The 57,075-nt window shown below is 64.8% G+C and carries 50 protein-coding genes and 1 tRNA gene (1 of these 51 only partly in view); 31 read left to right on the forward strand and 20 right to left on the reverse strand.

From position 1 onward, the window contains the following. Nucleotides 1–139: 139 nt before the first annotated feature. The 10 genes from fusA to P0645_RS17805 all read right to left on the reverse strand — a co-directional run bounded on the left by fusA (nt 140) and on the right by P0645_RS17805 (nt 10,274). On the reverse strand, nt 140–2,257 hold the full coding sequence (fusA, locus tag P0645_RS17760) for an elongation factor G (protein ID WP_284165891.1): 2,118 nt from the start codon (nt 2,255–2,257) through the stop codon (nt 140–142). Nucleotides 2,258–2,281: 24 nt separating this feature from the next. Then, complete coding sequence (gene rpsG, locus P0645_RS17765; RefSeq protein ID WP_267634534.1) at nt 2,282–2,752, reverse strand: 30S ribosomal protein S7; 471 nt, start codon at nt 2,750–2,752, stop codon at nt 2,282–2,284. A 12-nt stretch (nt 2,753–2,764) separates the two neighbouring features. After that, the gene (rpsL, locus tag P0645_RS17770) at nt 2,765–3,136 is read right to left on the reverse strand and encodes a 30S ribosomal protein S12 (RefSeq protein ID WP_107674699.1); all 372 of its coding nucleotides are present in this window, start codon (nt 3,134–3,136) and stop codon (nt 2,765–2,767) included. 295 nt (nt 3,137–3,431) lie between these two features. Next, nucleotides 3,432–4,133: a phosphatase PAP2 family protein gene (locus P0645_RS17775; protein WP_284165892.1), complete on the reverse strand. Its 702-nt coding sequence runs from the start codon at nt 4,131–4,133 to the stop codon at nt 3,432–3,434. Continuing rightward, complete coding sequence (locus tag P0645_RS17780) at nt 4,130–5,566, reverse strand: ArnT family glycosyltransferase (protein ID WP_284165893.1); 1,437 nt, start codon at nt 5,564–5,566, stop codon at nt 4,130–4,132. Before P0645_RS17780 ends, P0645_RS17775 begins: the two co-directional genes overlap by 4 nt. Continuing rightward, nucleotides 5,563–5,853 (reverse strand): lipid-A-disaccharide synthase N-terminal domain-containing protein, encoded by a 291-nt coding sequence (locus tag P0645_RS17785; RefSeq protein WP_502855253.1) that lies wholly within the window; start codon nt 5,851–5,853, stop codon nt 5,563–5,565. The genes P0645_RS17780 and P0645_RS17785 overlap by 4 nt, the downstream gene beginning before the upstream one ends. A gap of 22 nt (nt 5,854–5,875) precedes the next feature. Next, a complete protein-coding gene (locus P0645_RS17790; protein WP_284165894.1) occupies nt 5,876–6,601 on the reverse strand; it encodes a glycosyltransferase family 2 protein in 726 nt (241 codons plus the stop codon). Between the two features lie 89 nt (nt 6,602–6,690). Beyond that, nucleotides 6,691–8,355, reverse strand: coding sequence for an amino acid ABC transporter permease (locus P0645_RS17795; protein ID WP_284165895.1), 1,665 nt, complete (start codon nt 8,353–8,355; stop codon nt 6,691–6,693). Nucleotides 8,356–8,439: 84 nt separating this feature from the next. Continuing rightward, nucleotides 8,440–9,183: a basic amino acid ABC transporter substrate-binding protein gene (locus tag P0645_RS17800; protein WP_284165896.1), complete on the reverse strand. Its 744-nt coding sequence runs from the start codon at nt 9,181–9,183 to the stop codon at nt 8,440–8,442. Beyond that, nucleotides 9,180–10,274, reverse strand: a complete 1,095-nt coding sequence (locus P0645_RS17805; protein ID WP_284165897.1) for a LacI family DNA-binding transcriptional regulator — start codon at nt 10,272–10,274, stop codon at nt 9,180–9,182. Before P0645_RS17805 ends, P0645_RS17800 begins: the two co-directional genes overlap by 4 nt. Before the next feature lie 301 nt (nt 10,275–10,575). On the opposite strand from P0645_RS17805, the gene P0645_RS17810 reads away from it, so the two are divergent. Then, nucleotides 10,576–11,955 carry a GH1 family beta-glucosidase gene (locus P0645_RS17810; RefSeq protein WP_284165898.1) on the forward strand — a complete coding sequence of 460 codons (1,380 nt, stop codon included), beginning with the start codon at nt 10,576–10,578 and terminating at the stop codon, nt 11,953–11,955. A 3-nt stretch (nt 11,956–11,958) separates the two neighbouring features. Then, entirely contained in the window at nt 11,959–12,633 is a 675-nt protein-coding gene (locus tag P0645_RS17815) for an SDR family oxidoreductase (RefSeq protein WP_284165899.1), read from the forward strand. A gap of 144 nt (nt 12,634–12,777) precedes the next feature. On the opposite strand, the gene P0645_RS17820 is transcribed toward P0645_RS17815, so the two are convergent. Beyond that, the gene (locus tag P0645_RS17820; protein ID WP_284165900.1) at nt 12,778–13,665 is read right to left on the reverse strand and encodes a DMT family transporter; all 888 of its coding nucleotides are present in this window, start codon (nt 13,663–13,665) and stop codon (nt 12,778–12,780) included. Nucleotides 13,666–13,844: 179 nt separating this feature from the next. On the opposite strand from P0645_RS17820, the gene secE reads away from it, so the two are divergent. The 8 genes from secE (at nt 13,845) to rpoC (ending at nt 25,955) form a co-directional block, all read left to right on the forward strand. Continuing rightward, nucleotides 13,845–14,042, forward strand: a complete 198-nt coding sequence (gene secE / locus P0645_RS17825) for a preprotein translocase subunit SecE (RefSeq protein WP_284165937.1) — start codon at nt 13,845–13,847, stop codon at nt 14,040–14,042. 195 nt (nt 14,043–14,237) lie between these two features. Continuing rightward, nucleotides 14,238–14,771, forward strand: coding sequence for a transcription termination/antitermination protein NusG (gene nusG / locus P0645_RS17830; RefSeq protein WP_284165901.1), 534 nt, complete (start codon nt 14,238–14,240; stop codon nt 14,769–14,771). 100 nt (nt 14,772–14,871) lie between these two features. Continuing rightward, nucleotides 14,872–15,324: a 50S ribosomal protein L11 gene (rplK, locus tag P0645_RS17835; RefSeq protein ID WP_284165902.1), complete on the forward strand. Its 453-nt coding sequence runs from the start codon at nt 14,872–14,874 to the stop codon at nt 15,322–15,324. 3 nt (nt 15,325–15,327) lie between these two features. Next, nucleotides 15,328–16,026 carry a 50S ribosomal protein L1 gene (gene rplA, locus P0645_RS17840; protein WP_267634526.1) on the forward strand — a complete coding sequence of 233 codons (699 nt, stop codon included), beginning with the start codon at nt 15,328–15,330 and terminating at the stop codon, nt 16,024–16,026. Nucleotides 16,027–16,299: 273 nt separating this feature from the next. Next, nucleotides 16,300–16,815 (forward strand): 50S ribosomal protein L10, encoded by a 516-nt coding sequence (gene rplJ / locus P0645_RS17845; RefSeq protein ID WP_284165903.1) that lies wholly within the window; start codon nt 16,300–16,302, stop codon nt 16,813–16,815. 66 nt (nt 16,816–16,881) lie between these two features. Beyond that, nucleotides 16,882–17,259: a 50S ribosomal protein L7/L12 gene (gene rplL / locus P0645_RS17850; RefSeq protein WP_267634524.1), complete on the forward strand. Its 378-nt coding sequence runs from the start codon at nt 16,882–16,884 to the stop codon at nt 17,257–17,259. Between the two features lie 244 nt (nt 17,260–17,503). Beyond that, a complete protein-coding gene (rpoB, locus tag P0645_RS17855) occupies nt 17,504–21,640 on the forward strand; it encodes a DNA-directed RNA polymerase subunit beta (protein ID WP_284165904.1) in 4,137 nt (1,378 codons plus the stop codon). A 73-nt stretch (nt 21,641–21,713) separates the two neighbouring features. Next, on the forward strand, nt 21,714–25,955 hold the full coding sequence (rpoC, locus tag P0645_RS17860; RefSeq protein ID WP_284165905.1) for a DNA-directed RNA polymerase subunit beta': 4,242 nt from the start codon (nt 21,714–21,716) through the stop codon (nt 25,953–25,955). Between the two features lie 316 nt (nt 25,956–26,271). On the opposite strand, the gene uvrB is transcribed toward rpoC, so the two are convergent. Next, nucleotides 26,272–28,452, reverse strand: a complete 2,181-nt coding sequence (gene uvrB / locus P0645_RS17865) for an excinuclease ABC subunit UvrB (RefSeq protein WP_284165906.1) — start codon at nt 28,450–28,452, stop codon at nt 26,272–26,274. A gap of 344 nt (nt 28,453–28,796) precedes the next feature. Here uvrB and P0645_RS17870 point away from each other — a divergent pair, with 344 nt between their 5' ends. From P0645_RS17870 to P0645_RS17900, 7 genes are all read left to right on the forward strand, one after another. Beyond that, nucleotides 28,797–29,108: an ETC complex I subunit gene (locus tag P0645_RS17870; RefSeq protein WP_284165907.1), complete on the forward strand. Its 312-nt coding sequence runs from the start codon at nt 28,797–28,799 to the stop codon at nt 29,106–29,108. 49 nt (nt 29,109–29,157) lie between these two features. After that, the gene (locus tag P0645_RS17875) at nt 29,158–30,621 is read left to right on the forward strand and encodes a hypothetical protein (RefSeq protein ID WP_284165908.1); all 1,464 of its coding nucleotides are present in this window, start codon (nt 29,158–29,160) and stop codon (nt 30,619–30,621) included. Next, complete coding sequence (locus P0645_RS17880) at nt 30,618–31,088, forward strand: GNAT family N-acetyltransferase (protein ID WP_284165909.1); 471 nt, start codon at nt 30,618–30,620, stop codon at nt 31,086–31,088. The genes P0645_RS17875 and P0645_RS17880 overlap by 4 nt, the downstream gene beginning before the upstream one ends. Nucleotides 31,089–31,118: 30 nt before the next feature. Then, nucleotides 31,119–31,195 (forward strand) — tRNA-Arg (locus P0645_RS17885). Between the two features lie 106 nt (nt 31,196–31,301). Continuing rightward, complete coding sequence (locus P0645_RS17890) at nt 31,302–32,333, forward strand: LLM class flavin-dependent oxidoreductase (protein ID WP_284165910.1); 1,032 nt, start codon at nt 31,302–31,304, stop codon at nt 32,331–32,333. 5 nt (nt 32,334–32,338) lie between these two features. Then, nucleotides 32,339–32,536, forward strand: a complete 198-nt coding sequence (locus P0645_RS17895; protein ID WP_284165911.1) for a 4-oxalocrotonate tautomerase — start codon at nt 32,339–32,341, stop codon at nt 32,534–32,536. A gap of 1 nt (nt 32,537) precedes the next feature. Then, nucleotides 32,538–33,311: an alpha/beta fold hydrolase gene (locus P0645_RS17900; RefSeq protein ID WP_284165912.1), complete on the forward strand. Its 774-nt coding sequence runs from the start codon at nt 32,538–32,540 to the stop codon at nt 33,309–33,311. A 15-nt stretch (nt 33,312–33,326) separates the two neighbouring features. Here P0645_RS17900 and P0645_RS17905 read toward each other — a convergent pair whose 3' ends face one another. Beyond that, nucleotides 33,327–33,947, reverse strand: a complete 621-nt coding sequence (locus P0645_RS17905; protein WP_284165913.1) for a TetR/AcrR family transcriptional regulator — start codon at nt 33,945–33,947, stop codon at nt 33,327–33,329. 85 nt (nt 33,948–34,032) lie between these two features. Then, the gene (locus tag P0645_RS17910) at nt 34,033–34,710 is read right to left on the reverse strand and encodes a GntR family transcriptional regulator (protein WP_349775095.1); all 678 of its coding nucleotides are present in this window, start codon (nt 34,708–34,710) and stop codon (nt 34,033–34,035) included. 166 nt (nt 34,711–34,876) lie between these two features. On the opposite strand from P0645_RS17910, the gene P0645_RS17915 reads away from it, so the two are divergent. From P0645_RS17915 to P0645_RS17960, 10 genes are all read left to right on the forward strand, one after another. Continuing rightward, complete coding sequence (locus P0645_RS17915; RefSeq protein WP_284165914.1) at nt 34,877–35,683, forward strand: ABC transporter substrate-binding protein; 807 nt, start codon at nt 34,877–34,879, stop codon at nt 35,681–35,683. Between the two features lie 73 nt (nt 35,684–35,756). Continuing rightward, on the forward strand, nt 35,757–36,422 hold the full coding sequence (locus P0645_RS17920; protein ID WP_284165915.1) for an amino acid ABC transporter permease: 666 nt from the start codon (nt 35,757–35,759) through the stop codon (nt 36,420–36,422). Nucleotides 36,423–36,432: 10 nt separating this feature from the next. Then, a complete protein-coding gene (locus P0645_RS17925; RefSeq protein WP_284165916.1) occupies nt 36,433–37,086 on the forward strand; it encodes an amino acid ABC transporter permease in 654 nt (217 codons plus the stop codon). Next, on the forward strand, nt 37,079–37,801 hold the full coding sequence (locus P0645_RS17930; protein WP_284165917.1) for an amino acid ABC transporter ATP-binding protein: 723 nt from the start codon (nt 37,079–37,081) through the stop codon (nt 37,799–37,801). The genes P0645_RS17925 and P0645_RS17930 overlap by 8 nt, the downstream gene beginning before the upstream one ends. A 41-nt stretch (nt 37,802–37,842) precedes the next feature. Further along, nucleotides 37,843–38,727: a dihydrodipicolinate synthase family protein gene (locus P0645_RS17935; protein ID WP_284165918.1), complete on the forward strand. Its 885-nt coding sequence runs from the start codon at nt 37,843–37,845 to the stop codon at nt 38,725–38,727. Between the two features lie 162 nt (nt 38,728–38,889). Next, nucleotides 38,890–40,125, forward strand: a complete 1,236-nt coding sequence (locus tag P0645_RS17940; protein WP_349775096.1) for an NAD(P)/FAD-dependent oxidoreductase — start codon at nt 38,890–38,892, stop codon at nt 40,123–40,125. A gap of 2 nt (nt 40,126–40,127) precedes the next feature. Next, complete coding sequence (locus tag P0645_RS17945) at nt 40,128–41,129, forward strand: 4-hydroxyproline epimerase (RefSeq protein WP_284165920.1); 1,002 nt, start codon at nt 40,128–40,130, stop codon at nt 41,127–41,129. 53 nt (nt 41,130–41,182) lie between these two features. Then, the gene (locus P0645_RS17950; RefSeq protein WP_284165921.1) at nt 41,183–42,283 is read left to right on the forward strand and encodes a cis-3-hydroxy-L-proline dehydratase; all 1,101 of its coding nucleotides are present in this window, start codon (nt 41,183–41,185) and stop codon (nt 42,281–42,283) included. A 1-nt stretch (nt 42,284) separates the two neighbouring features. Further along, nucleotides 42,285–43,313 carry a trans-3-hydroxy-L-proline dehydratase gene (locus P0645_RS17955; RefSeq protein WP_284165922.1) on the forward strand — a complete coding sequence of 343 codons (1,029 nt, stop codon included), beginning with the start codon at nt 42,285–42,287 and terminating at the stop codon, nt 43,311–43,313. Between the two features lie 17 nt (nt 43,314–43,330). Then, nucleotides 43,331–44,833, forward strand: a complete 1,503-nt coding sequence (locus P0645_RS17960; RefSeq protein WP_284165923.1) for an aldehyde dehydrogenase (NADP(+)) — start codon at nt 43,331–43,333, stop codon at nt 44,831–44,833. 77 nt (nt 44,834–44,910) lie between these two features. Here P0645_RS17960 and P0645_RS17965 read toward each other — a convergent pair whose 3' ends face one another. After that, nucleotides 44,911–45,903 (reverse strand): asparaginase, encoded by a 993-nt coding sequence (locus P0645_RS17965; RefSeq protein ID WP_284165924.1) that lies wholly within the window; start codon nt 45,901–45,903, stop codon nt 44,911–44,913. A 196-nt stretch (nt 45,904–46,099) separates the two neighbouring features. Between P0645_RS17965 and P0645_RS17970 the strand changes: the two genes are divergently transcribed. Continuing rightward, nucleotides 46,100–46,615, forward strand: coding sequence for an invasion associated locus B family protein (locus P0645_RS17970; protein WP_284165925.1), 516 nt, complete (start codon nt 46,100–46,102; stop codon nt 46,613–46,615). 3 nt (nt 46,616–46,618) lie between these two features. After that, complete coding sequence (locus P0645_RS17975) at nt 46,619–47,383, forward strand: inositol monophosphatase family protein (RefSeq protein ID WP_284165926.1); 765 nt, start codon at nt 46,619–46,621, stop codon at nt 47,381–47,383. Between the two features lie 160 nt (nt 47,384–47,543). Here P0645_RS17975 and P0645_RS17980 read toward each other — a convergent pair whose 3' ends face one another. Beyond that, nucleotides 47,544–48,302, reverse strand: a complete 759-nt coding sequence (locus tag P0645_RS17980; protein ID WP_284165927.1) for a DeoR/GlpR family DNA-binding transcription regulator — start codon at nt 48,300–48,302, stop codon at nt 47,544–47,546. A 128-nt stretch (nt 48,303–48,430) separates the two neighbouring features. Between P0645_RS17980 and glpD the strand changes: the two genes are divergently transcribed. Beyond that, nucleotides 48,431–49,993 carry a glycerol-3-phosphate dehydrogenase gene (gene glpD / locus P0645_RS17985; protein ID WP_284165928.1) on the forward strand — a complete coding sequence of 521 codons (1,563 nt, stop codon included), beginning with the start codon at nt 48,431–48,433 and terminating at the stop codon, nt 49,991–49,993. Then, nucleotides 49,990–51,474 carry a glycerol kinase GlpK gene (gene glpK / locus P0645_RS17990; protein WP_284165929.1) on the forward strand — a complete coding sequence of 495 codons (1,485 nt, stop codon included), beginning with the start codon at nt 49,990–49,992 and terminating at the stop codon, nt 51,472–51,474. The genes glpD and glpK overlap by 4 nt, the downstream gene beginning before the upstream one ends. Nucleotides 51,475–51,597: 123 nt before the next feature. Here glpK and P0645_RS17995 read toward each other — a convergent pair whose 3' ends face one another. From P0645_RS17995 to P0645_RS18010, 4 genes are all read right to left on the reverse strand, one after another. Then, nucleotides 51,598–51,819, reverse strand: coding sequence for a formate dehydrogenase subunit delta (locus P0645_RS17995; protein WP_284165930.1), 222 nt, complete (start codon nt 51,817–51,819; stop codon nt 51,598–51,600). After that, a complete protein-coding gene (gene fdhD, locus P0645_RS18000; protein WP_502855250.1) occupies nt 51,809–52,627 on the reverse strand; it encodes a formate dehydrogenase accessory sulfurtransferase FdhD in 819 nt (272 codons plus the stop codon). Before fdhD ends, P0645_RS17995 begins: the two co-directional genes overlap by 11 nt. After that, entirely contained in the window at nt 52,624–55,503 is a 2,880-nt protein-coding gene (gene fdhF, locus P0645_RS18005; RefSeq protein WP_284165932.1) for a formate dehydrogenase subunit alpha, read from the reverse strand. Before fdhF ends, fdhD begins: the two co-directional genes overlap by 4 nt. A gap of 91 nt (nt 55,504–55,594) precedes the next feature. Beyond that, nucleotides 55,595–57,075, reverse strand: the 3' portion of a protein-coding gene (locus P0645_RS18010) for a formate dehydrogenase beta subunit (protein ID WP_284165933.1). The gene runs 55 nt beyond the window's last position; the window shows 1,481 of its 1,536 coding nt (coding positions 56–1,536); its start codon lies beyond the right edge, outside the window; it ends in the stop codon at nt 55,595–55,597.

Genomic DNA, 57,075 nt, shown 5'->3' on the forward strand with positions numbered 1-57,075 from the left:
CGTGCCCGATCGTGCCAACGTTAACGTGCGGTTTGTTCCGTTCAAACTTTGCCTTTGCCATAGTGGCCTCCTGTTTCGGTGGGGATGGGCGGATCGCCCATCCTACGGGATGGTAGGATGGGCGATCCGCCCATCCCGCTTATGCGTATTTCTTCTGGATCTCGTCCGAGATGTTCTGCGGTACGGCTTCATAGTGATCGAAGATCATGGTGAAGACGGCCCGGCCCGAGGACATCGAGCGCAGGTTGTTGATATAGCCAAACATGTTGGCAAGCGGCACGAAAGCGTTGATCACGTTGGCGTTGCCGCGGGTGTCCTGCCCCTGCACCATGCCCCGGCGCGAGGTCAGGTCGCCGATGATGCCGCCGGTATATTCTTCCGGGGTCACCACCTCGACCTTCATGATCGGCTCGAGGAGCTTCGCGCCGGCCTTCTTCAGACCATCGCGCATCGCGGCCCGCGAGGCGATTTCGAAGGCGAGGACCGAGGAGTCGACATCGTGGAACGCACCGTCGATCAGCGCGACCTTGAAGTCGATCACCGGGAAGCCCGCGAGCGGACCGGAATCCATCACCGACTTGATGCCCTTTTCGACGCCGGGGATATATTCCTTCGGAACAGCACCGCCGACGATCTTCGATTCGAACGAATAGCCCACACCCGGTTCGACCGGAGTGATGACCAGCTTGACGCGGGCGAACTGGCCCGTACCGCCGGTCTGCTTCTTGTGGGTATAGTCGATCTCGGCTTCACGCGAGATGGTCTCGCGGTAGGCCACCTGCGGCGCACCGATGTTCGCTTCGACCTTGAATTCACGCTTCATCCGGTCGACGAGGATGTCGAGGTGAAGTTCGCCCATGCCCTTCATGATCGTCTGGCCCGATTCCAGATCGGTCTCGACGCGGAAGGAAGGGTCTTCGGCGGCCAGACGAGCGAGGGCGAGGCCCATCTTCTCCTGGTCGGCCTTCGACTTCGGCTCGACGGCAATCTCGATCACCGGCTCGGGGAAGGTCATGGTTTCAAGGACCACCTGGTTCGACGGATCGCACAGCGTGTCGCCCGTGGTGGTTTCCTTCAGACCCGCCAGCGCTATGATGTCGCCCGCGAAGGCTTCGTCGATTTCCTCGCGGTTGATGGCGTGCATCATCATCATCCGGCCCACGCGTTCCTTGCGGCCCTTGGTGGAGTTGACCATCTGGTCGCCCTTCTTCAGGACGCCCGAATAGACCCGGGTAAAGGTGAGCGAGCCCACGAACGGGTCGTTCATGATCTTGAACGCAAGGCCAGCGAAGGGCTGCTTGTCGTCGGCCGAACGCGGAATGTTGCGCTCTTCCGTCTCGTCGCCCGGGGCGAAGCCCATGTAGGCGGGCACGTCCAAGGGCGAGGGCAGATAGTCGATGACCGAGTTCAGAACCGGCTGCACGCCCTTGTTCTTGAACGCGGACCCGGCAGTGACCGGAACGAAGGCCATGGCAAGCGTGCCCTTCCGGATCAGCTTGCGCAGCGTCTCGACATCGGGCTCCTCGCCTTCGAGGTAGGCCATCATCGCGTCATCGTCCTGCTCGACCGCGAGTTCGATGAGCTTGCCGCGCCATTCCTCGGCTTCGGCCTTCAGGCTGTCACGGATGTCCTGGATGACCCAGGAGGCGCCAAGGTCTTCGCCCTGGTAGACCCATTCCTGCATGGTCACGAGGTCGATGATGCCCTCGAGCTTGTCCTCGGCGCCGATCGGCAGGGCGATCGGGGCAGGGGTCGCACCGGTGCGGTCCTTGATCATCTTCACGCATTTGAAGAAGTCGGCACCGATCTTGTCCATCTTGTTGACGAACACGATGCGCGGCACCTTGTAGCGGTCGGCCTGGCGCCAGACGGTTTCGGTCTGCGGCTCGACACCGGCGTTGGCATCGAGAAGGCAGACCGCGCCGTCGAGAACAGCAAGCGAACGCTCGACCTCGATGGTGAAGTCGACGTGGCCGGGGGTGTCGATGATGTTGAAGCGGTGCTTCGGCGAAAGGGCGGTCTTGCCGTCTTCGGTCCGTTCCCAGAAGGTGGTGGTGGCAGCCGAGGTGATCGTGATGCCACGCTCCTGCTCCTGCTCCATCCAGTCCATCGTCGCGGCGCCGTCATGCACCTCGCCGATCTTGTGGGACTTGCCGGTGTAGTAGAGGATCCGTTCCGTCGTCGTGGTCTTGCCCGCGTCGATGTGGGCCATGATCCCGAAGTTACGGTAGAGATTCAGCGGAAATTCGCGTGCCATTTTATCTGTCCTCGGCTGGCCGGATTACCAGCGGTAATGGCTGAACGCCTTGTTGGCGTCGGCCATCTTGTGGGTGTCTTCGCGTTTCTTCACGGCCGAGCCGCGCGAGTTCACGGCGTCGAGAAGCTCGCCCGCGAGGCGCTCTTCCATCGTGTTCTCGTTGCGGTTCTTGGCGGCCGTGATCAGCCAGCGGATCGCCAGCGCCTCGCGGCGCTCGGGGCGAACCTCGACCGGGACCTGGTAGGTCGCACCACCAACGCGGCGCGAACGGACCTCGAGCGAAGGCTTCACATTCTCGAGCGCCTCGTGGAACGCATCCACCGGCGGGCGCTTCAGCTTGCCCTCGACGCGGGTCAGCGCCGAATAGACGATCGTCTCGGCGACAGATTTCTTGCCGTCGACCATCAGGTTGTTCATGAACTTGGTCAGAACCCGGTCGCCGTACTTGGCATCGGGCAGAATTTCGCGCTTTTCAGCGGCGTGACGACGCGACATGGCGCTCTCTCCTTATTTCGGACGCTTGGCGCCGTACTTCGAACGACGCTGACGACGATCTTTGACACCCTGGGTATCGAGGACACCGCGCAGGATGTGGTAACGGACGCCCGGAAGGTCTTTCACCCGGCCGCCACGGATCAGGACAACGGAGTGTTCCTGAAGGTTGTGCTTTTCGCCGGGGATGTAGCTGATGACTTCGAAGCCGTTCGTCAGACGAACCTTGGCCACCTTACGCATAGCGGAGTTCGGCTTCTTCGGGGTCGTGGTGTAGACCCGGGTGCAGACACCGCGCTTCTGCGGGCAGCTTTCCAAGTGCTGCGACTTGGACTTTCTTGCATTCGCTTCCCGCGGCTTGCGGATCAGCTGTTGGATCGTCGGCATTAATCTCGCCCTATGTTGCAACCCGTTCAACGTGCGCGCGTCCACGCCGTTTTCCGGGGGCTTTCGTCATGTCGTGCCCTGCGCGTCCGCAAAACACCAAAACCGCATTCGTCCCCTTCGCGGGGGCGACGCGGTGGAATTCCAGAGGATCGAGGCTTTTGGCCCGGATCGTGACCACTTCAATTCTGATCCCCGTCCGCAGGCACACTTCGCCCCCGGTCAGGTGCGCGCCGTATAGGAGGAGTCGCGGGGGATGTCAACAAGACCCCCGGAGCCTGCAGGGTAGCTTCGGCGCCTAGCTGCGGCGGGCATCGCGCTGCAGGATCAGCGCGCCGAGGACCAGCGCCAGAAGGCACACGAAAAGGGCGGCAAAGACCGAATCCGACAGAAAATGGCGGCCGGTCGCAATTCTCTGCAATAGCGCGGCGACTGGCAACAGAACGGCCGCCGCGCCCCACGGTCGAAGCGCCCAGCCGGGCAGCCGTCCGGCAAGCGCCGGACGCAACGTCAGAAGCGCGATCCCCAGAACGACGGCCGCCGATCCCTCGCCCGAAACGAAGGAACAATTGGAACTGCACTGGTCGGAGGGAATCAGCGCGGGCGTGAAATGCAGCGCGCCGCCGAATTCGGTCACATCGGCAGGGCGCGCCCTGCCCCAGTGTTGCTTCAGAAGCCCGTTGACCAGCAGCCCCGGCCCGAGAAGATAGAGGGTGAAGACAAACCCCCAGACCCGCGCGCCGACCCCGGCGAGGCGTCGGCCAAACACCGCCAGCACGAGCCCGACAAGCGACAGGAGCCAGAGCGCGATTGACAGGTCCCAGACCGCATTCCGGGCGGCTTCGAGCATTGCGCTGCGCGCGAGCGGGAAGCCCGCGCCGGGCGCATGGAAAAGCCCGGTGAACCAGAGGTCCAGCCCGGGCCAGAGCGTAAAGACCAGCGCCGCGAGAACCAGTGCGGCAAGCAGGCCCAGCCATCTTTTCCGGCTCGCGTGGTTCATCGCAGGCACCCCTCGGGCACCAGATAGGCCGCCAACGTCCGCTTGGCGTAGGCGCCACCCGAAAGGTCGAAGTCGCGTAAGGGCGCCAGCACGCCGCCATCGCAGACCGGCGCAGCCGCAAGCACTGCGAGCATCCGCCCATGACCCTGCGGCAGCGGATAGGTCTGCTCATAATAGTTGCGCGGCCGTCCAGCCGGACGCGGCGCGGCGATGGCAAGCCCCTGCCCCGCGCCGCTGTAGAAGAGGTCGGCCAATATGTCGCGATCGTCGGCATAGATCAGGCCCACGCCCGCTGCCCGCGCCGCCGCGATGATCTCGCGGCTCAGATCCGCCCGGCCGAGATAGCGTTGCAGAAGCGGCGCGCCGTCCCTCTCTGGCCAGGGCGCCAGCGTGGTCAGCAGCGGAAGCAGGATGGCAATCGCCCCATTGACCGCGATGGACGCGCGCAGCAGTCGAGGCCGCCGACGCACAAGGTAGGGCACGACCAGAAGACATCCCGCGAAATAGGCGGCCAGTGCCCAGTTGGCATAGGCCTTTTCCATCAAGGCCTGCACCGACACCACCAGAAGCGGCGGCAGAGAGGCGAGAACCAGCGCCCTCTCGGTTCCGCCCGCGCGCCAGCCGGACGCATAAGCAACGAGGAGCGCGGCGAAGAGAACCGGCCCGAAGACCGCAAACTGGCTGAAGAAGAATTCGGCAAGTCCAGCGGGATTGAGGGACGAGGCGGGTGCCTCGCTCCGCACCCAGCCGACATTGTCCATCGTGTGGCTGACCGTCGTCAGATCATGAGTGAGGTTCCAGATCACGTTCGGCGAAATCACCAGCCCGAACGCGCAGAGAAGCAGGAGTGAATTTTTCCAGCCGATCCGCCCCTCGCGCGTCAGCGCGGCCGCGAGCGCGGCACCGAGAAGGAAGTAGATCGCCGCATATTTGGCGAGGAAAGCCATGCCGATCGCCGCCCCGGCGACCAGAGCCCAGCCGGGCGCCCGGCTGTCCATCAGCCTGAGCCAGGCAAGAAGGGCAAGCGCATAGAAGGGTGCCATCACCGTGTCGGTGGAGATGAGAAGCGAGCCGACGGCAACAAACGGCAGGGTTGCGTAGCTGACTGCGGTCCAGAAAGCGGCGCGCCCGCCCGCCAGCCGCTCCGCCGCGACGCCAAGCAATAGTGCCGTCGCGGCGTGCAGCACCGCGCCCGGCATCCGCACCCAGAACGCACTGTCGCTGCCCGCAAGGTCGGTCACCGCGCGGATCAGCCAGCCAATGAGCGGCGGCTTGGAGTAATAGCCAAAGTCGAGGTTCTGGCCCCAGAGCCAATACTGGCTTTCGTCGACAAACAGATCGGTACGGTTGAAGGCCAGCAGCATGAGCCGCGCACAGGTCACCCCGACGACAAAGAACAGTGCCGGGCCAAGCCAGCCCCGGACCTGCTTCACGCGGCCTCTCCCGACTGGCGGATCAGCCACAGGTTCCGCAGATAGATGAAGACCCCGAGCGACTGGCCGAGGATGAAGACGGGGTCCTTTCGATAGATCGCGTAGCTGAGAAGGATCACCCCGCCCGCGAGCGAGAAGTACCAGAACATCACCGGCACGACCGAGCGCTTGGCCTTTTCCGACGCGATCCACTGAACGAGGAACCGCCCGGTGAACATCAGCTGGCCGAAAAGCCCGAATGCGACCCAGAGCAGTTCCGCCCGGTTGTCGACATGCATGAGCGCCATGAGTTTTTCCAAGGCCGCTCTCCTATTTTCCGGCGACTTCTGTCGCGCGCGCCTTCTTCTTGCGACGGATGAGCCACATCACGCCGAAAAGGTCGACCGCGCCGACAAGGCCGCGCTGCAGATTGTTGTAGTTCGACCGACCCGCGCCCCGCGCCTGGTGGGTCACGTCGACATGGCGCACCTCCCAGCCGTCGCGGGAAAAGAGCGCGGGCAGGTAGCGGTGCATGTGGTCGAAATAGGGAAGCGCCAGAAAAGCGTCGCGCCGGAAGGCCTTCAGCCCGCAGCCGGTATCGCGCGTGCCGTCCTTCAGCATCCGCGACCGCAGCCAGTTGGCGAACTTGGACGCCCAGCGTTTCGACAATGTATCGCGCCGCCCGACCCGCTGCCCGGCAACAAGGCCGACCGCATCCGATCCGTCCGCGAAGAGCGGCGCGAAAAGGTTCGGCAGATTGTCCGGCGGGTTCTGCCCGTCGGCGTCGAGCGTGCAGATGACCGGCCCGCGCGCCGCCCTGACCCCGGAATGGACCGCAGCGCTCTGCCCGCCGGACCGGTCGTGGCGCAAGAGCCTCAGGTTGCCCTGCCCCGCCATCCGCGCGGTCAGCATTGCGATGCTGTCGTCGGTCGACCCGTCATCGACGACGATCACCTCATGCTGCACGCCCGCGCAGGCAGCCCCGATGCCGTCCAGAAGCGCGGGCAGGTTTCCGGCCTCGTTCTTGGCGGGAATGACGATTGAAAGGGCGACCATCGGGCCTGCGTCCAGCTTTGGAATTCGGCTCCGTGCTACAAGAGCCCCCCTTGATTGTAAATGCGGCGCGCCCTGAACTTCGGGTCTAGCTAGCGCCGTTTGGTATCGTGCCGCCTCTCGATGCTTGAAATCAGACTAGCGGCTCCAAGCGTCAGGATCACGTAAAGGATCGCGGCAGAGTTGAACGGTGCGAAGGGCAGGAAGCTTGCCGACTGGAACTCCCGCATGCGCTGCGTCACATCCCGGACCGAGAGGATCGACAGAAGCGACGTGTCCTTCAGGATCGCGATGAATTCGTTGCCAAGCGGCGGGATCACGATCTTCAGGGCCTGCGGCAGCACCACCAGCCGCGCGACCTTGTAATTGTTGAGGCCGAGCGAGCGGGCGGCCTCGATCTGCCCGGCAGGCACGGCCTCGATGCCCGCCCGGAAAATCTCCGCCAGATAGGCGGAATATCCAATTGCGATGGCAATGACCCCCCTGAGGACGTTCGGCATTTCGATGGCCCCGCCCGAGATATCCTTCAGCGCACCGGCGAACGGCAGGCCGACGAAGAGGATGATGACCAGCATCGGAATGCCGCGCACCGTGTCGATGAAGAACTCGGCACTGACAGAGAGCGGGTGGCGGCCGTGCTGATGAGCAGAGAAGGTAAGAAGGCCGATGAGCAGCCCGCCGACGAACAGCAGAAGCGCGGGAACCCGGTAACGGTCGGGCAGCTGGCTGGTCTGCCACAGGATCGGCTGACCCTCGGGGGCGAGTTCCGCCGGTATGAGCGCGGCCGAAACCTGGCTGCCGTCCGCCAGCGCCTTCAAGGCATTCTCGTTGGATGCGCTGCTGCGAAGCCCTATCTCGCGGTCAAGCGTCGGGTCGAACTCCGCAAAGCGGATGGCATCGACCAGAGCCTTCGGCGTTCCCTTGACGATCGCCACCCGCTTGTCGAGCGAGCCTACAAGAACAAAGCGCTCGTGCGGCAGGTTCCAGAGAATGGCGGCCACGAGAATTGCAGCGGCGCAGGCCGCCCCCCAGATACGGGTGGTCATCTTCGAGGGGCGAAGGAACAGAAGCCCCGCCCAGATCAGACCAAGGCTGCCCGCCAGCAGATAGGCGAAGATGCCCGCGCGAAGCGTGGTGAATAGCCCTGAGGCAAAGCCGAGATGCGCGGCGAGCAGAAGGTAGGCCAGCCCAGCGACATTGAGTGCCAGAAGCGCCAGCGACGCCCAGCGACCGGCCATGGTCCGGCCCTTGGCGGTGCGCAGTTCACTGAGGCCCGCCAGCGAAAGGACCACGGTCAGGCCTGAATAGAGCCAGAGACCCTTGCCGAACTCTGCGGCGACATAGGCCGCCGCTTCCGGCGTCAGCTGGCGCGGGGTGGCCGATTTGACCACCATGTCCGACGTCACCGGATCGAGCGCATTGGCCACGATCGAGGAAGCAAGCGCAGTCAGATCGCCGAAGGCCGCCAGCGCGACCGCCAGAATGGCGCTGCCGAGAAGCGCTGCGAAGGCCAGGGTACGGTTGCGCCCCTGTTCGATTGCGCCACGCAGCCTCAGGACCGGCCAGACGATGCCCAGCACCAGCACCGCCATGATCAGCAACCAGTCGCGCAGAAGGACAGGGGCCCCCTGCTCGACCCCGAGGATCGCCGTGATCGACCGTTTGTAATTCGGCACCATCGTGAAGAGGTACAGAATGAACGGCAGCATCGTCAGGATGACAAGATTGCTGGGTCGGATGCGAGCGAGCCGGTGCATGGCGGTCCATATCTTTCAGGAAAGAGGGGCCGCGCGCGGCAATCGCGCACGGCCCGGCGGGCGCTCGCGCGCCCGAGGCGGCTGTCAGTCGGTCGTCCAGTATTTCGCGACGAGCGCGTCGAGCGTGCCATCCGCCTGGATCGCGGCGAGCCCTTCGTTGAAGGCCGCCACATTCTCGTCGCCCTTGCGGAAGACGAGGCCGAGCGGATCCGACTGCAGTCCCTTGATCCCGACGATGAGACTGCCGGCAAACTCCTTCTCGTAGGCTGCGGCCGAGGTGCCGTCGATCACCACGCCCGCGACATCGCCGTTCTGCAGCGCCACGACCGCGCCCACGAACGTATCGTAAAGCGCGACGTTGTCGCGGCCGACAAGCTCTTCGGCCAGCTGGGCATTCGTCGTCGCCGTCTGCGCGGCAAGCTTGCGGCCGGAGGATTTGATGTCGTCAAGCGTCAGCCCCTCGTCCTCGACCCGGACAAGCACCGCCTGACTTACGATGATGTAGGGTTCAGAGAAATCCATCGTCTGCTTGCGCTCGTCCGTGATCGAGACGCCAGAAGCGACGAGGTCGAATTCGCCCTGCTGAAGCGCCCCGAAAATGCCGTCCCAGGCGGTCGTCACGAATTCGGCCGTGCAGTTGATGCGCTCGCAGATTGCATTCACGACATCCACGTCGAAGCCGACGATCTGCCCGGTCGCGGGATCGACGGTTTCCATTGGCGGATAGGTCGTGTCGGAACCGACCTTCAGATGGGCGCCGCCCAGGTCGGCGGCATTGGCGGAAAATCCGAAGGCGGCGATGGCCGCGGCCAGCATGATGGTCTTCATTTCATTCTCCTCTGTTGTGTGGAATGCCCCGCTTCGGCCAGCCGGTCGGGCTGGCGCGGGATCAGTATTGGCCGGAAGACCTTCTGGAGGTCCGACGGCAGCTCCCCCGCCATGCGGCGGAGAAGAAAGTCGCCCAGTGTACGGCCGAGGTCCTCGACCGGTTGGAAATAGGTGGTGAGGGGTGGGGCGAGATATTCCGACACGTTCAGGTCGTCATAAGCGATCACGGAAACGTCGCGCCCGGCCGAAAGACCAAGGTCACGCAGCCCCGCAAGCACGCCCAGTGTCGTTGCCTCGTTCACGCAGACGAAGCCGGTCGGTGGCGAGGCCCCGCCACACAACCGCTGCACGCTGTCGCGGCCGAAGCGCGCCGTCAGATCGCCCTCGGCGATAAGGTCGTCGCAGTCCGGCAGGTCTGCTTCGGCGAATGCGGCACGAAAGCCCGCGATGCGGCTCTGTGCATAGGCCAGGCTGGGTATGGGGTTGATCAGCGCTATGCGACGGTGTCCTCCGGCAATCAGCCGACGTGTCGCGTCGAGGGTAAGCCAGTGGCTGTCGATATCGACGAAGGCATAGTCTTTCGGAGTGTCGCAGCGACCCATCGCGACGAACGGAAAATCGGCATCGCTCAGAAATTCGATGCGCGGGTCGTTCTGGAGAACGCCGGAAAAGGCGATGCCGTCGGCCAGGCCGCGCCTGACGATCGCTTCGGCGGCCTTCACACCCTCGGCGGCATCGCGGATCGGATGGATCGACAGCTGGTAGGGCGAGCCCTCAAGCGCCTGGCTGATGCCGCTGAGTATCTCGGCATATTCAACACCGTTCCATTCGTGGCCCTCGGCGACCGATATCGGCATGAGAACGGCCGCGTGAAAGGTCTTGCCGGTGCGCAGCGAGGCGGCGCGCGGATTGACCGAATAGCCGATCTGCCTTGCCGCTTCGCGGATGCGCTCCTTGGTGTCTTCGGTGACCACCGGCGAGTCGTTCAGTGCCTTGGAGACAGTGGCAATGGAATAGCCGGTCACTTCGGCGAGCGTCTTCACGGTCGGGCGCACACCCTCTGACGCGCGATGCGACCGTTGGGCGGTCATGGTTGCCCCGCTCCTGACCATTGGCTCCAGCTCTTCATAAAAACGTTTTTATGGCATCGCGAGGTCGAGTCAAGACCTAAGGCCTGTCACCGCGTGGCTGACGACGTCACAAGCGGCAGGACCTTCGGTATCTGCCGCTTGAGATAGTCAACCCAAGACCGCAGCACCCACAATCGCTGTTCGGCGAGGTGGCAGCCGTACGGGCCGCTTGACTTGTCGCGACAAAGCAATAAAAACGTTTTTATTCTTCGCTATGGCTGCGCCAGCAACGGAAAGTCCAGCGTAACGAGAGGAAAAGGCGATGTCGAACAACGCCAAGTCGGTTCAGTCTCTGGAAGAACGCGCTGCCGCGCTGCATTTCCCGGCAAGCTTCCGGTTCGGCGCCGCGACATCATCCTATCAGATCGAGGGCGGCATGGATGCCGATGGCAAGGGCGAAAGCATCTGGGACCGTTTCACGCGCCGGCCCGGCGTGATCAACGACGGTTCCTCCGGCGACGTGGCCTGTGACAGTTACCACCGCTGGCCAGACGACATCGCCCTTCTGCGAGAGATGGGTCTTGGCAGCTACCGCTTCTCGCTCAGCTGGCCGCGCATGCAGCCGGACGGTCGCGGCAAGATGAATGCCAAGGGCATCGGCTATTACGACCGGCTGATCGACGCGCTTCTCCGCGACGGGATCGAGCCCTTTGTCACCCTCTACCACTGGGACCTGCCGCAAGAGCTTCAGGACAGCGGCGGCTGGTATGACCGGGAAACCGCCCACCGGTTCGCCGACTACGCCGAGCTTGCGGTCGCGGTTCTGGGCGACCGGGTGAAACACTGGACAACGCTCAACGAACCCTGGACCTTCGCGTGGAGCGGTCACGCTTGTGGCGAAGACGCGCCGGGGTTCGCCGACGGTGTCAGGGGCGGTCTTGCGGCCAGCCACCATGCGCTGCTGGCGCACGGCCTCGCGGTGCCGCGGATACGTGGCGCGGCCCCGGGATCGGACGTGGGCATCGTTCTCGACTTCAACGTCGTTCACGCGGCGACGGATGCGAGCACGGACATGGCTGCCGCCAGGCGCTTCGAGGGTGTACAAAACCGCTGGTACCTCGACGCGGTGTTCAAAGGCAGCTACCCCGAAGACATTCTCAAGCTTTGCGCAGGGCTTCTGCCCGACATCCGGCCCGAAGATAACGCGACGATCGCCCAGCCGCTCGACTATCTGGGCATGAATGTCTATCGCCGCTCGGTGATCGGCGCGGGCAGCGACCTGCCGCCGCTCAACTTCGCGCGGACGAACCCGCCGGGCCGCTATTCGGCGCTGAACTGGGAAATCTGGCCGCAATGCATCAGGGAAGCGCTCGAATATGTGCATCGCGACTATGCACCCCAGCAGATATTCATCACCGAGAACGGGCTGGCGACGCTGGCCGAGAGGCCCGGGGCGGACGGACGGGTCTTTGACCCTGCCCGGGCGGAATATATCGTCGATCATCTTGAGCAGGTGTCGAAAGCCCTTGCGTCCGGCGTGCCGGTGAAGGGCTATTTCGCCTGGACCCTCATCGACAATTTCGAATGGGCCTATGGCCATTCAGCGCAATTCGGCCTCGCGCATGTCGATCGGAGAACCCTGGATCGGCGGCTGAAATATTCGGGCGAGATCTTCGGGCAAATCGCCCGAAACGGGCGCTGACCGATGTCGGCCGTCGTCGTGACCGGCGCCAACAGGGGGCTCGGCCTCGAACTGGTTCGCCGCTACGCCGCCTCCGGCGCCCGGGTGATCGCCGCCTGTCGCAGCTTGCCCGATCATCCGTCGAAGGTGGCTGATGGCAACATCCGCTGGCTGCCGCTCGACCTTGCCGACGCCGATGCCATTGCCGCCTTTCCGGCGGCGCTCGGCGCGCTGCCGGTGGAGGTCGTCATCCACAATGCCGCGATCCGGGGCGCGACCGGCGGGCTGGGGGACCTGAACACCGACGACTTTACCCGGGTCATGAGGGTGAATGCGCTGGGGCCCCTGCTTCTGACCCGTGCGCTCTTGCCCAATCTGATGGCGGGGCACCAACGCACGGTCGCAATGATCTCTTCGCGCGCCGGGTCGATGGCCGAAGGTCTCGACCCGGACGGAGACTACGCCTACCGGCAATCGAAAGCGGCCCTGAACATGGGGGCGCGAAAACTCGCCTTCGACCATCCGGACCTCAAGGTTCTTCTGCTGCACCCGGGATGGATACGCACCGACATGGGCGGGCCGGACGCGGAAATCGACGCGGCCAAGGCCGCGCGCGGGCTGATCGAACGCATTTCCGAAGCAGACCATTCGGCGAGCGGCAGCTTTCAGACCTGGGATGGCCATCCAATTGCCTGGTGACGGGGTTGCGGGGCGGGCCGCCGCACCGTCCGGCCCCGGTCGCCGGCGCGCCAGCCCTGCAGCGTCGGTTTCAGGCGGCCGTCTCGCGGCAGCGCTGGACAGGAAGATCCACCTCCGGCAGCTTCGGTCCGGCCTGTCGCAAGGTCATACAGGCGCCTGCGCCCGCTGCACCAGCCGCCGCTCGCGCAGGAACGCATAAATGCCGGTCGCGACGACAATGGCTGACCCGGCAAGTGTCCAGCGGTCGGGAAACTGGCCGAAGACCGCCCAGCCAAGCCCGATCGCCGCGACAAGCGAGACATAGCGGAAAGGCGCGATGACCGAGATATCGCCCACGCGCATCGTCATCACCACCGTCAGATAGCCCACGATCAGGAAGGCTGCCGCGCCCGCGACCTGAGCGGCCTGAACGGCCGATACCGGCACGATACCGGTGAAGGGCAACGCAAGCCCGGCGCTGAGCCCGACCGAGACCGCTGCAGCAAGGGCGACAAGCGGCGACGGCACGGACGCCGAGAGTTTCCGGGTCGAGATATCGCGCAGGACGACGCAGGCGACCGAGACCACACCGAGCAAAGACCAGCGGTCGAAGGCCTCGGTCCCGGGCCGGATGATCATCATCACGCCCGCAAAGCCGATCAGGATCGCCGTCAGCCGCCGCCAACCGACCGGTGTGCCAAGAAAGACGGCCGCCGCCAGCGTCACGGCAAGCGGCAGCGATTGCAGGATCGCCGACAGGTTGGCGATGGGCATGTGCTTCAGTGCAAAAAGGAAGGTAAGCGTCCCCAGAACCTCGCCCAGGGTCCGCATTGCCAGCCAGAAACGATCCGTTCTGCCGGGCCAAGTCGCGAAGGCGCCCGCCCGCCAGGCGATGGCCAGAAGAAAGAGCGACGTAACAACCCCGCGCATCGCGATCGCCTGCAGGACCGGCAGGTCGACCGTCGCGGCCTTCATAAACGTATCGTTGACCGTGAAGGCGACCATCGCCGCGCACATCAGTGCCGCGCCGCGCAGATTGTCGGAAACCGCCATGAGACACCCGATAAGGAAAGCGCCGCAGCCCGGAAGTGAGATCGGCCGGGCGAGCTAATCCGCTTCGCCGGAGAATGGCAAGCATCCGGGCGGCCCTCGCGGCGCATAAAGCCCGGGCTTGAATTCGCCGCGCGGCGGGCGTATCTGCCCTCGGGTCGCGAAAACTACGAGAAAGACGGATAGACATGGCCAATCCCCTTCTGTTCCTCCAGCAGGTGCGCACCGAAGTGGCCAAGGTCGTCTGGCCGACCCGGCGCGAAGTGGTGACCACCACCATCATGGTCTTCATCATGGCGGCGATCACCTCGGTCTTCTTCTTCCTGGTCGATCTGGTCATCCAGGGCGGCTTGCGGGCGATCCTCGGGATGGCGGGATAAGCGCCCGGCGAGGGAAAGGCTTTCGGCGGCTTGAATTCCAGCGACTTAGCCGCTAGAGGAGCAGGACTTTCCCGGAACCGGCGCGCAGCGATTCGGCATGCGCGCTGTTTTTGTTCGGGGCAGTGGCGGGTTAACCCGCTGAATTGATTGGAATAATCCGGCGGAAGATCGTCGGTCGAGCGAGGTCTGGGGCAGATGGCGAAGCGGTGGTATTCGGTGAGCGTACTCTCGAACTTCGAGAAGAAAGTCGCCGAACAGATCAAGCATGCCGTGGCCGAGAAGGGCCTTGAGGAAGAGATCGACGAGGTTCTCGTGCCGACCGAAGAGGTCATCGAGGTCCGTCGCGGCAAGAAGGTGACGTCCGAGCGCCGTTTCATGCCCGGCTATGTTCTCGTCCACATGGACATGAGCGACCGGGGCTACCACCTGATCACCTCGATCAACCGGGTCACCGGCTTCCTTGGCCCCCAGGGCAAGCCGATGCCGATGCGCGATGGCGAGGTGAACGGGATCCTTAAGCGGGCCCAGGAAAACACCGAACAGCCGCGCAACCTGATCCGGTTCGAGATCGGCGAGAATGTCAAAGTGTCCGACGGCCCGTTCGAAGGCTTCTCGGGCATGGTCGAGGAAGTGGACGAGGCGCACAGCCGCCTCAAGGTCACCGTCTCGATCTTCGGGCGCCCGACGCCCGTGGAACTGGAATTCACCCAGGTGTCGAAAGGCGCCTGACGTGAGGTCGTGGGAGGCCAGCCCCGGACCCGATCCGGGGCCTCGGCCGGACCACTAAGCAAGGCCCTGATACAGGGCGTGTGACAAAGGAGAAGGCCAGATGGCCAAGAAAGTCGTTGGGCAGCTCAAGCTGCAAGTGAAGGCGGGGCAAGCCAACCCCTCGCCGCCGATCGGTCCCGCGCTGGGTCAGCGCGGCATCAACATCATGGAATTCTGCAAGGCGTTCAACGCCAAGACGCAGGAAATGGAACCGGGCTCGCCCGTCCCGACCGTGATCACCTATTATGCCGACAAGTCCTTCTCGTTCGAGATGAAGACCGCCCCGGCCTCCTACTACCTGAAGAAGGCCGCCGGCCTGAAGCCGGTGGGCAAGCGCAACCGCCCCAAAGGGTCGGAAAAGCCGGGCCGCACCGTCGCGGGCACCGTGACCGCCGCCCAGGTGCGCCAGATCGCCGAAGCCAAGATGAAGGACCTGTCCGCGAACGACGTCGAAGCCGCGATGAAGATCATCCTCGGCTCGGCCAAGTCCTGCGGCATCGAGGTGAAGGGGTAAGTCATGGCCAAGCTTGGTAAGCGTATCAAAGCGGCCAATGCCGCCTTCGAAGGCAAGTCGAACCTCTCGGTCGAGGATGCCGTCAAACTGATCAAGGGTGCCGCTTCGGCGAAATTCGACGAAACCGTCGAAATCGCGATGAACCTCGGCGTCGATCCCCGTCATGCCGACCAGATGGTCCGCGGCGTCGTCGCCCTGCCGAACGGCACCGGCAAGACCGTCCGCGTCGCCGTCTTCGCCCGTGGCGGCAAGGCCGACGAGGCCAAGGCCGCTGGCGCGGATATCGTCGGCGCCGAAGACCTGATGGAGACGATCCAGTCCGGCAAGATCGAGTTCGACCGCTGCATCGCCACCCCCGACATGATGCCGCTCGTCGGCCGTCTGGGCAAGATCCTCGGGCCCCGCAACCTGATGCCGAACCCCAAGGTCGGCACCGTGACGATGGACGTGAAAGCGGCCGTCGAGGGCGCCAAGGGCGGCGAAGTGCAGTTCAAGGTCGAGAAGGCGGGCGTGATCCACGCCGGCGTCGGCAAGGTGTCGTTCGACGAGGCGAAACTCGCCCAGAACATCCGCGCCTTCGTCGATGCGGTGTCGAAGGCCAAGCCCTCGGGCGCCAAGGGCACCTACCTCAAGAAGGTGTCGCTGTCGTCCACGATGGGTCCGGGCGTGTCGCTCGACCTCGCTTCGGCGACGGCGCATTGATTTCGTAGGATGGGCAATATTGCCCATCCTACGGCGAAATTCCCGGTTCGCCGGGAATGACGGGGCGCAGACGCCCCGTCCTGTCCGAGACGGAGGGCGGACCCGGGCCTGAACCGGGTCGTTAAGTCCTTCCTGAGATGGGAAACGAGACGAGATTCAAACGGGGCATACGCCTCGGGCGATCCTGGCCTCGGGACCATCCGGACCCGACCCCCGGCCACCCGGCCGGGGAAATGAGAGCCGGGGGGAAACCCCCATACTTGGAGTGAAACCGTGGATAGAGCCCAAAAAGAGAAAGTGGTCGAGGAACTCGGCCAGATCTTCGAAAGCTCTGGCGTTGTGGTGGTTGCCCGCTACGAAGGCATGACGGTTGCTCAGATGCAGGATCTGCGGGCGGAAATGCGTTCCGTCGGCGGGTCTGTCCGCGTCGCCAAGAACAGGCTCGCCAAGATCGCCCTTGAGGACAAGCCCTGCGCAAGCATCGGCACACTTCTTACGGGCATGACCGTGCTGGCTTACTCCGAAGACCCCGTCGCTGCGGCGAAGGTTGCGGAGAAGTACGCCAAGGCGAACGACAAGTTCGTGATCCTTGGCGGTGCCATGGGCAGCGCGGCCCTCGATCCGGCCGGTGTCAAAGCCGTCGCCGCCATGCCGTCGCGTGAAGAGCTCATCGCTCAGATCGTGTCGTGCATCGGGGCGCCTGCTTCCAACATCGCCGGCGCGATTGGCGCACCTGCTTCGAACATCGCGGGCATCCTCAAGACCATTGAGGAACGCGCTGCGGCCTGAGCAACACATGCCTTCGTGGGGTTGTTACCCTGACGTTGGAACCCAATATAGGAACGGAACAGAGAAATGGCTGATCTGAACAAACTCGCCGAAGAAATCGTCGGTCTGACCCTTCTTCAGGCACAGGAACTGAAAACCATCCTCAAGGACAAGTACGGCATCGAGCCCGCCGCTGGCGGCGCGGTCATGATGGCTGCCGGTCCGGCGGCTGGCGCTGCTGAAGCGGCTGAGGAAAAGACCGACTTCGACGTCGTCCTGACCGACGCCGGCGCGAACAAGATCAACGTGATCAAGGAAGTGCGCGGCATCACCGGTCTTGGCCTGAAAGAAGCCAAGGACCTCGTGGAAGCCGGCGGCAAGGTCAAGGAAGGTGCTCCGAAGGCAGAAGCCGAGGACATCAAGAAGAAGCTCGAAGCGGCTGGCGCCAAGGTCGAGCTCAAGTAATCCGGGCCGGGGCCTCGCCCCACCCAGATTTTCAGGCTGGGCCCGCAGGAATGCGGGTCCAGCCGATCCCGTCTTGGAAGGGGCGTGCCCGCGCCCGCCCCTTCCAAGGCCGGATCAAAGGCTCGGGAGCCCCCCTTTGGGACGGGGGGCATGAATTGAGCCGATCCGCCCGTTCGCATGCGGCGCGCCTCCGTGACCCCGACGGCAGACGCACCCGCGAAAAAGACGAAAGGTAACGACGAGCATGTCGCAAGCGACCGTTGGCCAGAAGCGTATCCGCCGCTATTACGGCAAGATCCGCGAAGTTCTGGAAATGCCGAACCTCATCGAGGTTCAGAAATCCTCCTACGACCTCTTCCTGCGCTCGGGCGATGGCCCGAAGGCCGCGGATGGCGAGGGGATTCAGGGCGTTTTCCAGTCGGTCTTCCCGATCAAGGACTTCAACGAGAACGCGATCCTCGAATTCGTGAAATACGAGCTGGAAAAGCCGAAATACGACGTCGAGGAATGCCAGACCCGCGACATGACCTATTCGGCGCCCTTGAAGGTGACGCTGCGCCTGATCGTCTTTGATGTGGACGAAACCACCGGCGCCAAGTCCGTGAAGGACATCAAGGAACAGGACGTCTACATGGGCGACATGCCGCTCATGACGCCCAACGGCACCTTCATCGTCAACGGCACCGAACGCGTCATCGTGTCCCAGATGCACCGTTCGCCCGGCGTCTTCTTCGACCATGACAAGGGCAAGACCCATTCCTCGGGCAAGCTGCTCTTCGCCTGCCGGATCATTCCCTACCGCGGCTCCTGGCTCGATTTCGAGTTTGACGCCAAGGACATCGTCTTCGCCCGCATCGACCGCCGCCGGAAACTGCCGGTGACGACGCTTCTCTATGCGCTCGGCCTCGACCAGGAAGGCATCATGGATGCCTATTACAACACGGTCGAATTCAAGCTGGTGAAGAACAAGGGCTGGGTCACGCGCTTCTTCCCCGAACGCGTGCGCGGCACCCGTCCGACCTACGATCTGGTGGATGCCGCCACCGGCGAAGTGATCTGCAAGGCCGGTGACAAGGTCACGCCGCGCATGGTCAAGAAATGGGTCGAAGACGGCAAGATCACCGAACTTCTGGTGCCTTACGACCATATCCTCGGCCGCTATGTCGCCAAGGACATCATCAACGAGGATACCGGCGCCATCTACGTCGAGGCAGGGGACGAGATCACCCAGACGCTCGACAAGGACGGCGAGGTTTCGGGCGGCACGCTGAAGGTGCTTCTCGACAACGGCATCTCCACGATCCCGGTTCTCGACATCGACAATATCAATGTCGGCCCCTACATCCGCAACACGATGGCGGCGGACAAGAACATGGGCCGCGATGGCGCGCTCATGGACATCTACCGCGTCATGCGCCCGGGCGAGCCGCCGACCGTCGAAGCGGCCTCGGCGCTCTTCGACACGCTCTTCTTCGACAAGGAGCGTTATGACCTCTCGGCCGTCGGCCGGGTGAAGATGAACATGCGCCTCGACCTCGGCAAGCCCGATACCCAGCGCACGCTCGACCGCGACGACATCATAGCCTGCGTCAAGGCACTGGTGGAACTGCGCGACGGCAAGGGCGAGATCGACGACATCGACCATCTCGGCAACCGCCGGGTGCGTTCGGTGGGCGAGCTGATGGAAAACCAGTATCGCGTCGGCCTTCTGCGCATGGAACGCGCGATCAAGGAACGCATGTCCTCGGTCGAGATCGACACGGTCATGCCGCAGGACCTGATCAACGCCAAACCGGCGGCAGCGGCGGTGCGCGAATTCTTCGGCTCCTCGCAGCTTTCGCAGTTCATGGACCAGACCAACCCGCTGTCGGAAGTCACCCACAAGCGCCGCCTCTCGGCGCTCGGGCCGGGCGGTCTGACCCGCGAACGCGCAGGCTTCGAGGTGCGCGACGTTCACCCGACCCATTATGGCCGGATGTGCCCGATCGAGACGCCGGAAGGCCCGAATATCGGCCTGATCAACTCGCTCGCCACCTTTGCCCGCGTGAACAAGTACGGCTTCATCGAGACCCCCTATCGCAAGGTCACGAACGGCAAGGTTTCCGACGACGTGCAATACATGTCGGCGACCGAAGAAATGCGCCATACCGTGGCGCAGGCCAACGCCGACCTCGACGCCCAGGGCCAGTTCGTGAACGAGCTCGTCTCGACCCGTCAGTCGGGCGAATACACGCTCGCGCCCCGCGAACAGGTGGATCTGATCGACGTCTCGCCGAAACAGCTCGTCTCGGTCGCGGCCTCGCTCATCCCGTTCCTGGAAAACGATGACGCCAACCGCGCGCTGATGGGCTCGAACATGCAGCGTCAGGCGGTTCCGCTTCTGCAGGCGGACGCGCCCTTCGTCGGCACCGGGATCGAGGCCGTGGTGGCCCAGGATTCCGGCGCCGCCATCATGGCCCGCCGTGGCGGCGTGATCGACCAGGTCGACGCGACCCGTATCGTTATCCGCGCGACCGAGGATCTGGAGCTTGGCGACGCCGGCGTCGACATCTACCGCCTGCGCAAGTTCCAGCGTTCGAACCAGTCGACCTGCATCAACCAGAAGCCTCTGGTTAAGGTGGGCGACAAGGTCACGAAGAACGAGGTGATCGCCGACGGCCCGTCCACCGACATGGGGGAACTGGCGCTTGGCAAGAACGTCATCGTCGCCTTCATGCCCTGGAACGGCTACAACTACGAAGACTCGATCCTGATTTCCGAACGGATCGTGCGCGACGACGTCTTCACCTCGATCCATATCGAGGAACATGAGGTCGCCGCCCGCGACACCAAGCTCGGGCCGGAAGAGATCACCCGCGACATCCCGAACGTCGGCGAGGAGGCGCTGCGCAACCTCGACGAGGCGGGCATCGTCTATATCGGCGCCGAAGTGGGGCCGGGCGACATTCTGGTGGGCAAGATCACCCCGAAGGGCGAAAGCCCGATGACGCCGGAAGAAAAACTGCTCCGCGCCATCTTCGGCGAAAAGGCATCGGACGTGCGCGACACCTCGCTCAGGCTGCCGCCGGGCGATTTCGGCACGGTCGTGGAAGTGCGCGTCTTCAACCGTCATGGCGTGGACAAGGACGAACGCGCGCTGCAGATCGAGCGTGAGGAAGTCGAACGTCTGGCGCGCGACCGCGACGACGAACAGGCGATCCTCGAGCGCAACATCTACGCGCGCCTGAAGTCGATGATCCTCGGCAAGACCGCCGTCAAGGGCCCGAAAGGCATCAAGGCGGGCGCCGTGATCGACGCCGACCTGCTGGAAAGCCTCTCGCGCGGCCAGTGGTGGCAGCTTGCCCTCGGCGAAGAGCAGGACGCCCAGAACGTCGAGGCGCTCAACGCCCAGTTCGAGGCGCAGAAGCGCGCGCTCGAGCACCGGTTCGAGGACAAGGTCGAGAAAGTCCGTCGCGGCGACGACCTGCCTCCGGGCGTGATGAAGATGGTCAAGGTCTTCGTCGCGGTGAAGCGCAAGCTGCAGCCGGGCGACAAGATGGCCGGCCGTCACGGCAACAAGGGTGTCGTGTCGAAGGTCGTTCCGATGGAGGACATGCCCTTCCTCGGTGACGGCACCCCCGTCGACATGGTGCTGAACCCCTTGGGCGTGCCGTCGCGGATGAACGTCGGGCAGATCCTCGAAACCCACATGGGCTGGGCCTCGCGCGGCCTCGGGCTCAGGATCGACGACGCGCTGCAGGACTATCGCCGGTCTGGCGACCTGACGCCGGTCAAGGACGCGCTGCGTCACGGCTATGGCGATGACGCCTACGAGGAAGGCTTCGGCGCGCTCGCCGATGAAGACCTCGTGGATCGCGCCGAAACCGTGCGCCGCGGCGTGCCGCTCGCGACCCCGGTCTTCGACGGCGCCAAGGAAGCGGACGTGAACGATGCGCTGAAGCGCGCGGGCTTCGACCTCTCCGGCCAGTCGGATCTCTTCGACGGCCGCACGGGCGAGAAGTTCCAGCGCAAGGTCACCGTGGGCGTCAAGTACCTTCTGAAGCTCCACCACCTTGTCGACGACAAGATCCACGCCCGTTCGACCGGCCCCTACTCGCTCGTCACCCAGCAGCCGCTCGGTGGTAAGGCGCAGTTCGGTGGCCAGCGCTTCGGCGAGATGGAGGTCTGGGCACTCGAAGCCTACGGCGCCGCCTACACGCTGCAGGAAATGCTCACCGTCAAGTCGGACGACGTGGCGGGCCGGACCAAGGTCTACGAGGCGATCGTCAAGGGCGAGGACAATTTCGAGGCCGGCGTGCCGGAATCGTTCAACGTTCTCGTCAAGGAAGTCAGGGGCCTCGGCCTCAACATGGAACTCCTGGATGCGGAGGTAGAGGAGTGACCGCACTCCGACCCCGTAGGATGGGCAATATTGCCCATCCTACGTTCCGCTGTCCCCTTTCAAGGATTTGAAAATGAACCAGGAACTCTCGACCAACCCGTTCAACCCGCTGGCCGCGCCCAAGGCGTTCGACGAGATCAAGATCTCGCTCGCCTCGCCCGAGCGCATCCTGTCGTGGTCCTACGGGGAGATTAAGAAGCCCGAGACCATCAACTACCGGACCTTCAAGCCGGAGCGTGACGGTCTCTTCTGTGCCCGCATCTTCGGGCCGATCAAGGACTATGAATGCCTCTGCGGCAAGTACAAGCGCATGAAATATCGCGGCGTCGTCTGCGAGAAATGCGGCGTCGAGGTTACGCTCCAGAAGGTGCGCCGCGAGCGCATGGGCCATATCGAACTGGCCGCGCCCGTTGCCCACATCTGGTTCCTCAAATCGCTTCCCTCGCGCATCGGCCTCATGCTCGACATGACGCTGCGCGATCTGGAACGCATCCTCTACTTTGAAAACTACGTGGTCATCGAACCGGGCCTGACCGACCTGTCCTACGGCCAGCTTCTGACCGAAGAGGAATTCCTCGACGCGCAGGACCAGTTCGGCGCCGACGCCTTCACGGCGAATATCGGCGCCGAGGCGATCCGCGAAATGCTGGCGGCGATCGACCTCGAGGCGACGGCCGAACAGCTGCGCGAGGAGCTGAAGGAAGCCACGGGCGAGCTGAAGCCCAAGAAGATCATCAAGCGGCTGAAGATCGTTGAATCGTTCCTCGAATCCGGCAACCGCCCGGAATGGATGGTCCTGACCGTCGTTCCGGTCATCCCGCCGGAACTGCGCCCGCTGGTGCCGCTCGACGGTGGCCGGTTCGCGACCTCGGACCTCAACGACCTCTATCGCCGGGTCATCAACCGCAACAACCGCCTGAAGCGGCTCATTGAACTGCGCGCGCCCGACATCATCGTCCGCAACGAAAAGCGGATGCTGCAGGAATCGGTCGACGCGCTCTTCGACAACGGCCGTCGCGGCCGCGTCATCACGGGCGCCAACAAGCGCCCGCTGAAGTCGCTCTCCGACATGCTGAAAGGCAAGCAGGGCCGCTTCCGCCAGAACCTTCTGGGCAAGCGGGTCGACTTTTCGGGCCGTTCGGTCATCGTGACCGGTCCGGAACTGAAGCTGCACCAGTGCGGCCTGCCGAAGAAGATGGCGCTCGAGCTTTTCAAGCCGTTCATCTACTCGCGGCTGGAGGCAAAGGGCCTTTCCTCGACTGTCAAGCAAGCCAAGAAGCTGGTGGAGAAAGAGCGCCCGGAGGTCTGGGACATCCTGGATGAAGTCATCCGCGAACATCCCGTCCTTCTGAACCGCGCGCCGACGCTGCACCGTCTGGGTATCCAGGCGTTCGAGCCGATCCTGATCGAAGGCAAGGCGATTCAGCTGCACCCGCTCGTCTGTTCGGCCTTCAACGCCGACTTCGACGGCGACCAGATGGCCGTGCACGTGCCCCTGAGCCTCGAGGCCCAGCTGGAAGCGCGCGTCCTGATGATGTCGACGAACAACGTGCTCTCGCCCGCCAACGGCGCGCCGATCATCGTTCCGTCGCAGGACATGGTGCTTGGCCTCTACTACACCTCGATGATGCGCGAAGGCATGCAGGGCGAAGGCATGAAGTTCGCCTCGGTCGAAGAGGTCGAACATGCGCTGAACGCGGGTGAGGTGCACCTGCACGCCAAGATCACCGCGCGGATCACCCAGATCGACGCCGAAGGCAACGAAGTGGTCAAGCGGTACGAGACGACGCCGGGCCGGATGCGGCTTGGCGCGCTTCTGCCGAAGAACGCCAAGGCGCCGTTCGAACTGGTGAACCGTCTTCTCAGGAAGAAGGACGTGCAGAACGTCATCGACACCGTCTACCGCTACTGCGGCCAGAAAGAGTCGGTCATCTTCTGCGACCAGATCATGGGTCTCGGCTTCCGCGAGGCGTTCCGTGCGGGCATCTCGTTCGGCAAGGACGACATGGTCATCCCGGAGAGCAAGTGGAAGATCGTCGGCGACGTTCAGGACCAGGTCAAGGAATTCGAACAGCAGTACATGGACGGCCTGATCACCCAGGGCGAAAAGTACAACAAGGTTGTCGACGCCTGGTCGAAATGCTCCGATGCGGTCGCGAACGCGATGATGGCGGAAATCTCGGCGGTCCGTAAGGACGATGCCGGGGCCGAGAAGGAACCGAACTCGGTCTACATGATGTCGCACTCCGGGGCGCGGGGTTCGCCCGCGCAGATGAAGCAGCTTGGCGGGATGCGCGGCCTGATGGCCAAGCCGTCGGGCGAAATCATCGAGACGCCGATCATCTCGAACTTCAAGGAAGGTCTGACCGTTCTTGAATACTTCAACTCGACGCACGGCGCCCGCAAGGGTCTGGCCGACACCGCGCTCAAGACCGCCAACTCGGGCTACCTGACCCGCCGTCTGGTCGACGTGGCGCAGGACTGCATCGTGCGTGCGCACGACTGCGGCACCGAACGGGCGATCACGGCCTCGGCCGCGGTCAACGACGGGGAAGTGGTCTCGCCGCTCAGCGAACGGGTCCTCGGCCGTGTCGCCGCCGACGATGTCTGCGTGCCGGGCACCGAGGACGTGATCGTCGCCAAGAACGAGCTGATCGACGAACGCAAGGCCGACATGATCGAGACGGCGGGCGTCGCCTCGGTTCGCATCCGCTCGGCGCTGACCTGCGAAGCCGAGGAAGGCGTCTGCGCCATGTGCTACGGCCGCGACCTTGCACGCGGCACGCTCGTCAACCAGGGCGAAGCGGTGGGCATCATCGCGGCGCAGTCGATCGGCGAACCTGGCACCCAGCTGACCATGCGGACCTTCCACATCGGCGGTATCGCTCAGGGCGGCCAGCAATCCTTCCAGGAAGCGAGCCAGGAAGGCCGTGTCGAGTTCCGCAATGCGATGCTTCTCGCCAACGAGAATGGCGAACAGGTCGTCATGGGCCGCTCGATGCAGATCGCGATCATCGACGAAGCCGGGCAGGAGCGCGCCTCCTACAAGGTGAGCTACGGTGCGAAGGTCCATGTTAAGGATGGCGCGACCGTCAAGCGCGGCGCGAAACTCTTCGAATGGGACCCCTACACCCTGCCGATCATCGCCGAAAAGGCGGGTGTGGCGAAGTTCGTCGACCTCATTTCGGGCATCGCGGTGCGCGAAGTGACCGACGATGCGACCGGCATGACCCAGAAGATCGTGACCGACTGGCGCACCGCGCCCAAGGGCAGCGATCTGAAGCCGGAAATCATCGTGATGGATCCGGCGACGGGCGAACCGATGCGCAACGATCAGGGCAACCCGGTCAGCTACCAGATGTCGGTGGACGCGATCCTGTCGGTCGAGGACGGGCAGGAGATCAAGGCCGGCGACGTGGTGGCGCGTATCCCGCGCGAAGGTGCGAAGACCAAGGACATCACCGGGGGTCTGCCCCGCGTGGCGGAACTCTTCGAAGCGCGCCGTCCGAAGGACCATGCGATCATCGCCGAGATCGAGGGCTATGTGCGCTTTGGCAAGGACTACAAGAACAAGCGCCGCATCACCATCGAGCCTGTGGACGAAAGCCTGCAGCCGGTCGAATATATGGTTCCCAAGGGCAAGCACATTCCGGTTCAGGAAGGTGACCATGTCCAGAAGGGCGACTATATCATGGACGGCAATCCCGCCCCGCACGACATCCTGCGGATCATGGGGATCGAGGCTCTGGCCGACTACCTCATCGACGAGGTCCAGGACGTCTATCGTCTGCAGGGCGTGAAGATCAACGACAAGCACATCGAGGTGATCGTTCGCCAGATGCTGCAGAAGATCGAGATCCTCGACTCTGGCGAGACGACGCTTCTGAAGGGCGAGCATGTCGACAAGCAGGAGTTCGACGAGGAAAACGCCAAGGTCATCGCCCGCGGCGGCCGTCCCGCCAATGGCGAGCCGGTGCTCCTTGGCATCACCAAGGCGAGCTTGCAGACCCGCTCGTTCATCTCGGCCGCTTCCTTCCAGGAAACCACGCGCGTCCTCACCGAGGCCGCCGTGCAGGGCAAGCGCGACACGCTTGTCGGCCTGAAGGAAAACGTCATCGTCGGCCGCCTCATTCCGGCGGGCACCGGCGGCGCGACGAGCCGCGTCAAGAAGATCGCCCACGACCGCGATCTGGAGGTGATCGAACAGCGCCGCACCGAGGCCGAACAGGCCGTGGCGCTCGCCGCACCGATCGAGGACGTGCCCGAGATCGACGAAAGCGCGGCACTCGCCGAAAGCCTCGAAAGCCGCGATTGAGTTCGCAACCAGAAAACGAAACCCCCGCCAACCGGCGGGGGTTTCACTTTGGGTGGACCATCAGGCAAGAGCGGAATCATTGCACCACCTGACGGTCGCATCCTTGACCGTCGGGTTCATCCGCTCGACCCGGCGGCTGGTCCGCCGGTGGGACGGTTCAGCAAGAGCGAAGACTCGTCCAGAAGGTAGCGCCGAACAGATTTCGCGCCCGCCGGAGGAATATCGTAAGCGCTGCTCCTCTGCGGCGCCCTCGCAATATGCACTGCCTTGGGCTGCCGTCGTAGCTGGAGTATCGGACAGCTAGAGAAGCGGTAGGCTACCTCCGCCCCCCACGCTTCCCGCCCCGCATCCCCGCTCGCCCGGCCGTCGACCTCCCCCGCGCCTTCACCGCCTCGTCCACGGCCTCCTCGACCGCCGACTGCCGCGCCAGGGGATCGTCGGCCACGGTCAGCTCCACCGCCTCCAGCCGCTTGACCTCGTCCCTCAGCCGCGCGGCCTCCTCGAACTCCAGGTTCTCGGCGGCTTTCCGCATCTGTGTCCGCAGCGCGTCGAGATGGGCGGCGAGGTTCTGGCCGACCATGGCTTTCTCGACCTTGGCCGTGACTCTCGACTGGTCGGTGTCGCCCTGCCAGAGGCCCGCCAGCACATCCTCGACGTTCTTGCGGACCGTCGTCGGCGTGATGCCGTGGGCGATGTTGTAGGCCTCCTGCTTTTCGCGCCGCCGGTTCGTCTCGGCAATCGCGCGTTCCATCGAGCCGGTGATGCGGTCGGCATACATGATCACCCGGCCGTCGGCGTTCCGCGCCGCCCGCCCGATCGTCTGGATCAGCGAGGTCTCCGAGCGCAGGAATCCTTCCTTGTCGGCGTCCAATATCGCCACCAGCCCGCATTCGGGGATGTCGAGCCCCTCGCGCAAGAGGTTGATGCCCACCAGCACGTCGAAGGCGCCAAGGCGCAGGTCGCGCAGGATCTCGATCCGCTCGATCGTGTCGATGTCGGAATGCATGTAGCGGACGCGGATGCCCTGTTCGTGCAGGTACTCCGTCAGGTCCTCGGCCATGCGCTTGGTCAGCGTGGTGACGAGGACGCGCATGCCGTTCGCCGCGACCTTGCGTACCTCGTCCAGAAGGTCGTCGACCTGCATCGAGACGGGTCTGATCTCGACCGGCGGGTCGAGAAGGCCGGTCGGACGGATCACCTGTTCGGTGAAGACGCCGCCCGCCTGTTCCATTTCCCATGCCGCTGGGGTGGCCGAGACGAAGACCGATTGTGGGCGCATCGCGTCCCACTCCTCGAACTTCAAAGGCCGGTTGTCCATGCACGACGGCAGCCGGAAGCCATGTTCGGCAAGCGTGAACTTGCGGCGGAAGTCGCCCCGGTACATGCCGCCGATCTGCGGGACCGAGACGTGGCTTTCATCGGCGAAGACGATGGCATTGTCGGGGATGAATTCGAAGAGCGTCGGCGGCGGCTCGCCCGGGGCGCGGCCGGTGAGGTAGCGGGAGTAATTCTCGATCCCCGCGCAGGAGCCGGTGGCCTCGAGCATTTCGAGATCGAAGTTGCAGCGCTGTTCCAGCCGCTGGGCCTCCAGCAGCTTGCCTTCCTCCTGCAACTGCTTCAGCCGCTGGGCAAGTTCGACGCGGATGCCCTTGATCGCCTGCTGCAAGGTCGGGCGCGGCGTGACGTAGTGAGAGTTTGCGTAAATTCTGATCTTTTCGAAAGTATCGGTCTTTGAACCGGTTAGCGGGTCGAATTCGATGATCCCCTCCAGTTCCTCGCCGAAGAAGGAAAACCGCCAGGCCCGGTCCTCAAGGTGCGCGGGCCAGAGGTCGATCGTGTCGCCCTTCACCCGGAACGACCCGCGCTGGAAGGCGGCGTCCTGGCGGCGGTACTGCTGGGCCACGAGTTCGGACAGGAACTTGCGTTGCTCGTACAGCTTGCCCACTTCCATGTCCTGCGTCATGGCCGAATAGGTCTCGACCGATCCGATGCCATAGATGCAGCTGACCGAGGCCACGATGATCACGTCGTCGCGCTCCAGAAGCGCCCGGGTCGCCGAATGGCGCATCCGGTCGATCTGTTCGTTGATCTGGCTTTCCTTCTCTATGTAGGTGTCGGTGCGCGCGACATAGGCCTCGGGCTGGTAGTAGTCATAGTAGCTGACGAAATATTCGACGGCATTCTCCGGAAAGAAGCCCTTGAACTCGCCGTAAAGCTGGGCAGCGAGCGTCTTGTTCGGCGCAAGGATGATGGCGGGGCGCTGCGTCTCTTCGATCACCTTCGCCATGGTGAAGGTCTTGCCCGTGCCGGTGGCGCCGAGCAGAACCTGATCGCGCTCGCCCGCAAGAACGCCCTGGGAAAGCTCCGCGATGGCGGTGGGCTGATCGCCCGCCGCCTGAAACTCGGTCTTCATCACGAACCGCCGCCCGCCTTCGAGCTTTGGCCGGGTCAGAACCTCGGGCCGCGGAGCGGGGGCATTGGTATTGTTGTGGGGCATGGCTGATTCCCTGTCAGACCCGTAGATTTGGTCCGTTTTTGTTCTGGTTCAAGGGTGCCTGCCGCTGCCGACCGCCGCGCCGGGGGCATAAGGAAGAATTTTCTCGCCAGATTCAATTTTAGGTTGAATCCTGGGCGCCGCCATCGTAATCTTCATCTGCAAGCAGCAAGCGACTGTCGGTCACTGCCGCACCACCCTTTGCTCCCCCACCCCGCACTGACCGACAGTCGTCTTTCGCAGCAGAAGAAAAACTCCCCCCAAGAAAAACCCCGCCGATGCCGTCGCACCCTTGCGCGCGGCGGTCAGTTTTTCGATAAGAGGGCGACGTTTGCGAGAGGTGATCCATGCGCGCACGCATTTACCAGCCGGCCAGGACGGCCATGCAATCCGGCACGGCGAAGACACATGCCTGGGTTCTGGAATTCGCCCCGGGCGAGGCGCGCGAGGTCGATCCCTTGATGGGCTGGACCGGATCGGGCGACACGCAGGCGCAGGTGCGGCTCAGGTTCGAAAGCCGCGAGGCGGCAGAGGCCTATGCCACGGCCAACGGCATCGATTATGCCGTCACGCTGCCGCATGCCCGCAAACCCAATGTCCGGCCGCGCGGCTATGGCGAGAATTTCGCCACCGACCGCAAGGAAGTCTGGACCCACTGATCCTTCGGCCTGCCTCCTGCGGGCCGTGTTATTTGAAAGGTGTACTGTCATGCGTTCTTTCCGTTACCTGCTTCTCACAACCGCCGTTTGCCTTCCGGTCGTCGCGGTCGCCGAGCCGGCGACCCAGACGGGGGCGGACGAACTGACAGCGCTCTTCCAGTCCTATCTCGGCGCGACGCCAGGTGTCGTGACCGTGGCGCCGGAAGGCGAAAGCTATGGCCTCAAGCTCGATTTCGCGCTGCTCCTCGCCAAGGTGCCCGTGGATGGTTTCGAGGCTTCCCTCTCGCCCCTGCAGCTGCAGCTGACCGATCAGGGCGACGGCACCTGGGCCTACCAGATGGATCAGCCGGTGTCGCTGTCCTATACGCTGCCGGACGGCGAGGGTGGCCATTCCAAGACCGAGACGAATTACGGCTCGGTCAAGCTGACCGGCCTCTTCGACGAGGCGCTCGGCGCGTCGCGGACAGTGCACATGGAAATGACGGACGTCGCCACGGTGCAATCGCAGGCTGGCGGGCCGATGGGCGGGTTCGTCATGAACGGCCTCACCAAACTGTCCGTCCTTGACGGCAGTGCCAGCGAAGGCGCCGCCGGGGTAGATGGCAAATATGTCCAGACCGTCAGCGGTACGGATTTCTCGGTGGTCTTGCCGGGCACGCCGCAAGGTCCCGTGACCATCTCTGGCACGGTCGCGGACGGAAGCTTCGATATGGCAACGACCGGCTCTCAGCCGGCAGCTCTCCTCGGCCTTTGGTCCTGGTTCATCGCGCATCCCAGCGAGGAGCTGATCAAGGCAGACCGCGCCTCGCTGAAGCCCGTGATCGAGCAGGCGCTGCCGATCTTTGGCAACGTGAAGGTGGATGGCGCCTATCGGACGGTGCAGGTGGAAACGCCGCTCGGGCCGTTCTCGGCCGAAGAGCTGGGCATCGCGGCTGACATCAACGGTTTCGTTGCCGACGGCAAGTTCCGCGAGGCGATAAGCGTGAAGGGCCTGTCCATCCCCGAGGGCCTCGTGCCGCCCTTCGCCGCGACGCTGGTGCCGACCGAGGCGAGCCTCGATTTCGCGGCGAGCGGCTTTGACGCGGCGGCGCCGGCGGTGCTGGGCCTCGGGCTCCTCGACCTGCCCGATGGCGCAGAGCCGCCCGCCGGGTTCGAAGGCCAGCTTCTGCAGGCCCTGCTGCCGGACGGGACCGTCGACATCACGCTCGCACCCGGCGCGGTCACGGCACCGGATTACAAACTGACCTATCAGGCAGCGCTTGCCGCCGGTCCTGGTCAGCCCGCACCGGTCGGGACCGCGAAATTGACACTCGTCGGCATGGAAGCCATCCAGAAGGCCCTGCAATCGGCGCCGCCCGAGATGGGTGGCCAGGCGATGATGATGCTCGGCATGGCCGGCGGCATGGCCAAGCCCGGCGCCGATGGCGAACTGGTCTGGGAGATCGAGATGACCGAGGCGGGCGGCCTTCTGGTCAACGGCGTCGACATGGCTGCCATGATGGGCGGGCAGTGACGGACAATCCGGTGATTGCACGCGAAAGCCCCGTCCAGGCGGAGCTTTCGCTGCTCTTTCACCGCCATACGGCGGCAATGCACGAGGAAACGCCACCCGAGAGCATCCATATGATGGATGCCTCCGAACTCGACCGGCCCGACATTGCCTTCTTCGTCATGCGCGACGCGGGCCGCGCCATCGGCATGGGCGCCGTCAAGCGGATCGATCCGACCCATGCCGAGATCAAGTCGATGCATATCTTGGCCGAGGAACGCGGCCGGGGGCTGGCGCGCCGGATGCTGGATCACCTGCAGGCCGAGGCGCGGGCGGCCGGTTTCCGTCGCCTCAGCCTCGAGACCGGCTCACAGCGCGGTTTCGTCGCGGCGCGGGCGCTGTATCTGAAGGCGGGCTTCACAGAATGCCCGCCGTTCGAGGGCTATCGGGACGATCCCAACAGCGTCTTCATGACGCGCGCCCTTGATTGAGGCCGCCCCGAGCCTTTAAAGGAAAGCAACGGTCCCGTAGCTCAGCTGGATAGAGCAGCTGCCTTCTAAGCAGCGGGTCGGGGGTTCGAGTCCTCCCGGGATCGCCAGTTTCTCTTCATGCCCAGGATCGATCGCGCCGTGCGGGCAAGCCGCTTGACCTGTCGTCATACGTCTGATCTTATGTAGTACAGATGTACTATAATTGGGACGGCGATGCAGTTCATCCATTTTCTCAACAGCCATCTCCTCGATCCGAATGTGGGCGCGGGCAGGCACTATGCCGGGGTGCTCGAACAGGCGGTCGCGGCCGACCGGCTGGGCTTCCGGGGGGTTGGTATCCCCGAACATCATCTGGTCAACCTGCTTCTGATCCCGTCGCCCCTGCAGATGGCGGTGGCGATCGCGGCGCGGACGCGGAGGGTGGAGCTGGTGACCTCGATCTGCCAGCTGCCGATCCGCGACATGCGCATCTTCGCGGGCGAGGTGGTGCAGGCGCAGGCGCTGTGCGAGGGCCGCCTGATGCTGGGTGTCGGCAAGGGCGCCTTCGGGTATGAGACCGGGCGGCTCGGCGTTCCGATGGAGGAAACCAAGGCACGGTTCGAGGAATCGCTTGCCGTGCTCGAAGCGCTCCTGACGCGCGAGGAGGTCAGCTGGGACGGGCGCTGGTACAGGTTCGACGCGCTCACCGTGATGCCAAGGCCCGACCGGCCGGTGCCGATCCAACTGGCCTCCATGGCCCCCGATGGGATCGAGGCCGCAGCGCGGCGCGGCTATCATGTACAGACGACCCCCCTCGGCGCGAGCGAGGAAATCCTTGCCGCGCAGGTCGGCGCCTTCCATCGCGGGCGCGCGGCGGCGCCGGACGGCGGTAGCAACCGGCTGTCGCTGCAGCGCGGGCTCTATCTCGCCAGGAACGCCGCCGACGCGCGCGACAAGCTCGACCGCGCCCATGCCTATTACGAGAAGTTCGACAATGTCTTCGGCGGGCCGGGGTTGGTCGATCATGGCATCGTGCGGTCCCTGCCCCGCAAGCAGACGGTCGAGGAGCTGGGGCGCAACATCCTGATCTGCGAGCGCCAGGAGATGATCGACAAGCTGTCGCATTACGCCGAACTGGGCATCGACGATGTGATCAGCTCGTCGAATTTCGGCCAGCCGCAGGCGGAGACGCTCGATATGATGGAACGGTTCGCGGCAGAGGTCATGCCGCATGTCACCAGCCTCGGGGCTGACATAGGAGAGTAAGGAAGATGCCAGTCATCAGGATCGAGATGTTCGAGGGCCGGACGGCCGATCAGAAACGCGCCTGCGCGAAGGCGGTGACGGAAGCCTGGGTTGCGACCTGCGGCGGCACGCCCGATGCCGTCACCATCATCTTCGCCGATGTCGCGAAATCGGACTGGGCCACTGCCGGGCGTCTCGCCTCGGACCCCAGGCCGGGAACGTGATATGGTGATCGACTGTTCCTATTCGGTCACCGGAGAGGGTCCGGCGCTTTTCCTCATCCACGGGATCGGCGCGCGGCGGGCGACCTTCGCCGGGCTCGTCGAGGGGCTGAAGGATCACTTCACCTGCGTGACCTACGATCTGCGCGGCCACGGCCTGTCGCCCCTGCCGGACGGCCGGTTCGGGCTTGAGGATCTGGTCGACGATCTGGAAGCCCTGCGCAGGCGGCTGGGCATAGAGCAGGCGCATTTCGCCGGTCACTCTCTGGGCGGCATGATCGGCCCGGCCTACGCGCGGCGCTATCCCGACCGCGTCCTGTCATTGGGGCTTTATTCGACGGCGGCTTTCCGGACCGAGGATGACAGCCAGAAGGTGCGCGCCGTGGTGCAGGCAATGCGCGACAAGGGCATCGGGCCGGTGCTGGACACGCTCACCGCGCGCTGGTTCACTGACGAATTCGCCGCCGCCCGGCCCGATGTGATCGACTGGCGCAAGCAGCAGGTCGTGGACACGGACGCGGATGTCTTCCTCAATGTCTTCGATATCTATGCCGAAACCGAAATGGGCCCATGGCTGCACGAGATCGCAGCCCCCGCACTGGTCCTGACCGGCGAAAACGACGGCGGTTGCAACCCGCGCCTGAACCGGGAAATCGCGGCAGCGATGCCGAATGCCGAGCTGGTGATCCTCGACGCGCTGAAACATGCGATCTTCATCGAGGCGACCGACCGCGCGCTGCCGCCGATCCGGGACTTTCTGCTGCGGCACCGGGGTTAGGCGCAGGGCAGCAGCTCAGGGTTTCGCAAGAGCGCGCGCCAGGTCCATCGCCGTCGACAGGCCGTTTTCCAGAGCTTTTTCGTTCCCGCGCCTGATCCAGTCGAGCCAGAGGCCGTCGAGCAGCGCCATGACTGTGTCGGTCGCTGCGCAGACACGGGCCGCCTGCGCATTCCTGTCATGTGCAATATCGCCGAGAAGACCGGCCAGTTCCTCGCGGTAGCTTGTGTAGAGCGCTGCCTCGGTCTCGGCCAGCGTCGGATGATCGACGGCCGCCGACCAGAGGTCGAGCCTGAGCCGCAGATAGCCGCGCGACAGGAAATCGGGCTTGAACCCCGCCCGCACGAAGGTTTCGAGACGCTCAAGCGGATCGCCCGGTGTGCTTGCGCCAAGATCTTCGGCGGTCGCCTGCCGCAGCCGGGAAGAAGCGATCCGGTAGGCCTCGCACAGGATCTCGTCCATGTCGCGGAAGTGATAGGTTATATGGCCAAGCGAAAGACCCGCCTCCTTGGCCACCGCCCGCGCGGTCAGCTTCGCATGGCCGTCGCGCACCAGGCAGGCTATGGCTGCCTCCGCGATCTCGTGCCGCCGGTCTTCGTTGCGGCGATAGGGTTGGCGTTTGCCGGGTTCGATGGTCATCCGCGGTTCTTGTCAGAGATCAGACCTCGCCACCTTAACAGTGTAAAGCCTCTTGAGAAGCGCAAAAATCGCGGCACCGTCGGCATCAGAGTTTTTCCTGCGTCTGCAGAAAGCTGATGAGCGAGCGGCTGGCGCCAAGGATATGGGCGCGGGTGAGGGCAGCGGCCTCGTCCGCATCGCGCGCCATTGCAGCACGCAGGATGCCTTCATGCTCCTGCCGCGCGCGTGCGATTCCATGGGTCAGGACAAGCTGGGCCCGGAGATAGCGCGCGATCTTGTCGAGCGCCTTCGACACGACCTGCAAATGGTAGGGCCGCCCGCAGTCCTTGTAGAGCGTATAGTGGAACAGCCGGTTCAACTGCGCCCATCTCGCGCTGTCGGGCTCGGCGGCGAAAGCCTCGGCAAAAGCCTTTGCCTCGGCCAGCGTACGGTCGCTGATACCACTCACCGCATGGCGGATCACCTCGCCCTCGACGAGCGCGCGGAATTCGAACATCTCGGCAATCTCTTCGAGCGAGAGCGAGGAGACGACCGCGCCCTTGTGGCGCTGGGTCGTGACAAGACCCTGTTCCTCAAGCCGCGCCAGCGCCTCGCGCACCGGGATGCGGCTGACGTTGAAAAGGCTCGCGATATGGTCTTGTCGAAGGGTCTCGCCGTCCTTCAGCTCGCCCTCGACTATGGCTTCGCGCAGCGCCTCGAAGATCACATCGGCCGGGGATGGCATGCTGCCCAGATTGGTGGCCTTGAGCTTCAGCGCCATCATCATTTGCTCACGAAAAACTGCCTCGGTTGCATCGATAGAACCTCCGAATGTGGATTGCATCCACTTTCTTCGGGATAAAGTCTATTGTAAATTGGATCCAATATCCAGTAGAACTCTTGCATCGCGATTCCCCGGGGGGGAGCGCGTTCCGACAGGAGGGAACTCAATGAAAAAGACATATCTTGCCACCGTCAGCCTTGCCGCGATGCTTGCCGCAGGTGCTGCGCAGGCCGACAAGCTTGACGATATCATCGCCTCGGGCACGCTGCGCTGTGCGGTCGTTCTCGACTTCCCGCCGATGGGGTCGCGCGATGCCGACAACAATCCGGTGGGCTTCGACGTCGATTATTGCAACGACCTTGCCGCAGCACTTGGCGTGACGCCGGAATATGTGGAAACCCCGTTCCCCGACCGTATTCCCGCGCTCGTCTCGGGCCGCGCCGATGTGGGCGTCGCCTCGACCTCTGACACGCTGGAACGGGCCAAGACCATCGGCTTTTCCATCCCCTATTTCGCCTTCACCAACGTCGTGCTGACCCGCGAAGGCGCGGGCGTCGACAATTTCGAAGGCATGTCGGGCCATGTGGTCGGTTCGGTCGCGGGCACGTTCGAAGGGATCAAGCTTGAGGAAAACATCAAGGCCTGGGGCGCGGGCGAGTTCCGTCCCTACCAGACGCAGGCCGACGTCTTCCTCGCCCTCAGCCAGGGCCAGATCGACGCGACCGTCGTGACCTCGACCGTCGCTTCCTCGATCGTTGCTTCGGGCCAGTATCCGGGGCTCAAGATCGCGGGCGATGCGCCCTATCCGATCGACTATGTCAGCCTGATCGCGCTGCGCGAAGAGCAGGGGCTGATCAACTACCTCAACCTCTTCGTGAACCAGCAGGTCCGGTCGGGCCGCTATCAGGAACTTTACGACAAATGGGTCGGCGGCACCGCGCCGGGCCTGACGATCGACGGCGTCTACCGCTAAGCCGTCGCGGGGCGCGTGCCTCCTCCCTGAGCGCGCGCCCCTCATTCGCTGATCACAGACCCGGGGGAGGGTCATGTTCAACTATACGTTCCATTGGCATCAGGCGTTCCGCGCCCTGCCCGACATGATGTGGGGCGCGCTCGTCACGATCGAGGTCGCGGTCTTTTCCATGGTGCTGGGCATCGCCTTCGCGGTCCTTCTGGCGGTTGCGCGCCTGTCGTCGAACCGGCTGGCCTATGGTGCGGCAACCGTCTGGATCGAGGTCGCGCGCAATACGCCCGCGCTTTTCCAGATCTACATGGCGCATTTCGGGCTCGGGTCCTTCGGCATCCATCTCAGCCCCTGGTGGGCGCTTCTGGCCGGGATCACCTTCAACAATGCAGGCTATCTGGCCGAAACCTTCCGCGGTGCGCTGCGCGCCATCCCCGCAACCCAGACCCGCGCCGCGCGGTCGCTCGGCATGGGGCCGATCCGCGCCTTCTGGTCGGTCGTCCTGCCGCAGATGTTCCGCATCTCCTTCCCGCCGATGACGAACCAGATGGTCTGGGCGATCCTGATGACCTCGCTCGGCCTGACGGTGGGCCTCGCGACCGACCTTGCGGGCGTCACGCAGGAACTGAACGTGCGCACCTTCCGCACCTTCGAATTCTTCGCGCTGGCGGCGGTGCTTTACTATCTGATCGCCAAGGCCGTGATGCTGGGCGCGCGACTGATCGCCTGGCGGCTTTTCCGGTACTGAGGGGGCAAAGATGTTCGATACCGCATTGACCCTCAAAGACCTGATGTTCCTCGCGAAGGGCGCCGGGATCACACTCGCGATCACGGCAATCGCGGTTCTCTTCGGCACCGCTCTCGGCGTGGTGTTCGGCACGATCAAGGCCCAGGTCTCGGCCCTTGCAGCCGCGCCCCTGACCTTTGTCCTCGACATCCTGCGCTCGGTGCCCTTGCTGATCCAGCTGATCCTCGCCAATGCCTTCCAGTCGATCGCCGGTTTCGGCTGGTCGCCCTTCACCGTCGCCTGCGTGATGCTGTCGCTCTACACCTCGGCCTATTGTACCGAGATCGTGCGCGGCGGCATTGACGCGGTTCCCGCCGTCACCCGACGCGCCGCGCGGTCGCTCGGCATGAGCTGGGGCCAGGACATGGCCAACGTGACCCTGCCGATGGCGATGCGCGTGGCGCTGCCCGGCTGGATCGGGCTGGCGCTTGGGGTGATGAAGGACACGGCCCTTGTCCTCTGGCTGGGGATCATCGAACTGCTTCGGTCGTCGCAGATCCTTGTGACGCGCCTGCAGGAGCCGCTCTTCATCCTCCTGATCACCGGCGCGATCTATTTCCTCATTTCCTTCCCGATCGCCCGGATGGGCGGGCGGCTTGAAGCACGGTGGCGCGAGAATGATTGAGATTGAGAATGTCCGGAAATCCTTCGGGGCCCTTGAGGTTCTGAAAGGCGTGTCGATGACGGTCGAGAAGGGCGAGGTGGTCACCGTGATCGGCGGCTCGGGGTCCGGCAAGTCGACGCTCCTGACCTGCATCAACGGGCTGGAGGCGATACAGGGCGGCAAGATCACCGTGGACGGCACGGTCGTGCACGACCCCAGGACCGACCTGAACAAGCTCCGCCAGAAGATCGGCATCGTCTTCCAGCAGTTCAACGCCTTCCCGCATTTGACGGTTCTGGAAAACGTCACGCTTGCCCCCCGCAAGGTCCTGGGGATGAGCCGCGAGGCGGCAGACGAGATCGCGGTGAAGCAGCTGTCGCATGTGGGGCTCGCCGACAAGCTCTCCGTCTACCCCTCGCGCCTCTCCGGCGGTCAGCAGCAGCGCATGGCGATCGCGCGGGCGCTGGCGATGTCGCCCGACTACATGCTGTTTGACGAGGTCACATCGGCCCTGGACCCCCAGCTGGTGGGCGAGGTGCTGGATACGCTGCGGCTTCTGGCATCCGAAGGCATGACGATGATTTGCGTCACGCACGAGATGCGGTTCGCGCGCGAGGTCTCGGATCGTGTTGCCTTCTTCCGCGAGGGGCTTATTCATGAGATCGGCACGCCCGCCCAGATTTTCGAGGCGCCCGAGAAACCGGAAACCGCGGCTTTCCTCAAAGTCGCGCACTGAGACGAAACGTAAGGAGTTCTGAGAGAATGTGGACGGGAATGATGCCCGCCGTGACCACCAAGTTCACGGCTGATGGAGAATTGGACCGCGCCGAGATGGAGCGCTGCTTCGGCCTGCAGATCGACGCGGGCAATGCGGGCCTGATCACCTGCGGGACGCTGGGCGAGGGCAACATGCTCAGCCCCGACGAGCGGCTGGAGGTGCTGAAGATCGCCAAGTCGGTCACCGGCAAGAAGCCAGCGCTCCTGACGATTTCCGAGGCGGGTACGCGCGAGGCCTGTGCGCTGGCAGCTCGCGCCGCGAAGGCCGGGGCGGACGGGCTGATGGTCGTACCCTCGCCGATCTACCATACCAACCGGGCCGAGACGATCGCGAACCTCAACGCCATCGCGAACGCGGGCGGCCTGCCCGTCATGATCTATTCCAACCGCGTCGGCTACCGTGTCGATGTGACGCCCGAGATGATGGTGGAACTGGCCGAAAACCCGCTGATGGTGGCGATCAAGGAAAGCTCCGACGACATCCGCCGCTGCACGGAAATCTTCAACACCGTGGGCGACCGGTTCAAGGTGCTGACCGGGGTAGACAACCTTGGGCTTGAGGCGATCCTGATGGGCTGCGATGGCTGGGTGTCGGGCGTCTCCATCGCCTTCCCCAAGGAAAATCAGGCGATCTATGACCTCGCGAAGGCAGGCCGCGTGGCCGAGGCGCGCGAGATCTACCGCTGGTTCCGCCCGCTTCTCGACCTCGATGTCTCGACCTTCCTCGTCCAGCAGATCAAGCTCGCCGAAGCCATCGCCATCGGTTCGACCGAACATGTCCGCGCGCCGCGCCAGCCGCTGGTCGGCGAGCATCGGGCGCGGGTCGAAAAGCTGGTGCGCGAGCGCATCGCCTGCCGTCCGGCACTGCCGAAACTGGCGGCGTAACGCCCTTCGCCGACCTTGCGCCTCCCCTCCCCCGCGTGGGGAGGGGATGGGGGTGGGGGGCGGAGCGAAAGCCCCCTCCCCATCCCTCCCCCACAAGGGGGGAGGGGGGCTCTGAACCGGTAGGCGTTGCGAAAGAATGGCATCGGGAATGCAGGCGTTTTGATGTTTGACGTGATCGTCATCGGCGGCGGGATCATCGGGCTGACGGCCGCCTTTCGTCTTTGCGAAGCGGGCCGGAAAGTCCTGATCCTTGACCGCAAGGGCATGGCCTGCGAGGCGAGCCGCGGCAATGCCGGGGCCTTTGCCTTTGCCGATGTTGAACCGCTCGCATCCCCCGGCGTGATCTGGAAGGCACCCTTCTGGCTGATGGACCCTCTCGGGCCCCTGTCGATGCCGCTCTCCTACGCGCCGAAAATGCTGCCCTGGATGTGGCGCTTCTGGCGCGCAAGCCGGCCGGCGCCGCACGAGGCCTCGACCGCCGCGCAGGCGCGGCTGATGGAGCTGGCCAAGGCCGAGACCGACGATCTGTTCGCCACGGCCGGGCTGTCACATCACCTGCGCCGCGATGGCGCGATCTATCTTTACGACGGCGAAGCGGCGCTGAAATCATCGCGGGGCCTGTGGGACCTGCGCGCGCGCCATGGCGTGGAATTCGAGACCGTCAGCGGCGCGCGGCTGGCCGAACTGCAACCCGGCCTGCACCCAAAATACACCCATGGTGTCTTCATCCCGGCCTGGATGACGCTCTCGGACCCTTACGAGGTCGCCTGCGCCATCGGTCAGGCGGCGCTGGCGCGTGGCGCTCAGTTCGAAAAGGGCGAGGTCGTGGACCTTTCACCCAACGGGCAGGGGGTGAGTGTCAGGCTCGCCGACGGGCGGCGGATCAGCGCGCCGAAGGTCATCCTCGCCTGTGGCGCCTGGTCGCACAGACTGGCGGCAAAGCTGGGCGACAAGGTGCCCCTGGAAACCGAGCGCGGCTACAACACCACTCTGCCGCCGGGCGCTTTCGACCTGAAGCGCCAGCTTGTCCTGCCGCAGGACGGCTATGTCATCACGCCGCTTGCCACCGGCATCCGCGTCGGCGGCGCGGTGGAACTGGCGGGTCTGGACCGGGCGCCCGATTTCCGCCGCTCGGAAATCCTCCTGAAAAAGGCCGAAGGCGTCATGCCGGGCCTGAAGACTGAAGGCGGCGTGCAGTGGATGGGCTTCCGCCCCTCGCTGCCCGATACGCTGCCGATCATTGGCCGCGCCCCCCGCGCGCCGAACGTGCTTTATGCTTTCGGCCACGGCCATCTTGGCCTGACCCAGGCCGCCGCCACCGCGCGGCTTCTGACCGACATGACGCTGGGGCGGCCCCCGGCGATTGACCTCAGCCCCTACAGACCGGAAAGATTCTGACCATGGCGAGCCATACGTTCTTCTGCATCGACGGCCATACCTGCGGGAACCCCGTGCGGGTCGTCGCGGGCGGCGGGCCGAATCTGCAGGGTACCACGATGCTGGAAAAGCGCGCGCACTTCCTGGCAGACTATGACTGGATCCGCCACGGGCTGATGTTCGAGCCGCGCGGGCATGACATGATGTCGGGCTCGATCCTCTACCCGCCGACGCGCGAGGATTGCGATGTGGCGATCCTCTTCATCGAAACCTCGGGCTGCCTGCCCATGTGCGGGCACGGCACCATCGGCACGGTGACGACCGCCATTGAACGCGGGCTGGTCACCCCCAGGGTGCCCGGCGTCCTCAGGCTGGATACGCCCGCGGGGCTGGTGGTGGCGGAATACCGCCAGGAAGGCCAGTTCGTCGAGGAAGTGAAGCTGACGAACGTGCCCGCCTTCCTCCATTCCGAAGGCCTGACGGCGGAGGTCGAGGGGCTGGGCGAGGTCGTGGTCGACGTGGCCTATGGCGGCAACTTCTATGCGATCGTCGATCCGCAGAAGACTTTCCGCGACATGGCCGATCATTCGGCAGGCGACCTCTTGCGCTGGTCGCCGCTTCTGCGCCGCGCGCTGAACGACAAGTACCAGTTCCAGCATCCCGAGAAGCCCGAGATCAGGGGCCTTTCCCATATCCTCTGGACCGGCAAGCCCACACGCCCCGAGGCCACGGCGCGCAATGCGGTCTTCTACGGCGACAAGGCCATCGACCGGTCGCCCTGCGGCACTGGCACCTCGGCGCGCATCGCGCAATGGGCCGCGAAGGGCAAGCTCAAGGAAGGCGAGACCTTCACCCACGAAAGCATCATCGGGTCGATGTTCAAGGGCCAGATCGTCGGGCGGGCCGAGGTTGGCGGCAAGCCTGCCGTCATCCCCTCGATCGCCGGATGGGCACGGGTGACCGGCTACAACACGATCTTCATCGACGACCGCGACCCGTTCGCGCACGGGTTCCAGGTTTTGTAAGGCGGCACGTAGGATGGGCAATATTGCCCATCCTACCGACAGGGGGGACGAACATGAAAATCACCGGCATCCGCGCCTATCAGGTCGACCTGCCCCTGAAGGAAGGCCGCTACAGCTGGTCGAACGGCAATTATGTCGAGGTCTTCGATGCGACCGTCGTCGCGGTCGAGACCGACGAAGGCATCACCGGCTGGGGCGAATGCTGCCCCTTGGGCTCCGCCTATCTGCCGGCCTATGCGCTGGGCGTCCGCTCGGGTCTGGCGGAAATCGCGCCCAAGGTCATCGGGCTTGACCCGCGCGACCTCGGGGTCCTCAACCGCCACATGGACGCCGTCCTGCGCGGCCATCCCTATATCAAGGCCGCAATCGACGTGGCCTGCTGGGACATTCTCGGCAAGGCCTCGGGTCTGCCCTGCTACCAGCTTCTGGGGGGCAAGGCACAGCAAGACATCAGGCTCTACAGGGCGATCTCCCAGATCGAACCCGAGGCGATGGCGGCAAATGTCGCGGGCTACCGGGCCGAAGGCTACACGAAATTCCAGCTCAAGGTCGGCGCCGACGCCGACAGCGACATCGCCCGCATCCGCGCCTGCCGGTCGATCCTGCAGCCGACTGACATCCTCGTCGCCGACGCCAACACCGGCTGGACGATGCACGAGGCGGCGCGCGTGGTGAATGCCGTCCGCGACCTCGACGTCTATATCGAACAGCCCTCGCCCAGCTACGAGGAATGCCTCGCCACCCGGCGCCGGTCGTCTTTGCCCTTCATCCTCGACGAAAACATCGGCTCGGTCGGCGACCTCATGCGCGGGATCGCGGACGGGGCGATGGATGTGATCAACCTGAAGATCTCGAAGGTCGGCGGCCTGACAAAGGCCCGCCAGATGCGCGATCTGTGCATCGCGGCGGGCATCCCGATGACCATCGAAGACACCTGGGGCGGCGATATCGTCACCGCGACCATCGCCCATCTCGCGCAATCGACGCCCGAGGAATTCTGCTTCTCGGCCACCGATTTCAACTCCTACGGCACGAAAGACATCGCCAGCGGCGCGCCGAAACGGGTGAAGGGCTGCATGCGCGCCTCCGACGCGCCGGGCCTCGGGGTCGAGCCGATCATGGCGGCGCTCGGCGCACCGGTGCTGGAGGTCTGAGATGCGCACGAAGGGCGTGATCCATGTGGTGGGCTGCCATGCCGAAGGCGAGGTGGGCGACGTGATCGTCGGCGGCGTCGCCCCGCCACCGGGCGACACGATCTGGGACCAGTCGCGCTGGATCGCCGCCGACAATGGCTTGCGCGATTTCGTCCTGAACGAACCGCGCGGCGGGGTCTTCCGGCATGTGAACCTTCTGGTGCCGCCGAAAGACCCGCGCGCTGTCACCGGCTGGATCATCATGGAGCCCGTCCATACGCCGCCCATGTCGGGGTCGAACTCGATCTGCGTCGCGACCGTGCTGCTGGATACCGGGATCGTGCCGATGACCGAACCCGAAACGCGCTTCTGCATGGAAGCGCCGGGGGGGCTTGTCGAGGTCGCCGCCACCTGCCGCGATGGCAAGGCCGAGCGCATCCGGGTGACGAATGTGCCAAGCTTCGCGGCAAGGCTGGGTGCGGCGCTGGAGGTCGAAGGTCTGGGCACGCTGAACGTCGACACCGCCTATGGCGGGGACAGTTTCGTTCTGGTCGATGCGGCGGCCTGCGGCTTCGCGCTCGACCCGTCCGAGGCGCGGGATCTGTCCGAGACAGGCATGAAGATCCGCAAGGCCGCGACCGAACAACTGGGCTTCCACCACCCGACCAACCCCGACTGGACGCATATCTCCTTCTGCCAGTTCACCCACCCGGTCGCGGTGGTGAACGGCGTGAAGACCGGGCGCAATACGGTCGCCATCGAGCCCGGCAAGCTCGACCGCTCGCCCACCGGCACCGGCTGTTCGGCGCGGATGGCGGTTCTTCATGCGAAGGGCGAACTGAAGGTGGGCGAGGCCTTTACCGGCATCTCTATCATCGGATCGGAATTCCACTGCCGCCTCGAACGCGAGACCGACCTGAACGGCACCCCGGCCATTGTCCCCTCGATTTCCGGGCGGGGCTGGATCACTGAAATCAAGCAACTGGTCTGCGATCCCGCAGACCCCTGGCCGCGCGGCTACCGGGTGGGCGACACCTGGCCCATGCGGTGACTATGGAAGGAAAAGACATGCTGACCGGATGCCATCTGATTGCCGGGGACTGGGTGATGGGCGAGGCGACCTTCGCCTCCGCCCCCGCCTCGGGCGAGGCCCATCACTTCTCGGTGGGAACCCCCGCCCATGTGGACGCCGCCTGCAAGGCGGCGGAAGAGGCCTTCTGGTCCTTCTCGGCGCTCGGGCGTGACACGCGCGCCCGTTTCCTCGAACGGATCGCCGACGAGATCGAGGCGCGCGGGCCCGCGATCACCGAAGTGGGCCATCAGGAAACCGGCCTGCCGACGGCGCGGCTGGAAGGCGAGCGCGGGCGCACCACCGGCCAGCTTCGCCTGTTCGCCGCCCATATCCGCAAGGGCGACTATCTCGACCGCCGCCATGATGCGGCGCTTCCCGACCGCCAGCCCCTGCCGCGCCCCGAACTGACGCTGGTCCAGCGCCCCATCGGCCCGGTCGCGGTCTTCGGCGCCTCGAACTTCCCGCTCGCCTTCTCGGTCGCGGGCGGCGACACGGCCTCGGCGCTCGCCGCAGGCTGCCCGGTGGTGGTGAAAGGCCATTCCGCCCATCCCGGCACGGGTGAGCTTGTCGCGCAGGCGATCCATGCGGCGATCCAGGCCGAAGGGCTGCATCCGGGCGTCTTCTCTCTGATCCAGGGCGGGCGGCGCGATGTGGGCGAGGCTTTGGTGAAACATCCGCTGATCCGCGCCGTGGGTTTCACCGGATCGCTCGCCGGGGGCCGCGCGCTCTTCGACCTCTGCGCCGCGCGCCCCGACCCGATCCCCTTCTTCGGCGAGCTCGGCTCGGTCAACCCGATGTTCCTCCTGCCCGCCGCCCTTGCCGCGCGCGGCGAGGCGATCGCGAAGGGCTGGGCCGGGTCGCTGACGATGGGGGCGGGCCAGTTCTGCACCAATCCCGGCATCGCTATCCTGATCGACGGGCCGGAGGCTGAGGCGTTCGTCGCCGCCGCGCACGCGGCGGTGGGCGCGGTCGGACCCCAGACGATGCTGACCGACGGCATCGCCAGCGCCTACCGCGATGGCCAGCGCCGGATCGCGGCCGGCCATGGTGTGCGCGAGGTGCTGGCCACCTCCTGCGACCTGCGCACCGCCACGCCCTACCTCTACGAAGTCCCGGCCGCCGACTGGCTCGCCGATCACGCGCTGGCCGAAGAGGTCTTCGGACCGCTCGGCCTGATCGTCCGGGCGCGCGACGCGGCGGAGGTGGAGCGCATCGCACACAGCCTCCAGGGCCAGCTCACCTGCACCCTGCACATGGACGCCGCCGACACAGCCGCCGCCCGCCGCCTCCTGCCGATCCTCGAACGCAAGGCCGGCCGCGTCCTTGCCAACGGCTTCCCCACCGGGGTCGAGGTCGCCGACGCCATGGTCCATGGCGGTCCCTATCCGGCCTCGACCAACTTCGGCCACACCTCGGTCGGCACTATGTCGATCCGCCGCTGGCTCCGGCCGGTCTGCTACCAGAACATGCCCGCCGACCTGATCGCCGACGCCTCGTAAAGCGGAGGGAGGGCCCTGCCTCCCTCTTTCGTTTTCAAATATCCCGGGGGTCCGGGGGCCGGCCCCCGGCCTACGTCTCAGCAGAAGCCCGGCGCCAGGCGCAATTCACCGGTGGTGAAGCCCCGCCAGTTCTTCTGCGGCCCGCTCAGATATTTCGCCACGACCGGATCGGCCGGGTCGAGCGCGCCAAGCCGCACGAGGATCGCGGTGATCGCGGCTTCCGCCGCGCGGGTGCCGCCGTCCATGATCTTCAGCGCCACGCCGCACTTCTGTTCGGGCAGGATGGCGATGAACACTGCCTCCGCCCCGGTCTTGACCGAGACGCGGCCGCCCATGGCGCGCATGAGGTTGGTGCAGGCGCGGCCTTCGCCGGCAACCAGGTCAGGATGCCGCCCCATGGCGCGGGTCAGGCGGAAGGCGGCGCGGGCACGGGCGTCGCCGTCCTCGCGCGCGGCGGCGAAGTAGGACATCGAGCGGGCAAGCGCCTGGACCGAGGTCGCGAAATTCGGCGCCGAACAGCCGTCGATCCCCCAGCCGGGGCTCTCCATCCCGGTCACCTCCTCGAAGGCGGCCCGCACCGCCTTCTGCACCGGATGATCGACCTCGACATATTCCGACCCGCCGCCCAGATGCTGGTTCAGGGTCAGGAAGCCCGCATGCTTGCCAGAGCAATTGTTGTGCAGCTGACAGGGCCTCTCGCCCGCGCGGATCATCGCCTCGCGGTCGGGCTCGCCCATCGGCATATGGCTGCCGCAGCGCAGGTCGGCCTCGCCGAGGCCGCGATCCGACAGCCAGGCCGCGACGCGCCCGGTATGGATCGCAGCGCCATTGTGGCTGGCACAGGCCAGCGCCAGATGTTCGTCCTCAAGCCCCGCCGCCTCCGCCGCGCCGCTTTCCAGAAGCGGCAGCGCCTGCAGCATCTTGCACGACGAGCGGGGAAAGATGATCGCGTCCGGATCGCCCCAGGCCTCGACGATCGCGCCCTTTTCGTCGGTGATCACCACATGGCCGCGATGGGTGCTTTCCAGAAGGCCGCCGCGCCAAAGCTCGATCAGTTCCGCCGCCGCCATCGGTTCCCCTTCCCATCCTGCGCTTTTCAGCGATTTTTCGCCACCCGCGGTCCCTGCGGGTCTTTCCCTGCCGGGCTCCATTGGGCTAAGAGTTCAATATCGAGTTGAAATGGCCCCCGCCACCCAAAAACAAGCGCGACCCGGTATCGGGCCGGGGCGCAAGAATCAGGGCGGGGCAGAGGCTGGAGGGCGGACAATGAAGGTTTGGCAGAGTTGGATTGCAGCCGCGGCCTTGCTGGTGACAGGGTCGGGCACGGCACTGGCGCAGGTATCGACCAATCGCGTGGCGGCCAATACCGACTGGAGCGTCTTTGTCGAGGGCGCCGATTGCTGGGGCGTGTCGGCGCCGAAAGAGACGGTGAACACCAAGGACGGCAAGTCGGTCGCGGTGCGCCGGGGCGATATTCTGCTCTTCATCACCTACCGCAAGGGGACGAAGGGCGAGATTTCCTTCACCGGCGGCTATCCGTTCGCGCCGGGATCGACCGTCGGCCTTGATGTCGGCGGCACCAAGTTCGATCTCTTCGTCGATGGTGAATGGGCCTGGGCCGGGTCACCGGATGATGATGCGAAGATCATCACCGCGCTCAAGGCCGGGTCGAGTGCGATCCTCACCGCCCGCTCGGCGCGTGGCACCCAGACGCAGGATACTTTCTCGCTCCTCGGCTTTTCGGCCGCCGTCGACGAGGCCGCCAAGCGCTGCGGCGGCTGATACATGCGCGACGCCGAGCTTGACGATGCACTCGTGATCGCCGGTGCCGCCGCTGAGGCGGCACTTGGCTTTTTCCGGGGCCGCCTCGGGATAGAATTCAAGGCCGATGAAAGCCCGGTGACCCAGGCCGACCGCGCCGTCGAGGCCGAGGTGCGCCGCCTGATCGCCGACCGTTTCCCCGGCCACGGCATCTATGGCGAGGAGCACGGGATCGAGGGCGGGGACGCGCGCGCGCTCTGGGTCATCGACCCGATCGACGGCACCCGCAGCTTCATCTCCGGCCATCCCCTGTTCGGCTTCCTGCTTGCCCATCTCGTCGATGGCGAGGTTGAACTGGCCGCCGTCGGCATGCCAGCGCTGGGCGAGGTCTTTGCCGCGCGGCGGGGCGGCGGCGCCTGGAAGGACGGTGCGCGCCTGTCCTCGTCAGGGCGGCGGACGCTCGACGGGGCGACGCTCTATGTGAACGAGGGCGAAAAGATCTGGCGCGCCCATCCGGAGGTCTTCGCGCGGCTGATGAACGCGGGCACCACCCGGCGCTTCTCCTACGACTGCTACCCTTACGCGCTTCTCGCCATGGGCCATGTCGATGTCGTCGTGGATTTCGACCTGCAGCCCTACGATTACCTGACCGTCTCGCTTCTGGTCGAGGAAGCGGGCGGCAAGATGACCGACTGGGCGGGCGGGCGCCTCCATATGGGCGAAAGCGTCGCGACCGTCGCTGCCGCGACACCCGATCTGCACGCCGCCGCGCTGGCCCTCCTGCGCTGAGGGCGCGGTCAAATTCCTTCACGAAGGAATTTGGCGGCACCGTTGCGCCCGATCCGGGGATCGCGCGGCGCGTCAATCGTCTGGTGGGTGTGCTGATCAGGCATACGTTCTGCCATACGCAAACTGCACCGGTTCGCTTTTGTTCGGTTCAGGGTTTTCGTCACGAAACCGAAACCGCCGTGCCCCAGTCGGCACATCTCGCCGCAAGCTCCGGGGGCAGCTTCCGGTCGGTGAAAAGCCTCCCGATCTCCGACAAAGATGCGATCCTGACCGGCGCCGTCCGTGTCAGTTTGGAATGGTCGGCCACCAGATAGCTGCGCCGCGCCTGCCTTATGATCGCGCGGCTTACCCGCACTTCCTGGCTGTCGAAATCCAGAAGGTCGCCGTCCCGGTCGAGCGCCGAGGTTCCGATCACCGCGAAATCGACCTTGAAGGTCTCGATCGCCTCTTTCGTCAGATCGCCGACCAGCCCGCCGTCGGATCGCCTGAGCACGCCGCCGGCGACGATCACATCGCAGCTTTCGCTTTCCGCCAATATGTTGGCAACATTGAGATTATTGGTCACGACCGTCAGGTTTCGATGGTCCAGAAGCGCCCGCGCCACCGCTTCGGTCGTCGTGCCGATATTGAGGAACAGCGAAGAATTGTCGGGGATCGCAGCAGCGCAGGCCTGCCCGATCCGCGCCTTCGCCTCGGCATTCAGCAGCCGCCGCTCGGCATAGCCGATATTGGCAACGCCCGCCTTCAGCACCGCCCCGCCATGCACCCTGTCCAGCCGTCCGGCGTCGGCAAGTTCCGTCAGGTCGCGGCGGATGGTCTGCAGCGTGACGCCGAACCGCTCGGCCAGGTCATCGACCAGCACGCGGCCCTCGGTCCGCGCCAGCGCGAGGATTTCACTTTGTCTTAGGCTCAGCGCCATAGGATGCTCTCCTGCCTTTGCGCCAGTCTATCGCGAAATCCCGGCGGGCAAAGCAAAAACGAATAAAAACGAACATAATCTTTGACAGATCGCGCCAATCCGCCTCTAATCCGCACAAGGAGGCCCCCATGGATTCGCGCCCCGTTTACGATCTGTTCATCATTGGCGGCGGCATCAACGGCTGCGGCATCGCCCGCGACGCCGCCGGACGCGGGCTGACGGTCTCGCTCGCCGAGATGAACGATCTCGCCTCGGCCACCTCCTCGGCCTCGACCAAGCTCTTTCACGGCGGCCTGCGTTATCTGGAATATTTCGAGATCGGCCTGGTTCGCAAAGCCTTGAAAGAGCGCGAAGTTCTGCTCTCCGCCATGCCTCATATCTCCTGGCCGATGCGCTTCGTCCTGCCCTATCACCCCGACATTCGGTTCGAGGGCGAAACTCCCACCTCGCGCCTCTTGAACCTCTTCATGCCCTGGATGCGCGGTCGTCGCCCGGCCTGGCTGATCCGGCTCGGGCTTTTCCTCTACGACCATCTCGGCGGCCGCAAGATCCTGCCCGGCACCCGCACGCTGAATCTGCGAAAGGACCCTGCAGGCCTTCCCCTGAAGCGAAAATTCGCGAAAGCCTACGAATATTCCGACTGCTGGGTCGAGGATGCGCGCCTCGTCGTCCTGAACGCCCGCGACGCCGCCGAACGCGGCGCCGAAATCCTGACCCGCACCCGCGTCACCGGGGCCGAACGGACAGGCGATCACTGGACCGTCACGTTGGATAGGGGCGGGCAAACCGAGACGCGCCGCGCGAAGGTGTTGGTCAATGCCGGCGGCCCATGGGTCGAGAAGGTCGTGCGCGGCATCGCCCATATCGACACGAAGGAATCGATCCGCCTGGTGCGCGGCAGCCATATCGTGGTCCGCAAGCTTTACGATCACGACCGCTGCTATTTCTTCCAGGGCGAGGATGGACGCATCATCTTCGCCATCCCCTATGAGGAGGATTTCACCCTGATCGGCACCACCGACATGGATCACGGCGACGATCCGGCGGGACCGGTCTGCACCGAGGCCGAGCAAGACTATCTCTGCGCTTTCGCGTCGAACTACTTCGAAAGACCGGTGACCCGCGATCAGGTGATCTGGACCTATTCGGGCGTCAGGCCGCTCTACAATGACGGGGCGAAATCCGCGCAGGCGGCGACGCGCGATTACGTCCTCTCGCTGAACCAGGAAGGCCCGCCAATCCTCTCGGTCTTCGGCGGCAAGATCACCACCTACCGCAAGCTTGCAGAGGCGGCGCTGGCGAAGATCACGCCCTTCCTTGCGCCCGCGGGTGGCGATTGGACCGCAGGCGTGCCGCTCGCCGGGGGCGGTTTCACCGTCGGCGCGGCGCCAAGCCTCGGGGCCTTGCTGAAGCTCGACCATCCGTTTCTCAGCGACTACACCTGCCGCCGCCTCGCGCGCGCCTACGGGACGGAGGCTGCAAAGATTGTCGCCGGAGCGTCCCGGTCGGAGGATCTCGGCCGTGCCTTCGGTGCGGGCTTGACGGAACGAGAGGTCGACTGGCTGATGACCAGAGAATTCGCGCGGACGGCGGAGGATGTGGTCTGGCGGCGCTCGAAGCTCGGGCTCCGGATGACGGCGGGGGAAATCGCCGAGCTTGACCTCTGGATGAAGGGAAGGGCCGCCGCATGAGCCATATCGTCGCGATAGATCAGGGCACCACCTCCTCCCGCGCCATCGTCTTCGACCGCGAGATGCGGGTGAAGGCCTCGGCCCAGCAGGAATTCACCCAACATTTTCCCGCCTCAGGCTGGGTCGAACATGACCCGGAAGAGATCTGGTCCACCGTCACCGCCACCGTGCGCGGCGCGATTGACCGGGCCGGGATCACGGCGGCCGAGGTGACCGCGATCGGTATCACCAACCAGCGCGAAACGACGGTGGTCTGGGACCGGGAAACCGGCAAGCCGCTTTACAATGCCATCGTCTGGCAGGACCGCCGCACCTCCGAAACCTGTGCGCGACTGAAGGCTCAGGGCCATGAGGCCATGGTCACGCGGAAGACCGGCCTGCTGCTCGACCCCTATTTTTCCGGCACCAAGCTCGCCTGGATCCTCGACCAGAGCCCGGACGCCCGCGCCCGTGCGGCGCGAGGCGACATTCTCTTCGGAACCATCGACACATTCCTGATCTGGCGGCTGACCGGTGGCATGGTCCATGCGACCGATGCCACCAATGCCGCGCGGACGCTTCTCTTCAATATTCGCGAGAACCGCTGGGACGAAGAGAGTCTCGCGCTTCTTGACATCCCCAGAGCGATGCTTCCGCAGGTCCGCGACTGCGCCGCCGACTTCGGCGCGACGCGCCCCGATCTTTTCGGCAAGGCGATCCCGATCCTCGGCGTCGCGGGTGACCAGCAGGCAGCGACCATCGGTCAGGCCTGCTTCACCCCCGGCATGATGAAATCGACCTACGGCACAGGCTGCTTTGCCCTTCTCAACACAGGCGAGACGCTTGTCGAAAGCCGCTCGCGACTGCTCGGGACCATTGCCTACCGACTGAACGGCAAGACTTCCTACGCGCTCGAAGGCTCGATCTTCGTTGCGGGTGCCGTGGTGCAATGGCTGCGCGACGGGCTGAAGATCATCCGCGAGGCGCAAGAGACCCAAGCCCTCGCCGAGACAGCAGATTCCGCGCAAGATGTGGTCCTCGTCCCCGCCTTCACCGGCCTCGGAGCGCCCTACTGGAACGCCGACTGCCGGGGGGCGATCTACGGTCTGACGCGGAACTCAGGCCCCGCGGAGCTGGCAAAGGCTGCTCTGGAAAGCGTGGGCTACCAGACCCGCGACCTCCTGGAGGCGATGCGCGCGGACTGGTCGGGGGCGGCCGACAGCGTCCTCAGGGTCGATGGCGGCATGGTCGCGTCGGACTGGGCGATGCAGTTCCTCGCCGACATCCTTGGCGCCCCGGTCGACCGGCCGGTGATCACCGAAACGACCGCGCTCGGCGCCGCCTGGCTTGCCGGCATGCAGGCCGGGCTCTACCCCGATGCGGCGGGCTTCGCCCGCACCTGGGCGCTTGACCGGCAGTTCCGCCCGGCGATGGACGGGACGAGGCGTGCCGCAAAATATGCGCGCTGGCAACGTGCGGTGACGGCGACGCTTTCTGTCTGAAAGGCCGGGGGTTTCACCCCCGGACCCCCAGGATATTTGGACCAGAATGAAAGGGCATGCTTTTCATTCTGGTTCAAATATCCTCGGGGAGCGCGAGGGGCAGACAGCCCCTCGCATCCGCCCTCAGGCCGCCTGAACCGGCCGGATCTTCGCCGAGGCCTCGATGACCAGCGGCTTCAGCCCCTGACCGCCAGCCCCGATATGATCGAACAGCTGCTTGCGCATGCGCGGCTCCCAGAAGTCGCTGATATGGGCGGCGGTGCCCGCGACGGCCTCGTCATGCTTCTTCGATTCGAAGAAGGTGGCGATCTGGTTGGCCATGCGGATCATTTTTTCAGGCGACATCGGCAGCCTCGTTTCCGTCAAATCTTTCGGGATGGGTGAAAAGTTCGAAATCGGCCCCGCGCAGGACGGCGACAAGAGTGATGCCCGCCGCATCGGCCTCGGCGATCGCGAGCGCGGTCGGGGCCGAAGCGGCCATCAGCACCGGCGCGCCGATCATCGCAGCCTTCTGCACCATGTCGACCGAAACGCGGCTGGTGATGACGATCGAGCCGTCGCTGGCCTTCAGACCCGCCCGCGCGATGGCACCCGCGAGCTTGTCCAGCGCATTGTGGCGGCCTACGTCCTCGCGCCCCAGCACAACGCCCTGGCCGGGGATGTAGAAACCGGCGGCATGCGCCGCGCGCGTGGCGTCGTTCAGCGCCTGGTGGCGAAGCAGTCCTCTCATCGCCGCCTCGCAATCGGCGGGCGTCAGGCGCAGGCCGTCGGCGACGGAAGGAAGCGCCCGCATCGCCTCGTGGATCGAATCGATCCCGCACAAGCCGCAGCCCACCGGGCCCACCTGCGCGCGGCGCCGGGCCTGAAACCGCGCCTCGGCTTCCGGGGCCAGCCACATGCGCAGTTCGATCCCCTGCGGCAGTTCGACCAGTTCGGTCTCGCGGATCTCTGACAGGTCCCCGACGATGCCTTCGGTCAGCGAGAAACCGGTGGCGAAGTCCTCCAGCGCGGCCGGGGTCGCCATCATCACCGCCTGCGTCGTGCCGTTGTAGACCAGCGCCACCGGCACCTCTTCGGGCACGGCGCGACTGCCGCGCTGCCACCGCCCTGCCCGGAAGGCGCGGCGGTCTATGGCGCGGTGGGTCTCCATCACTCGGCCGCGGGCAGGATGCGGCGGGCCATGTCGGCCTGCGCCTCGTACTCGACCTGCCATTCCGACGGGCCGTTCGAGGGGCTGACCTGCACCGCCGTGACCTTGTATTCCGGGCAGTTGGTGGCCCAGTCCGAGAAATCGGTGGTCACGACGTTGGCTTGCGTCGTCGGGTGGTGGAAGGTCGTGTAGACGACGCCGGGCGAGACGCGGTCGGTGATTTCCGCCCTCAGCGTGGTTTCGCCGGACCGCGACGACAGCCGAACGAAATCGCCGTCCTTGACGCCGCGGTTCTCGGCGTCGTGGGGGTGGATTTCCAGGATGTCCTGATCGTGCCAGACGTTGTTTTCCGTCCGCCGGGTTTGGGCGCCAACGTTATACTGGCTGAGGATCCGGCCGGTGGTCAGCAAGAGCGGGAAGCGTGGCCCGGTCTTTTCATCCGTCGCCACATATTCGGTGCGGATGAACTTGCCCTTGCCGCGAACGAAGCCGCCCACATGGACAAGTGGCGTTCCGTCGGGTGACTTGTCGTTGCAGGGCCACTGGACCGAGCCGCGCTCTTCCAGAAGATCGTAGGTCACATTGGCGAAGGAAGGCGTGGTCGCCGCGATTTCATCCATGATTTCAGACGGATGGGTATAGGTCCAGCCCGCGCCCATGGCATTGGCGAACATCTGGGTCACTTCCCAGTCCGCATAGCCGTTCTTCGGCGCCATCACCTTGCGGACGCGGTTGATGCGGCGTTCGGCGTTGGTGAATGTGCCGTCCTTTTCAAGGAAGGACGAGCCCGGGAAGAAGACATGGGCGTAGTTCGCCGTCTCGTTCAGGAAGAGGTCATGGACGATGACGCATTCCATCGCCGCAAGGCCTGAGGCCACGTGATGCGTGTCGGGGTCGGATTGCAGGATGTCCTCGCCCTGGCAGTAAAGGCCCTTGAAGGTGCCCTCGACGGCGGCGTCCAGCATGTTGGGGATGCGCAGGCCCGGCTCGGACGAGATGGTGACACCCCAGAGCTTTTCGAAGATGTCGCGCACTTCGGGGTTCTTCACATGGCGGTAGCCCGGCAGTTCGTGCGGGAACGACCCCATGTCGCAGGAGCCCTGCACGTTGTTCTGGCCCCTGAGCGGGTTCACGCCGACGCCGGGGCGGCCGATGTTGCCGGTCAGCATCGCAAGGTTGGCGATGCCGATGACCGTGGTCGAGCCCTGGCTGTGCTCGGTAACGCCGAGGCCGTAGTAGATCGAGCCGTTGCGCGCGCCCGCATAAAGCCGGGCGGCGGCGCGGACTTCGGCCGCCGGAACGCCGGTGAAACCTTCGATCCGTTCGGGGCTGTGGCGTTCGTCGGCAGCGAATTCCATGTAATCCTGGAATTCGTCCCAGTCGCAGCGCTCGCGGATGAAGGCTTCGTCATAAAGCTTTTCGGTCACGATCACATGGGCAAGCGCGGTGACGATCGCCACGTTGGTGCCGGGGCGCAGCGCCAGATGGTGGGCGGCCTTGATATGGTTCGACTGCACCATTTCCGTCCGGCGCGGGTCGACGACGATCAGCTTTGCGCCCTGGCGGATGCGCTTCTTCAGGCGCGAGGCAAAGACCGGGTGGCCAGCCGCCGGGTTCGCGCCGATGACGATGGCGACATCGGTTTCCTCGACCGAGTCGAAATCCTGCGTGCCGGCCGAGGTGCCGAAGGTCTGGCCAAGGCCATAGCCCGTGGGCGAATGGCAGACGCGGGCGCAGGTATCGGTGTTGTTGTTGCCGAAGACCGCGCGGGTCAGTTTCTGGACCAGGAAGGTTTCCTCGTTGGTGCAACGCGACGAGGTGATGACACCGACCGCTTCCTTGCCGTACTTGGCCTGGATCGCCTTCATCCGGTTGGCGGCGAATTCCATCGCCTCGGCCCAGGTCACTTCCTTCCACGGGTCAGAGACACGCTCGCGGATCATCGGGTTCAGGATGCGGTCCTTGTGGCTGGCGTAGCCATAGGCGAAACGGCCCTTCACGCAGCTATGGCCCCGGTTGGCCTTGCCCTGCTTGTAGGGGACCATGCGCACCAACTCGTCGCCGCGCATTTCGGCCTTGAAGGAACAGCCCACGCCGCAGTAGGCACAGGTGGTGATGACAGACCGTTCCGGCGTGCCGATGTCATACATCGACTTTTCGGCCAATGTGCCGGTCGGGCAGGCCTGCACGCAGGCGCCGCAGGACACGCAGTCGGACGAGAGAAACGTGTCCGACTTCATCCCGGCCTTCACCCGGCTGTCCCAGCCACGCCCCTCGATCGTCAGGGCAAAGGTGCCTTGCACCTCTTCACAGGCCCGCACGCAGCGCGAACAGACGATGCATTTCGACGGGTCGTAGCTGAAATAGGGGTTCGAGTCGTCCTTGGGGATGAACTGCGGATTGGCCTCTCCGCTGGTGTTCTTCGCCCGGAAATGGGTATCCTTGGCCTCGTAGCGCACATCACGAAGGCCGACGACGCCTGCCATGTCCTGCAATTCGCAATCGCCGTTCGAGACGCAGGTCAGGCAGTCGAGCGGGTGGTCGGAGATGTAGAGTTCCATCACCCCGCGGCGGATGTCCTTCAGCCGCCCGGTCTGGGTATGAACCTTGATGCCGGGAGTGACGGGCGTGGTGCAGCTGGCGGGCGTGCCCGCGCGGCCCTCGATCTCCACCAGGCACAGGCGGCAGGAGCCGAACGCATCGACCATGTCGGTCGCGCAAAGCTTGGGGACGGAAATCCCCACCTCTTTCGCCGCGCGCATGATCGAGGTGCCGGCAGGCACGGTCACGTCGAACCCGTCGATGGTCAGCGTCACCATCTCTTTCGCCTTCGAGGCCGGGGTGCCGTAATCCTGATCGGGAAGGATGAAGTCTTTCATTCTGCGGCCTCCTTCATGCGGACGGCTTGGGTCTGAGGCGCCAAGATTTTTCGAAAAATCTTGGCAAAATTCTTAGAAGAATTTTGCACGCTCATTCTGCGGCCTCCTTCGAACGGGCGAAGTCGTCGGGGAAATGGGTCAAGGCGCTCATCACCGGATAGGGGGTGAAGCCCCCCAGCGCACAGAGCGAGCCGAGTTTCATCGTGTGGCACAGGTCCCTCAGGATCGGCATGGCGCTGGGGTCGCCCGCCGCGATCCGGTCGACGGTTTCCACGCCGCGCACCGCGCCGATCCGGCAGGGGGTGCATTTACCGCAGGATTCAATGGCGCAGAATTCCATCGCGAAGCGCGCCATTTTCAGCATGTCGGTGCGCTCGTCAAAGACAGTGATCCCGGCGTGGCCGATGAGCCCGTCCTTGCCCGCGAATTCCTCGTAACCGAAGGGCGTGTCGAAAAGCGCGGGCGGGAAATAGGCGCCCAAGGGGCCGCCCACCTGCACCGCCTTGACCGGGCGGCCCGAGAAGGTGCCGCCGCCGATCTCGTTGACGATCTGGCCGAGCGTCAGGCCGAAGGCCGTCTCATAGAGCCCGCCAAACTTGACGTTGCCCGCGATCTGGATCGGGATCGTGCCGCGCGACCGGCCAAGGCCGAAGTCGCGGTAGAAGCCGGCGCCCTTGTCCATGATCACCGGAATCGTGGCAAGAGAGATGACGTTGTTGACGACCGTGGGCTTGCCCATGAAGCCCTGCAGCGCGGGCAGCGGGGGTTTCGCGCGCACGATGCCGCGCTTGCCTTCCAGCGAGTTGAGAAGCGATGTCTCCTCGCCACAGACATAGGCGCCCGCGCCGACGCGGATCTCCATGTCGAAGGTTCTGCCGGAACCGAGGAGCGAGGAGCCAAGAAGCCCCTTGGCGCGCGCAATCGTCAGCGCCTCGCCCATCACCTCGATCGCGTCCGGATATTCCGACCGGATATAGACATAGCCCTTGGTCGCGCCGACCGCGACACCGGCAATCGCCATGCCCTCGATCAGGACGAAGGGGTCGCCCTCCATGATCATCCGGTCGGCGAAAGTAGCGCTGTCACCCTCGTCGGCGTTGCAGACGATGTATTTCTGGTCGGCCTGCGCCTCATGGACGGTCTTCCACTTGATGCCCGTCGGAAAGCCCGCACCACCCCGGCCGCGCAGGCCGCTATCGGTGACTTCCTTCAAGATCTCGGCGCCGGTCATCGCCAGCGCCTTGCGCAGACCATTGAGGCCGCCCTCGGCCTCGTAGTCCGCCATCGACAGGGGATCAGTCCGGCCGCAGCGGGCGAATGTCAGGCGGGTCTGGGTCTTGAAGAAGGGGATTTCTTCGACAAGGCCGACGGCCTTGGGGTGGTCGCCGAAATTCGCGTCGAAGAGCGACGGCACATCGTCGGCGCCGACCATGCCGAAGCCGGTGCGCCCGCCAGGCGTCGCGACCTCAAGCAGCGGTTCGAGCCAGACCATGCCGCGTGAACCATTGCGGATGATGGTCACATCCTGCCCGCGCTTGGCGGCTTCAGCACGCACGGCGGCGACCAGTTCCT

Source organism: Frigidibacter sp. SD6-1 (assembly GCF_030143255.1).
Classification (GTDB): domain Bacteria; phylum Pseudomonadota; class Alphaproteobacteria; order Rhodobacterales; family Rhodobacteraceae; genus TMP-24.

What these genes read in the sequence shown, in the direction of transcription:
- rplA (WP_267634526.1), top strand. Translation starts at nt 15,328, where the DNA reads ATGGCCAAGCTTGGTAAGCGTATCAAAGCGGCCAATGCCGCCTTCGAA.
- rplK (WP_284165902.1), top strand. Translation starts at nt 14,872, where the DNA reads ATGGCCAAGAAAGTCGTTGGGCAGCTCAAGCTGCAAGTGAAGGCGGGG.
- P0645_RS17875 (WP_284165908.1), top strand. Translation starts at nt 29,158, where the DNA reads ATGCGTTCTTTCCGTTACCTGCTTCTCACAACCGCCGTTTGCCTTCCG.
- P0645_RS17950 (WP_284165921.1), top strand. Translation starts at nt 41,183, where the DNA reads ATGAAAATCACCGGCATCCGCGCCTATCAGGTCGACCTGCCCCTGAAG.
- P0645_RS17935 (WP_284165918.1), top strand. Translation starts at nt 37,843, where the DNA reads ATGCCCGCCGTGACCACCAAGTTCACGGCTGATGGAGAATTGGACCGC.
- P0645_RS17980 (WP_284165927.1), bottom strand. Translation starts at nt 48,302, where the DNA reads ATGGCGCTGAGCCTAAGACAAAGTGAAATCCTCGCGCTGGCGCGGACC.
- P0645_RS17970 (WP_284165925.1), top strand. Translation starts at nt 46,100, where the DNA reads ATGAAGGTTTGGCAGAGTTGGATTGCAGCCGCGGCCTTGCTGGTGACA.
- P0645_RS17805 (WP_284165897.1), bottom strand. Translation starts at nt 10,274, where the DNA reads ATGACCGCCCAACGGTCGCATCGCGCGTCAGAGGGTGTGCGCCCGACC.
- P0645_RS17905 (WP_284165913.1), bottom strand. Translation starts at nt 33,947, where the DNA reads ATGACCATCGAACCCGGCAAACGCCAACCCTATCGCCGCAACGAAGAC.
- rpsL (WP_107674699.1), bottom strand. Translation starts at nt 3,136, where the DNA reads ATGCCGACGATCCAACAGCTGATCCGCAAGCCGCGGGAAGCGAATGCA.
- P0645_RS17945 (WP_284165920.1), top strand. Translation starts at nt 40,128, where the DNA reads ATGGCGAGCCATACGTTCTTCTGCATCGACGGCCATACCTGCGGGAAC.
- rpsG (WP_267634534.1), bottom strand. Translation starts at nt 2,752, where the DNA reads ATGTCGCGTCGTCACGCCGCTGAAAAGCGCGAAATTCTGCCCGATGCC.
- glpD (WP_284165928.1), top strand. Translation starts at nt 48,431, where the DNA reads ATGGATTCGCGCCCCGTTTACGATCTGTTCATCATTGGCGGCGGCATC.
- P0645_RS17920 (WP_284165915.1), top strand. Translation starts at nt 35,757, where the DNA reads ATGTTCAACTATACGTTCCATTGGCATCAGGCGTTCCGCGCCCTGCCC.
- P0645_RS17895 (WP_284165911.1), top strand. Translation starts at nt 32,339, where the DNA reads ATGCCAGTCATCAGGATCGAGATGTTCGAGGGCCGGACGGCCGATCAG.
- fusA (WP_284165891.1), bottom strand. Translation starts at nt 2,257, where the DNA reads ATGGCACGCGAATTTCCGCTGAATCTCTACCGTAACTTCGGGATCATG.
- P0645_RS17975 (WP_284165926.1), top strand. Translation starts at nt 46,619, where the DNA reads ATGCGCGACGCCGAGCTTGACGATGCACTCGTGATCGCCGGTGCCGCC.
- P0645_RS17815 (WP_284165899.1), top strand. Translation starts at nt 11,959, where the DNA reads ATGTCGGCCGTCGTCGTGACCGGCGCCAACAGGGGGCTCGGCCTCGAA.
- uvrB (WP_284165906.1), bottom strand. Translation starts at nt 28,452, where the DNA reads ATGCCCCACAACAATACCAATGCCCCCGCTCCGCGGCCCGAGGTTCTG.
- P0645_RS17955 (WP_284165922.1), top strand. Translation starts at nt 42,285, where the DNA reads ATGCGCACGAAGGGCGTGATCCATGTGGTGGGCTGCCATGCCGAAGGC.
- P0645_RS17910 (WP_349775095.1), bottom strand. Translation starts at nt 34,710, where the DNA reads ATGATGGCGCTGAAGCTCAAGGCCACCAATCTGGGCAGCATGCCATCC.
- rpoC (WP_284165905.1), top strand. Translation starts at nt 21,714, where the DNA reads ATGAACCAGGAACTCTCGACCAACCCGTTCAACCCGCTGGCCGCGCCC.
- rpoB (WP_284165904.1), top strand. Translation starts at nt 17,504, where the DNA reads ATGTCGCAAGCGACCGTTGGCCAGAAGCGTATCCGCCGCTATTACGGC.
- P0645_RS17890 (WP_284165910.1), top strand. Translation starts at nt 31,302, where the DNA reads ATGCAGTTCATCCATTTTCTCAACAGCCATCTCCTCGATCCGAATGTG.
- fdhF (WP_284165932.1), bottom strand. Translation starts at nt 55,503, where the DNA reads ATGAAAGACTTCATCCTTCCCGATCAGGATTACGGCACCCCGGCCTCG.
- P0645_RS17995 (WP_284165930.1), bottom strand. Translation starts at nt 51,819, where the DNA reads ATGTCGCCTGAAAAAATGATCCGCATGGCCAACCAGATCGCCACCTTC.
- P0645_RS17820 (WP_284165900.1), bottom strand. Translation starts at nt 13,665, where the DNA reads ATGGCGGTTTCCGACAATCTGCGCGGCGCGGCACTGATGTGCGCGGCG.
- P0645_RS17965 (WP_284165924.1), bottom strand. Translation starts at nt 45,903, where the DNA reads ATGGCGGCGGCGGAACTGATCGAGCTTTGGCGCGGCGGCCTTCTGGAA.
- P0645_RS17785 (WP_502855253.1), bottom strand. Translation starts at nt 5,853, where the DNA reads ATGGCGCTCATGCATGTCGACAACCGGGCGGAACTGCTCTGGGTCGCA.
- P0645_RS17810 (WP_284165898.1), top strand. Translation starts at nt 10,576, where the DNA reads ATGTCGAACAACGCCAAGTCGGTTCAGTCTCTGGAAGAACGCGCTGCC.
- nusG (WP_284165901.1), top strand. Translation starts at nt 14,238, where the DNA reads ATGGCGAAGCGGTGGTATTCGGTGAGCGTACTCTCGAACTTCGAGAAG.
- glpK (WP_284165929.1), top strand. Translation starts at nt 49,990, where the DNA reads ATGAGCCATATCGTCGCGATAGATCAGGGCACCACCTCCTCCCGCGCC.
- P0645_RS17870 (WP_284165907.1), top strand. Translation starts at nt 28,797, where the DNA reads ATGCGCGCACGCATTTACCAGCCGGCCAGGACGGCCATGCAATCCGGC.
- P0645_RS17925 (WP_284165916.1), top strand. Translation starts at nt 36,433, where the DNA reads ATGTTCGATACCGCATTGACCCTCAAAGACCTGATGTTCCTCGCGAAG.
- P0645_RS17960 (WP_284165923.1), top strand. Translation starts at nt 43,331, where the DNA reads ATGCTGACCGGATGCCATCTGATTGCCGGGGACTGGGTGATGGGCGAG.
- P0645_RS17795 (WP_284165895.1), bottom strand. Translation starts at nt 8,355, where the DNA reads ATGCACCGGCTCGCTCGCATCCGACCCAGCAATCTTGTCATCCTGACG.
- P0645_RS17800 (WP_284165896.1), bottom strand. Translation starts at nt 9,183, where the DNA reads ATGAAGACCATCATGCTGGCCGCGGCCATCGCCGCCTTCGGATTTTCC.
- P0645_RS17940 (WP_349775096.1), top strand. Translation starts at nt 38,890, where the DNA reads ATGTTTGACGTGATCGTCATCGGCGGCGGGATCATCGGGCTGACGGCC.
- P0645_RS17930 (WP_284165917.1), top strand. Translation starts at nt 37,079, where the DNA reads ATGATTGAGATTGAGAATGTCCGGAAATCCTTCGGGGCCCTTGAGGTT.
- P0645_RS17775 (WP_284165892.1), bottom strand. Translation starts at nt 4,133, where the DNA reads ATGAACCACGCGAGCCGGAAAAGATGGCTGGGCCTGCTTGCCGCACTG.
- P0645_RS17900 (WP_284165912.1), top strand. Translation starts at nt 32,538, where the DNA reads ATGGTGATCGACTGTTCCTATTCGGTCACCGGAGAGGGTCCGGCGCTT.
- rplL (WP_267634524.1), top strand. Translation starts at nt 16,882, where the DNA reads ATGGCTGATCTGAACAAACTCGCCGAAGAAATCGTCGGTCTGACCCTT.
- P0645_RS17915 (WP_284165914.1), top strand. Translation starts at nt 34,877, where the DNA reads ATGAAAAAGACATATCTTGCCACCGTCAGCCTTGCCGCGATGCTTGCC.
- P0645_RS17790 (WP_284165894.1), bottom strand. Translation starts at nt 6,601, where the DNA reads ATGGTCGCCCTTTCAATCGTCATTCCCGCCAAGAACGAGGCCGGAAAC.